We start from the raw sequence: 56,034 nt of genomic DNA on the forward strand, positions 1-56,034 counted from the left end.
GACCAGGACCGTCAGGATCGTGGTCTGGAGGTCGTCGGCGCGCCGGATCTTGCGCACCACCCAGACCAGACCGACGATCACCACGAGGGCGACGATCAGCGCCGCGGCGGGCAGCTGGCCCCACAGCCAGTTGAAGCCCAGCCAGAGCGCCGCGCCACCGACCACGCCGATGGCGAGCTGCCCGGCCATGGACAGCCACTCCTTGACCGCCGAGCCGGACTTCTCCTCCTCTTCCGGCTCGTCCAGGTCGTCGAAGTCGTCCTCGGCCACCGGGCGGGCGTGCTCGACCGACGGCATCGACGGCCGGGAGTCGTAGTCGTCCTCCTCACGTTCGAGGCCTTCGACGAACTGCGTCGCCTCACCGCCCGCGCCGACCGGCTCGAAGCCGTGGTACTCGGTCGGGTAGTTGTCCGGCTCGTCCGGTTCGTGCTGGGGGAACGCGGGCTGCGGCATCGGCATGGACCGCTGGGACCTGGCGACGCGGTGCGGCGCCGGGTGCTGGCCCGTGTGCGTGCCCGGACCGGCGTTCGGCCCTGGCGGCAGCTCGTCCGGGATCCGGGGCATCTGCTCGGTGACGCCTTCGATCGGCATCCGCGGCGGCTGCTCGACCGCCGGGACACGCATGTCGCTGCGGCTGTCCTGACGGCCGTCCAGGCGAGCGGCGAGGCCACCCGGCTCGGCGGGCGGCGCTGTGCCCGGAGGTGGTGTCGGCCACTGCGCGCTCGGCTGCGGTTGCGGCTTCGGGCGTGGCATCGACTGTGAGTTCTGCGGCAGCCTGCGCTGCTCGGTCGGCGCACGGCGCTCCGCCGGGGGAGGCGGTGGCGCGACGGGCGGCATCGCCCGCGTCTGCTGCGCGGCCTGGGGTGGCGGGACGGGTGCCGGTGGAGGTGGCGGCGGTGCCGCGGGCTTCGGCTTCGGCAGCTGGGCCGACGACTGGCCACCGGGCACCGGCCGGTGCCTGCTGCCGGTCGACGGTTGCCGCCGGTCGCCGCCCTGGTCCTCGGCCGGCAGTCTGGGCAGGTTGCCGCTGTCGGAAAGGACCCGCTCGATGATGGCCTGGGGAGCGGTCTCCTCGGCGTCATCGGCACGGCGGCGGCGCCTGCGCGGCGTGCTCTCATCCGAGCTGCCGCCATACTTGGCGAGCAACTCGGCCACCGTGCGCTGAGTGCGCTCCGGCCCTTCCTCTCCTCGTGTCATCTCTTCCACCGTGCCCAATGCGGGCGCAACAGTCCAGTGCTCCGCGCCGTCATTTCGGTTCCTGGTCCAACCGCCGCAGAATGACACCCTCGCGCAAGGCCCACGGGCAGATCTCCAGTTCCGGCTGTCCTAACGCGCGCATCGTGGCTTGCGCCACAAGCGCGCCCGCGACCAACTGGTGCGCGCGGCTCGCGCTCACACCCTCCAGCTCGGCCAGGTCGCTCGCGGACATCCGGGAGATGAACGCGAGTAACTGGCGCAGGCCGGCCTCGGTGAGCACCCGGCGCACCCGTGGTCCGGATGAGGATGGCGCGGCACCGGTCAACCTGGCCAGTGACCGAAAGGTCTTCGATGTCGCGACCACCCGATCGGGTTCGCCGTACTTGAGCATCTTCTTGGCCACCGGCGCAAGCTGATCTTCCAGCCAGTCCGCCGTCTCGGCGGTCTCGGCGCGGCTCGGCGGGTCGCTGCGGAACCGCGTCCTGGTCAGCCTGCCCGCGCCGAACGGGACCGACACGGCCCGGTCGGGATTCTCGTCACGGCCGACCGCTAACTCCAGTGAGCCGCCGCCGATGTCCAGCACCAGCAGCCTGCCCGCGGACCAGCCGTACCACCGCCGCGCGGCCAGGAATGTGAGTCTCGCCTCGTCCTCACCGGTGAGGACCTGGAGGTCCACCCCGGTCTCGGTGCGCACCCGCTCCAGCACCGCGGCGGCGTTGTCCGCCTCACGCACCGCCGATGTGGCGAACGCCATGAGGTCCTCGCAGCCGAGGCCGGCCGCCGACCGCTTGGCCGTCGCCACGGTGCGGACGAGCTCGTCCGCACCATGTTTCGACAGTTCACCCGCCTTGTTGATGCGCTCGGCCAGGCGCAGCACCGTCTTCTCGGAACGCGCCGGGAGCGGGTGGGCACCCCGGTGCGCGTCCACCACCAACAGGTGGACGGTGTTGGACCCGACATCGAGTACGCCTAGGCGCATAGACCGAAACGTTACCTGGCGGTTGGACCGGCCCGCCTGGCACATGCTCGTCAGGACTCGAATTTGTACCCAAGGCCCCGGACGGTGACCAGGTGGCGCGGGGAGGACGGGTCCGGTTCGATCTTCGAGCGCAGCCGCTTGACGTGCACGTCCAGCGTCTTGGTGTCGCCGACGTAGTCCGCGCCCCAGACCCGGTCGATCAGCTGGCCGCGGGTCAGCACCCGGCCGACGTTGCGCAGCAGGTACTCGAGCAGGTCGAACTCCTTGAGCGGCAACGACACCTCGGCGCCGTCCACGGTCACCACGTGCCGTTCGACGTCCATCCGGACCGGGCCGGCGGCGAGGACCTGCGGCAACAGTTCGTTCTCGGGGCCGCCCTCGCCGCCGCGGCGCAGCACGGCACGAACGCGCGCGATCAGCTCACGCGCCGAGTACGGCTTGGTGACGTAGTCGTCGGCGCCCAGTTCCAGGCCGACGACCTTGTCGATCTCGCTGTCCCGGGCGGTGACCATGATCACCGGGACGGCCGAGCGCTGGCGCAGCGCCTTGCACACGTCGGTGCCGCTCATGCCGGGCAGCATCAGGTCGAGCAGGACGATGTCGGCGCCGTTGCGGTCGAACTCCTCGAGCGCCTGCTGACCGGTGCCGGCGACGGCCGCGGTGAAGCCTTCCTTGCGCAGCAGGAAGGCGAGCGGGTCGGCGAAGGACTCCTCGTCCTCGACAATGAGAACCCTCGTCACAGCGCTCCTCCAGTTTCGATTTCCGTGCTCGGCGCGGGTATGCGCGCGAGGACTCGTTCTCCGGTCGCCCGTCGTGCCGGGATGCGGAGAGTGAACGTGGAGCCCGTCCCCGGTTTGCTCCACAGCTTGACCTCGCCGCCGTGGTTGGCGGCGACGTGCTTGACGATCGCCAGGCCCAGGCCGGTGCCGCCGGTGACCCGCGAGCGGGCCTTGTCGACCCGGTAGAACCGCTCGAACACGCGCTGCTGGTGGTCGTCGGCGATGCCGATGCCCCGGTCGGTCACGGCGATCTCGACGTACCCGTCGTGCATCCGGCGGCTGATCGACACCGGGCTGCCGGGCGGTGAGTAGGCGACGGCGTTTTCCAGCAGGTTGCTCAGCGCGGTGACCAGCAGCGTGCGGTCGCCGTCGACGAGCAGGCCGCTGGGTTCGTCGGTGGCGATCTCCACCCCGCTGGACTCCAGCGTGAACGTGACCCGGCCGAGTGCCTCCTGCACGACCGCGTCCACGTCGACGGCGTTGAGCTCCGGCAGTTTCTCCGCCCCGGTCAGCCGGGAGAGCGCGATCAACTCGGTGACGAGCGTGCCCAGCCGGGTCGCCTCGCGCAGGATCTTGCCGCCGAAGCGGCGGACGTGCTCGGCGTCGTCGGCCGCGTCCAGCACGGCCTCGGCGAGCAGGGCCATCGCGCCGACCGGGGTCTTGAGCTCGTGGCTGACGTTGGCGACGAAGTCGCGCCTGGTCGCCTCCAGCCGCACGGACTCCGACTCGTCGGCCGCGTCCACCACCGTGAAGCCCTCGACCAGCGGACGGATCTCGGCGCGGACGGCCTCCGGCTGCCGTCCCCGGGTCTCCAGGGGCGTCAGGTCGATCTCGATCGGCTCGCCGCTCTCGGCGACGCTCTCGGCGGCCTTGCGGGCCCGGTCGTCGAGTCTGTTGTTGTGCACGACCCCGAGCTCGGCGGCGCGGGGGTTGTAGAGCACGACTCCCCCGAACGGGTTCACCACGGCTACGCCGTTGCGGGAGTCATGGACGATTTGCTGGATCAGATCGGCCACCGTCGGACCCGACGGCCCGCGGGCCGCCGCGCGGCTGCGAGCCCGGCCGACGAAGTAACCGACGATGCCGCCGATCAGCAGCGCGCAGATCGACAAGGCCAGGTAGGCCGGTGCGGTCACAGCCGAATGGTAAGCAGCCGGGGGGCCGATTGTCCTAGTCCGAAGTGGCCTTCCGTGATCCCCGCGACACCGTTCGGCCCGAAGTTCGTCCGGAGGTCAGTCCCAGTTCACCCAATCGTGTCCAAAAGACCAGCCGTTGACGTAGCGGGGTCGGCGAGACAAGACTCAGAAGCCTCATGGAGACACGTGCTGGAGTCGTCGTGCTACGCGGGCACCGCGAGCTGTACGAGCGCACGTGGCACCTGTTCGACAAGGCCCGGGAAGTGACGTTCGCCGCGAGTGACGTGCGCACATGGGCCTCGCACAACCAGCCGCCGATGCAGGGCCGGATCCGCAAGCTCTACCGGCCGGGGGTGCTCCTGGACCCGACGAGCGCGCAGCACGCGCGGCACGTGGCGGCCACCGGGGCGCAGGTGCGGATCACGACGAGTGACCTGAACGAGACGATCATCGTCGACCGCCGGGTGGCGATCCTCGCGGGCGACGACCGGACGTTCACGGTCGTCTGGATCCCGAACGTGGTGCAGGCGGTGCTGACCCTGTTCAACACGGTCTGGAGCCAGTCGAAGAGCCTGGCCGACTACGAGCGCGCGTACGGCGACCTGTGGGAAATCGCACCCCGCATCCTGGAGCTGCTCGGCTCCGGCGCCCCGGACACACGAGCCGCGAAGGCGATGGGGATGCCGTTGCGGATCTACCGGCGCCGGGTGAACGACCTGCTGGCCACCCTGGGCGCCGATTCCCGGTTCCAGGCCGGAGCCCGGGCCCGGGAGCTGGGCCTGATCTGACCGGAACACGCGTTCCTGTCGCGCCGTGCGCAAGCACAGCGAAGGCCTCGTCTGTGCTTGCGCGTGCCTCTGGGACGCGTCCGCGGTTCGCTGGGCGCCGGGCGGGTCAGCGGCCCTGGTTGGCCACGGCCTTGATCGCGTCGGCCGCCGCGTCCGGGTCCAGGTACGTTCCGCCCGCGGTCACCGGCTTCAGGTCGTCGTCCAGGTCGTAGCGCAGCGGGATGCCGGTCGGGATGTTCAGGCCGGCGATCGCTTCCTCGGAGATCCCGTCGAGGTGCTTGACCAGAGCGCGCAACGAGTTGCCGTGCGCGGCGAGCAGCACGGTCTTGCCCGCGCGCAGGTCGGGGACGACGGCTGATTCCCAGTACGGCAGGAATCGGGCGACGACGTCCTTCAGGCACTCCGTGCGCGGCACCTCGATGTCCGTGTACCGGGTGTCGGCGTCCTGGCTGAACTCCGAGCCCAGCTCGATCGGCGGCGGCGGGGTGTCGTAGCTGCGGCGCCAGAGCATGAACTGCTCCTCGCCGAACTCGTCCAGGGTCTGCTTCTTGTTCTTGCCCTGCAACGCTCCGTAGTGGCGCTCGTTCAGGCGCCAGTCACGGCGCACCGGGATCCAGTGCCGGTCCGCCACGTCGAGCGCGATGTTGGCGGTCGAGATCGCCCGCCGCAGCAACGAGGTGTGCACGATGTCGGGCAGGATGTCCGCGTCACGCAGCAGCTGGCCGCCGCGCTCGGCCTCCTTGACACCCTTCTCGGACAAGGGGACGTCCACCCATCCGGTGAACAGGTTCTGTGCGTTCCACACGCTCTCGCCGTGGCGGAGCAACACCAGGGTTCCGACTGACATACCGCAGAGCCTGCCAGATCCGCCGGGTTTCACCCGAACAGGTGTGCGCGGGCAACGCCTTTCGGCGCACCGGCCCACAGCCAGTTGTCCACCGGGCCGTGTCCGAAACAGAACTGTGACTTCTTTTCCCGGTTAAAACCCGAATGGGTTAAGCGCCAGGCTTGCTCTCGCCCGTGCGTTCTGCCAAGTTGACAAAGCTTCCACCGACCGGCTCCCACGCACTCCCCGGTCGGCCGGAGGCGGACGCGGCTCGTCTCCCCTGTCGAGCCGCACCCCGCTGGGGACGCTGGGGTGCCCCCCGCCCCACGCGTACGGTGCGGGACTTGCGTCACAGGGCGGCCTGAGAACGCGACTCCCCCTCGCTCGGGCCGTCCTGTGACGATGCCTTGGCCTCAAGCACTTTCCGTGACCGGCGTGGCCGGTTTCCTACGCCTGCGTCGGAAGTAGAGCGCCAGACCGGCCGGTATGCCGAAGGCCACCAGGAACGGCAGCAGCACGCCGAACACCCGGGTCACCCCGGTGAAGAAGTCCCCGAACGCGCCCCAGCCCTCGGACAGTCCGTCGAAGAAGCCGGGGCCTGCGGCCTCGACCGGCACGGGCGGCGGCGCGTTCTCCCTGCCGAACTGAAGCGTCACTGTGGACAGTGCGACCTTGCCGGTGAGCGCGTCGCGCCTGCTCTGCAACGACTCCAGGTCGCTCTGCCGGCGCGTCAGCTCGCTTTCGATCTGCGCGATCTCCGAGACACTCGACGCGCGGGCCAGCAGCGCCTGCATCCGGGTGACGCTCTCACGCTAGGTGGCCACCCGGGATTCGAGGTCGACGACCTGTTCGGTGACGTCCTCGGCCTGTTTGTGCTGGACCTTGATGGTGCCGAGGTCGGCGAGCTGCCGCAGCGCCGCGTCGAACCTGTCCGCCGGGATACGCAGCGTGATGGACGCCTTGTCGCCCCGGGACTCCTCCTGCCCGGTGAACCCCTGGTTGCTCGTGGCGATCGAACGGGCCGCGGTGACGGCCTCGAACGTGTCCTTCACGGTCATCTCGATCCGCGCGGTCTGCACGAGCTTGCGTTCCTGCACCGGCGCGGGCGGTTGCTGCTCCTGCTTCGGAGCCTCCTGTTGCGCCCCGCCGCCGCCCGCGGGCGCACCACCCGAACCAGGTCCGGCGGCGTTGTTCGGCTGCGCCGGCGCGGCGATCCCCGCGGCCGATCCGGCGTCACCACCGCTACTGGAACAAGCCGTCAACCCCAGAAGCAGAGCCACCCCCGCGACCGAGACGGACAAGCCACTCTTTCGTCTGCTCATGCACCCCAGACGGAAGGCCGGCGGACGCGCGTTGGCCGGACCGGGGTCACGAGTCGGACACCCTCTGGTCACCGTCCGGCTTCGCCAGATGCTCGAACGCCTTCAGGTTGGCCAGCGACTCGCCGCGGGAGGTCCGCCACTCCCATTCGCGCTTGATGGACGTGGCGAAGCCGATCTCCAGCAGCACGTTGAAGTCGCCGTCCGCGGCCTCCAGCACCTGACCGAGCAGCCGGTCCAGTTCGTCCGGTGTGACCGCGTGCAGGCCGATCCGGCCGAGCAGGTAGATGTCGCCGACACTGTCGATCGTGTAGTGCACGCCGTAGAGCTTGGCGTTGCGGCGCAACAGGAAGCGGTAGACCTCCTGGTGCGCCTCGTCCGGGCGGCGACAGACGAACGCCTCCACCACCAGCGCGTGCTCGCCGACGATCAGCCAGCAGTTGGTCTGGAGTTTCTTCGTGCCGGGCAGGGTCACGAAGAACTTGCCGGGCTCCGGGCGGTCGTAGGCGATCTCCCGCTCGTCCAAAGTGGACTTGATCACTTCGTCCACATCGGTCACGACGCCACCTCCGCCTGGTCCTGCACCTCCCGGAACGCTACCGCAGCCCGCATGTACGCGCCGATCAGCTCGTCGGTCGTGTGGTCCCACGAGAACGCCCGCGCGTGGTTCACCGCTCCCGCCGACAACGTCGCGTGCAGGTCCGGACAACTCAAGCGCGCCAACGCGTTCGCCCATTCGACCGAAGAATGCCCAGGCACGAGCAATCCGGACACACCGTCGTTCACCGCGACGCGCAGGCCGCCGACGTCCGTGGCCACGACAGGCGTGCCACATGCTTGCGCCTCAACGGCCACGAGCCCGAAGGACTCGTTGTGACTCGGCACCGCAACGGCATCCGCGGCACGGTAGACCTGCGCCAACGAGGGACCGGGAAGCGGCGGCAGGAACCGCACGACATCCTGGATTCCCAGGTGTACGGCCAACTCCTGCAACGCGCGGGGCTGTTCCAGACCGGTGCCCGACGGTCCGCCGACCACCAGGACGACGAGCTTGGACCGGTCGGCGAGTCCCTGGGACAGCAGTTCCGCGGCGGCGTGCAGCAGGACGTCCGGCGCCTTCAACGGCTGGATCCGGCCGACGAACGCGAACACCGTGGCGTCGGGCGCGATCCCGAGGAACGACCGCGCTTCGCGCCGCGAGCCGGGGGTGAACTGCCTGAGGTCCACGCCGGGCAGGACCGTGCTGACCTTGGCCGGGTCGGCGTCGTACCGGCGGATCAGGTCGTGGGCCTCCGCCTCGGTGTTGGCCACGAGGCTGTCCGCCTGGTCGACGACCTGCTGCTCACCGATCTCACGCAGCCGCGGCTCCGGTGTGTCGCCTTCGGCGAGGGCCGCGTTCTTCACCCGGGCCAACGTGTGCGCCGTGTGCACGAGCGGAACGCCCCAGCGGTCCCGGGCCAGCCAGCCGACCTGCCCGGAGAGCCAGTAGTGCGAGTGCACGAGGTCGTAGAAACCGGGCTCGTTGTTCGCCTCGGTCCGCAACACCGCCGCGGTGAAGGCGCACAGCTGCGCCGGTAGCTCACTGCGGTCGAGCGTCTCGTACGGCCCGGCGTGCACGTGCCGGACGAGCACGCCCGGCGCCAGTTCGGCCACCGGGGGCAGTTCGGACGAGGTGGCCCGCGTGAAGACCTCGACCTCGATGCCGCGCTCGGCCATCCGGGTGGCGGTCTGGGCGATGTACACGTTCATGCCACCCGCGTCGCCCGTCCCAGGCTGCTCCAACGGCGAAGTGTGCACCGACAGCAGCGCGACACGGCGGGGAGGCCGAAGCCATCGAGTCACTCCGAAGCCCCCATGACCCGATCCGTGAACTCCAGCAACATCTCGTCGAACTCCTCAGTGCGTTCGGCGAAGGGCATGTGCCCGGTCTTGGGAAACCAACGCAGTTCGGCGCCGGGAATCTTCCCGGATGTGTACTCCGCCACACTGGGGTCGACAACGGCGTCCAACTGCCCGTGCGCCACCAGCGTCGGCACGTTGATCAGCTGGAGCACTCCTGAGCTGTCGAAATCCCGCCGGAACATGGCTCGCCGGACCTCCCACGGCACCCGCAGCGCGTCGCCGACGATCCGCTGGCTCAGCTCACCCGGCAGGTGCGTCTCGGCCATTCCCCGGACGAACTCGGTGAACCCCCTGGCGGCCATGTCGAGGTCCTCCAGGTTGACGTACGGCACCACCGCCCGCATCGCGGTCCCCGGCCCGGCGCCCGGCCGGTCACGGCCGACCTCGGTGGCGGCCGAGGCGAACACGATCCCGGCCAGGTCCTGGTCGCCGAACGAACGCAGGTAGTCGGTGATCACCGCGCCGCCGTACGACCAGCCGACCAGCACGACGGGCCTGCCGACCAGGTCGATCACGGCGGCGACGTCGTCGGCCCACGCTTCGGCGTCGCTGTAGCCGCCGTCCGGGTCCGGCACGTCCGACGCGCCGTGGCCACGCAGGTCAGGCGCGGCGAGCCGGTACTTGCCGGTCAGCTTCGGATCCGCCAGCTGAGCCGACCACGCGGCGCTGGACTGTGCCCAGCCGTGCAGCAGCACGATCGCCGGGGCACCGGGCGGACCGGCCGTGCGCACCGCCAGCCGGACCCCGTTGCCCCCGACGACCTGGTGCAGGGTGGTTATTTGATCGCTGACATGCTCTTCCACTTGTCCCACGAGAACAGCCAATCATTGACGTCCGATGTCGTGGGGAAATTCGCCTGCGATCCGGTGATTTCCACCGGATCGCCGATCAGCACCGCGTCGAACACCGCCTTGGCGTCGGCCTCGAACAGGTTCACACAGCCGTGCGACGTGTTGGCCTTGCCGATGTTGGCGCGGTTCTCCTCGTTCTCGTGGATGAACTCGCCATGGTTGGAGATCCGCACGGCCCACTTCTTCTTGACGTTGGTGTAGCCGTAGCGCGGGTTGGAGAAGTCGCCGACCTCTTCCTTGGCCATCACGATGACCGTGCCGTTCGGCGTGTTCAGGTTCGGGTCGGCGTCCTTGCCGTTGCTCGCCGGGTACGTCGCGGCCAGCGCGCCGTCCCGGTAGACCTTGAGGTTGTGGTCCGGCGTGTGGACCTTCAGCACCTGGTTGCGGCCGATCTTGAACTTGCTGGTCACGTCCGCGCGGCCGTACCCGTTGCCGTAGTTCACGCCGTAGAGGCTGGCCGAGACGCTGACCTGCGTGTTGGCCGGCCAGTACTCCTTGGGCCGCCAGTCCACCTGGGTCGCCGATAACCATGCCCACGACCCCTCGACCTTGGTCGGCGAGGTCTCGACCTTCAACGCCTTCTCGGCGGCGGCCTTGTCCTTCGGCGCGGTGTCGAACTTCACGCTGATCGGCATGCCCACGCCGACCGTGGCGTTGTCCACCGGGTTGACCGTGGCCCTGATCTGCTTGGCCGGGGTCATCGTGGTGAAGCTGCCCTTGAGCTCGACGTCCTTGTTGTCGGTGCCCTTTGCCTTCGCGGCGTACGTGTAGGTCTTGCCGTAGCCGAGCTTCTCGGTGTTGGTCCAGCTCAGCTTGTCGGCCGCGATCTCGCCCTTGACCTGCTTGCCCTCCGTGTTGGTCAGCGTGGCCTCGGTGAGCGTGCCCTCGGTCACCGAGATCCTGACCGGCTTGAGGACCTCGACGTCCTTGGCGTCGGCGGCCGGATCGGCGACGATCTTCGCCTTCGGGGCCCCACCGTCTCCGGGAGCCTCACCCACGGCGTTGGGATGGCCTTCCTCCGTCGAGGAACAGCCTGCGACTGCGAGTACGGCGGAGAGAAGAAACGCGCTGATTACCGTTCTTCGTCCTGCCCGCACGTCAACCTCCGTCTAAGTCCGTCCATCTACCAGTAAGGACGCACCCAGAGGCATCCGGTGTGCCGAAAGTGACTCCGGTCACAGTGTGACGCCCACCAACACCGGCTCTGCCTCAAGCAGTACGCCGAAAACCCTGTGCACCCCGTCGCGGACTTCCCTGGCCAACGACACCAGATCCGCTGTCGTGCCGTCGCCCCGGTTGGTCAGCGCCAGCGTGTGGCTGTGCGACAGGGACACACGGTTCCCAGGTCCTGGATACCCCTTCGCGAAGCCCGCACGCTCGATCAGCCACGCGGCCGACAGCTTTCCGCCACCGTCCGCCGGGTACTGCGGGATGCGCACGTCCGTGCCGACGTGTGCGGCGATCCGGGCGAGCGCCTCGTCGAGTTCGTCGTGCGACAGCACCGGGTTGGTGAAGAACGAGCCCGCGCTCCACGTGTCGTGGTCGTCCTCGTCGAGCACCATTCCCTTGCCGCGCCTCAGGTCCAGCACGGACTGACGGACCCGCTCGACGGGCGCGCGTTCACCCGGCGCGACCCCGAGGGTGTTGGCCAGTTCGGCGTACCGGATCGGCGCGGACATGCCCGTGTCGGCCAGTTCGAACCGCACACGCAGCACGACCGCGCGGTTGGTGCCCTTCAACACACTCGTGCGGTAGGCCAGGCCGAGCTGGTCGGGCGTGAGCGTCCGGACCTCACCACTGGCACGGTCGAGCAGGTCGACGGACACCAGCAGCTCGGACACCTCGACGCCGTACGCGCCGACGTTCTGCACCGGCGTGGCGCCGACCAGACCGGGGATGCCCGACAGGCATTCCAGCCCGCCCAGGCCCGCGGAGACGGTCTTGGCGACGACGTCGTCCCAGTTCTCACCCGCCTCGGCGGTGAGCTGCACGACACCGGCCGACGTGGAGTCCATGCCGACGCCCTTGGTGGCGATGTGCACCACTGTTCCGTCGAAGCCCTCGTCGGCGACCAGCACGTTCGACCCGCCGCCGAGCACCAGCAGCGGCTCGCCCGCCGCGTCGGCCGCACGGACCGCGTCGATCACCTCACGCGCGGTTCTCGCTTCGATGAATCTCGTGGCCGGGCCGCCAAGGCGTAGCGTCGTGTAGCCGCTCAGCTCAACCGCTGAACGGACGTGGATGCCGGGAGGCGAGGTCGTCACGGGCGTCAACGGTAACCTCCGGTTCATGCCTAGCCGTATGGAGCACCGGGCGAGGTTCGCCGCCCCTGCCGAATCCGTGTACGCCGCGGTCGTCGATCCGGCGTTCCTGACCGACCGGCTCGATGCTCTCGGCGGCAACAACGCCTCCGTCGTGAACCGCACGGAGTCGGCACAGGCCACGACGTTCGAGGTCCGCCAGGGGCTTGCCGCGGAACATCTTCCCTCAGCTGTGCGCACCCTGCTGAAGGGCGACCTGGTCGTTCACCGTACTGAGACCTGGCGGCCGGACGGGACCGGCACCGTCAAGGCCGCCGTGCAGGGCGTTCCCGGCGAGATCGACGGCACCATGCGGCTGTCCGACGTGGACGGCGGCGCGGAGTGGGTGACCTCGCTGACGGTCAAGGTGAGCATCCCGCTGGTCGGCGGCAAGATCGAGAAGTCGATCGGCGACCAGGTGCTGAAACTGCTGGCCAGCGAGGCCGCGTTCACCGAGAAATGGCTCGCACACCGCGGCTAGCCGCGGGCCGGGCCCGCGCGCTCGGCGTACCCACGCGCGGCACCACGAACCCGAACCGGCTGCGCAAAGTGGACCGGTGGATGACCGGGACACCGTGGGTCGCCTCGGTACTGCGCGACGCGCCCGATCCGCTCGTGGTCGACCTCGGCTACGGCTCGTCACCCGTGACCACGGTCGAGCTCGCGTCGCGGCTTGCCGTCGTCCGGTCCGACGTCCGCGTGCTCGGGCTGGAGCTCGATCCGGACCGGGTCGAGGCGGGCAAGGCCGCGGCCGACCCGCCACGGCTGGACTTCCGGCGCGGTGGTTTCGAACTGGCCGGGGCACGCCCGGTGCTGCTGCGTGCGTTCAACGTGTTGCGCCAGTACACCGAGGCAGACGCGGCTGACGCGTGGCAGGCCATGTTGTCCCGGCTGGCTCCCGGCGGGTTGCTCGTCGAGGGCACGTGCGACGAGATCGGCAGGCGTTGCTGCTGGGTGACGTTGTCCGTGGCCGGCCCGTTCGCGTTCACGTTGGCGTGCCTGCCTTCCGACATCTCACAGCCGTCCGATTTGGCCGAACGGCTGCCGAAGTCGTTGATCCACCGCAACATCCCGGGTGAACGGATTCACGACCTGCTCAAGGCCATGGACGCGCACTGGGCGGCGGCCGCCCCGGTGAGCCCCTACGGCCCACGGGCGCGCTGGGTCGAGACGATCAGCCGGCTTTCGTCGGACGACTGGCCGGTGCTGGACACCAGGCGGCGGTGGCGAATGGGCGAGGTCACCCTCTCGTGGTCGATGTTCCACTAGGCTCCGGTGAGTGGATCACGAGACGTACATCGCGCACATCGTGGAACAATCCGAGGCCCTGCAGGCGGCGGCGGTCGCGGCCGGGCCGTCGGCACCGGTGCCCACTTGTCCGAAGTGGACAGTTCAGGACCTGGTCAGGCACATCGCACGCGTCCACGCCTGGGTGTGTGAGTCGCTGAAGCGCACCCCGGCGGACGCCCGCCCCGACGCCCCGGTGGCCCCGAAGGACTGGGACGAGCTGCTCAGCTGGTGGGAGGGCGTGCGGACCGAGATGGTCACCACCCTCGGCGCGTCGGAGCCGGGCAAACCGGCCTGGGGCTTCCTTCCCGAGCTGGGATCGTACGGCTGGTGGGCACGCCGCCAGGCGCATGAGACGGCGATCCACCGCCTGGACGCCGAACACGCCCGTTCGGAGAACGTGCCGACGCTGCTGTTCGACTCCGAGCTCGCCGCCGACGGCATCGACGAGGTCCTCACCGTGCTGTCGCCGGCTCTCGCGAGGGTGAAGCGGCCCGAGGTGACCGTCGAGGGAACGCTCCTGGTGCACGCGGCGGACGCAGGCCGGGCGTGGATGGTGCACGCCCACGGCGGAGCGGTGGAGGTCGGCCCGGTCGAGGACTCCGCGACCGACGCCGACGCGAACCTGGCGGGCACGGCCGACGCGGTGTTCCGGGCGTGCTGGAAGCGGCCCAGCCACGCGATCCTGAACGGGCGGGAGGAGCTCATGCGGGCCGTCAACGGCGGCTGAGACAATCTCCAGTCATGACCCAGCCCGAACGCCGGTACGTGATCACCTTCGGCTGTCCCGACCGGACCGGCATCGTCGCCCGGATCTCCCAGTTCCTGGCGGACGCCGGTGGCTGGATCGTCGAGGCGGCGTACCACACCGACCAGGACACGGGCTGGTTCTTCACCCGCCAGGAAGTGCTGGCCGGCTCACTGCCCTTCGGCATGGACGCGCTGCGAGCCCAGTTCGCCGAAGTGGCGGCGGAGCTCGGTGGCGAGTGGACGGTCACCGACACGGGTGAGCGCCGCCGAGTCGTGATCCTGGTGTCGAAGGAAGGACACTGCCTGTACGACCTGCTCGGCAGGGTGGCGTCCGGTGAACTCGACATCGACATCCCAGCGGTGATCGGAAACCACACCGACCTGGCGGGCATCACCGAAGCGCACGGAATCCCGTTCCACCACGTCGAGTTCCCCCGTGAAGGCAAGGACGCGGCATTCGCGCGGGTACGCGAACTGGTCGCCGAGCACAACCCGCACGCGATAGTGCTCGCCAGGTTCATGCAGATCCTGCCGACCTCGTTGTGCGCGGAATGGTCGGGAAGGGCACTGAACATCCACCACAGCTTCCTGCCCTCGTTCGTCGGCGCGAAGCCCTACCACCAGGCCCACCAGCGCGGCGTCAAACTTGTCGGGGCCACGTGCCATTACGTGACCGCGGAGCTGGACGCCGGCCCGATCGTCGAGCAGGACGTGATCCGCGTTGGTCACGCGGACAGCATCCCGGACATGGTCCGCAAGGGCCGTGACATCGAGAAAGTAGTGCTCGCCCGTGGCCTTCGCTGGCACCTGGAGAACCGGGTCCTGGTCCACGGCAACAAAACAGTGGTGTTCTAGCCCGTCACGGTGTCCTAAAGCGACACAATCATCTTTCCGGTGTTCTTGCCCGACAACATGTCCATGAAGGCTTCCGGGGTGTGCTCGAAGCCTTCCACCACCGTCTCGGCGTACTTCAACCGGCCTGACCGCACCCATTCGCCTGCCTCGGCGATGAAGTCGCGCATCCGGTTGTAGTGGTCGGTCACGATGAATCCCTGCAACCGCAGGCGCCATCCGACGATGCGGAACATGTTGCGTGGGCCTGGCGGCGGTGAGGTCGCGTTGTAGCCGGAGATCGAGCCGCAGAGGGCCGCGCGGCCGTACTGGTTCATCGCTCCGATCGCGGCTTCGAGGTGGTCTCCGCCGACGTTGTCGAAGTAGACGTCGATGCCGTCCGGGGCCGCGGCCGCCAGTTGTCCGGCGACGGGGGCGTCCTTGTAGTTGAACGCCGCGTCGAAGCCGAGGTCCTCCTTGAGATAACGGACCTTCTCCGCCGTTCCGGCCGAGCCGACCACCCGGGCGGCGCCCCGGAGCCGGGCGATCTGACCGGCGATCGAACCGACCGCGCCCGCGGCTCCGGACACGAACACGTGATCACCGGGTTTGAGCGAAGCGATGTCCACGACGCCGACGTACGCGGTCAGTCCGGGCATGCCGAGTACGCCGAGATACGCGCTGAGCGGCGCCACCTCGGGGTCGACCTTCCGCGCTTCACGCGCTTGGGGCACCGCGTACTCTCGCCAGCCCAAGTTGTGCAACACGAAGTCGCCGGGCTGGAAATCGTCCACTGTGGAGGTCACGACCTCGCCGATCGCACCGCCCCACATCACTTCCCCGACGCGGTACGGCTCCGCGTAGGATTTCGCCTCGCTCATCCGGCCGCGCATGTACGGGTCGACGCTGAGCAGGACGTTTCGGACCAGCAGCTGCCCTGCGCCTGGCTCAGGGACGGCGACCTCGGCGACCTCGAAGTCGGACGGCTTCGGCTCACCCACCGGGCGGGCCGCGAGGCGGATCTCACGAGCGATCATGCCTCCACGCTATCCAGCCATTCCCGTGTCCGCAGCACGGTGTTGGTCAGGCTGCCGACGTTGGCGATCCGGATCTCGACGGTGTCGCCCGGTTTGAGGTCGAAGTCCAGGCCCGGCACGATCCCCGTGCCCGTCGACAGCACGGCGCCGTCCGGGAACCGCAGGTGGGACGTCAGGTACGGGACAAGCCCCGCAGCCGGGCGGTGGAACGACGCCGTCGACGTGTGCCCCTCGAACGCGACCGTGCCCGCGCGGTGCACCCACATGGAGATGGCCAGGTCGTCGATGCCGGTCAGCCACGCGGGCACGATCCCGGCCGAGATCGAGCAGCTGCCCGCGTAGATCTTGGCCTGCGGCAGGTAGAGCGGGTTGTCGCCTTCGATGGAGCGCGAGCTGACGTCGTTGACCACGACATATCCGGCGATCTCACCGTGCGCGTTGACCACCAGGCCGAGTTCCGGCTCCGGCACGTTGATCGTGGAGTCGTCGCGTACGGAGATCGGCTCGCCGTCGGTCACCACCCGCCACGCCGGTGCCTTGAAGAACAGCTCCGGCCGTTCGGCCTGGTAGATACGGTCGTACACGGTCGGCTCGCTGGTCTCCTCGACCCGGGCGTCGCGCGAGCGCTCGTACGTCACGCCGGCCGCCCAGACCTCCATCAGGCCGTCCACCGGGGCGAGCAGCCGGACGCTCTCGGCCGGGATCTCGGTGCTCGCACGCGCCACCATGTCACGCATGGTGTCGAGCGGGACGCCGAGCAGGTCCGCGATCCGCCACTCGCCGGGCAGGCGTCTGATCACCTCACCCTCGTGCAGTCCGATGTGGACTTGACCGTTCGGCTCCGCGAACCTGACCAGGCGGGTGCGAATGTGTTCCACCTGGCGAGCGTAACGCGAAATTTCCCCGCGGCGCCCCGGCCGGACGGCGGGAACGGTGTTGTGGCCCCAACCGCTCCGCCGCCGTCCGCCGCCGAAGTAAGCTGCCCGCGTGCGGACCGAGATCACCGACATCGAGGCGTTGCGCGATCACCGGGCGGCCGGTCACGATCTGCGCGACACCGTGCTGATCGGGCTGGACCTGACCGGCCACGGCGATCTGCTGCGCACCGCGCTGGACGGCGCCGTCCTGCTGGGCTGCGAGGTGCCGGACAGGACCAGGCGGCAGGCCGAGGCGGCCGGGGCGTTGATCTTCCCGGACATCCCCGACCTGCCGTACCACGTCTACCGGACCCGGCTGTACACCCCGGCCGAACTGTTCGACGGCTTCGACCCCGGACGCCCGGAAACCTACGCGGACACTCCGGACGCCCGGATCTACGAACACAGCAAGCAGCAGGGCCGATCACCAGATCCCTTGCACGCCTTGGCAGAGCGGCTGCACGACCACTCCATCACCACGGCACTGGCCGAAGTGCTGGCGACCTGCACACCGCCTCCCGTCGCCGTGATGGGAGGGCACGCGCTGACACGTGACTCCGAGGGCTATCGGGCCGCGATGCGGCTCGGCGCCGCGTTGGGCGTCGCCGGATTCACCGTGCTGACCGGTGGTGGACCGGGAGCGATGGAGGCGGTTCCGTACGGCGTCCGGATGCCGGACCACGTCGACGAACTGCACGCCGAACTGGCCAAGTCGCCGCGGTTCGGCGCGGACGCCGCCGCGATCGGCGAATGGCTCGCCACCGGACTGCGGCCGTCGCTGCCGGATTCCGAGCCGCTCACCATCGGCATTCCCACGTGGTTCTACGGCCACGAGCCGCCCAACCCGGCCTGTCACCTGCACGCCAAGTACTTCGCGAACTCCGTGCGCGAGGACGGTCTGCTGACCGTGGCGACCGGCGGTGTCGTGTACACGCCCGGCAGCGCGGGCACGGTCCAGGAGGTCTTCCAGGACTACACCCAGAACCACTACACGTCGATCGGCCCGGCGGCGCCGATGGTGTTCCTCGGCAAGCACTTCTGGACGACCGAAGTACCCGCCGCACCCCTGGTCCGGCAACTGGCCCGGGGACGCGACGCGGAGGAATGGATCCTGGTCACCGACGACGTCGACGAAGCCGTCGCCCTCCTACGGAAGTACTCAGCGACCTAGGTCGTGTTTCGAATGTCCCGGTCGATGAGAGTCTGCCCCGGCCGGAGGCCGGAATCGGCTCGGTGGGGCGGTTCCTGGCGTCGCCGCGGGATCGCCGCGAATCCTGGTTGTCTTTGGGCGGTCCCGCGGTGGCGTCAGGGGCCGCATCCGGCCCGGCTATCGCGATCGGGCATTTGAAACACGACCTAGCCCCTCGATCACCTCGGCACCGGGGAACTTCGCCAGCACCTCACCAGGGACAAGGATCTTGCTGCCGCGGATTCCGCTGCCGATCACCAGCTCCGGCGCGGTCGCGACGGCCTGGTCGATCAGCAGCGGCCAGCCGTCCGGCAGGCCGAGCGGTGTGATTCCGCCGTACTCCATCCCGGTCAGTTCGACGGCGGTGTCCATCGGCGCGAACGACGCCTTGCGGACGTCGAGCCTGCGCCGGACCACGCCGTTGACGTCCGCCCGGGTCGTCGCGAGCACCAAGCACGCGGCGAAACGTTCCTCACCAGCACGTTTGCCTGAGACGACGACGCAGTTCGCGGACGCGTCCAGCGGTGAGCCGTAGGCCTCGCAGAACTGGGCGGTGTCGGCGAGGTCCGGGTCGATCTGGGCGACCCCGACGCGCGCGGCGTCGCTGGGGTCGAGGGCGGCGAGTGCGGCGGCGACGGGCGCGGCGAGCAGGTCGGTCCGGTCAGTGGCGCCCAGGACCCGCAAAGAGCCCGCGATTGTCCAAGTCACGCCTGCCAGGCTACTTGCAGCAGGCCACGCAGCTCCGCCCGGTGAGTGATCATCGGCGCGGGCGAGTCGAACAGCCGCAGCTCGCCCTTGCCGAACGCGGCGGCGGTCTGCTCCGCGATCCCGGCCGGGTGCAGCGGGTCACCGACGGCGCCGATCACCAAGGTCGGAGCGGTGACGTGCCGCAGCACTTCCCGGTCCGCGATCGGGAACGCCCCCGACAGCTGGTCGATCGCGGTGGTGAGCCTGCGCAGGGCCTTGGCGCGTGCTTGCACGTAGTCGCCCAGCGCGTATCCGGTGGGCAAGGTCTTCGCGATCTCGTCCTCGCTGGTCTGCCTGCGCAGCACCGCCTGCACTTCGGCCGACCGCGGCCGGTCCAGCACCGCGGGCAGCAACAAGGCGATTCGGTCGAACCTGTCCGGGTGGTCGGCGGCGATCCTGGTCAACGCGCCCGCGCCGAGCGAGACGCCGATCGCTTTCCGGGCTTTGACCTCGTCGGCGACCTTCAGGACGTCCGCGGCGATGGTTTCGTAGCGCCAGTAGCCGTCCGGCGCGTCCGGCTCGTCACCGTGCGACGGCAACGTGAGCACGACCCGGGCTCCGGGCAGCCCGGACGCGGGAATGCGCGCCTCACCGGGCGTGGCGCCAAGACCTGGGACGACGATCGTGACCGGGTCACCCGATCCGTAGGCCTGCCAGTTCACCACCGGTTGCCGCGCTGGACCTCGATCAGCCGGGGCCGCACGTCCACGATGTAGACCAGCACGGCCACCAGGCCCGCGATCCAGAACATCATGGTGAAGTTGGCGAACGAGAACAGCACGAGCGCCGCCGTGCCACCGCCGGTGATGCCCAGCCAGGCCGGTTTGGTCATCCGGTCGATCGCCGTGAACGCGTCCGCACGCTGAAGCAGGGCGTGCACGAACGCGAACACACCGACTGGGAGTGCGGCCCAGTTGATGGCTATCACGATGTATTGGGCGAACGTCGGCACACCATCAGACTACGTTGCCACGCGTCGCTGTGACCACATGGTCAAGGCCGCGCACAGTCGAACCAGGTTTCCCGCCGACCCGATCTTCGCTGGTTTCCGCTGGTCACGGCAGAGGCCAGCGATGCTGCCCGGCTGGATCGTCGAGCCAGAGTTCCTGGCTGTCGCCGTCGACGGTGATGCCGAACCGGGCGCGTCGCGGTTCGCCGAGAGCACGCCACCGGTCGTGGGCGATCTCGATCTCGTCCCACAGCCGGCGCGGGCCGGACTGCACGACGACGTCCGTCTCGTGCCTGGCCCACGAGCCGTCCGGGTGCGTCAGCACCACCGACTGGGCGGCGCCTGCGGCGTGCACGCCGGGTAGTTCCAGACCGGCGAAGAACTCGAACGCGCTGGTCGGACTGATCATCCCGGCCGGCAGGGTGGTGGTTCGGGTGCTGCCCGGCGCGTCCGGCTCCGGCCACCGGACCTCCTGGGCCCGCGGTGCTCGCAACGGCATGAAACGGCCGTCGTCAGCAAGCACCCTGCCTTCGCCCGTCGCGCCTTCTCCGGCGGTGATCCGCACGAGCCCGGCGCCGAGCGGACGGCTGAGCGTGGTGACCACGACGCCGCCAGGACGGGTTTGTTCCAGCCAGGCGGGCGGGATTCGCGGGACGGCGCAAGTGCACAGAATGCGGTCGTACGGCGCGCCCGGCGGGTAGCCGTTGACGCCGTCCATCACCGCGCATGTCGGGTGGAACCCGCACTCCGCGAGGTGTTCCGCGGCGGGCCCGGCGAGCGAGGTGTCGATGTCTATTGTGGACACCAGGTGGTCACCCTGGCGGACGCACAGCAGCGCGGCGTTGTAGCCGGTGCCCGTGCCGATCTCCAGAACGCGCTGATTCTCCTTGACCATCAAGGCTTCCAGCATCACGGCCATGATGGTCGGCATGCTCGACGAGCAGGTCGGCGCGCCCCGCACCGGGCCGTTGCTGCGCGCGTTCTCCCACTTGGAACTGTCGCCGTCGAGCTGGGTCACGAGCACGCGATCGGCGTAGACCTGCGTCAGCCAGTCCTCGTCGGTGGCGTCCACCGCCTCCCAGCGACCGCCGCGCTGCTGGAAGTAGCGCGGCAGGAAAACGTGCCTCGGAACGGCCAGGAAGGCGTCCCGCCAGGCGGGGTCGGTCAGCGTGCCGTTGCGCACGAGGGCACGGACGAGCCGGCTCCGCAGTCGCGCCGCGGTGCCGTCCACATCCGCTTTCACGCCCATCGCCCCTCACTGTAGCCCGGTGTGACAGACCCCACCGACCAGGTGCAAGCATCCCGCTTGCAATTGCTAGCACCCAGCCCTACCGTGGACTGTGTCGAGAGGAGGTGACCAGGTGACCGACGAGACGCAGTCGCCGATGGAGAAGGTCGCCGATCTCGGCCGGGACATCGGCGAGTACATCCGCCAGCAGCGCAGCAACGCGAAGATCTCGTTGCGCCAGCTGTCGAAGCTCGCCGGCGTGTCCAACCCGTACCTGAGCCAGATCGAGCGGGGCCTGCGCAAGCCGAGCGCGGAGATCCTGCAGCAGATCGCCAAGGGCCTGCGGATCTCGGCCGAGGCGCTGTACGTGCAGGCAGGCATCCTCGATCTGCCGACCGGCGGCCCGGTCGCCGACGCGATCAGGGCCGACGAAGAACTGAACGAGCGTCAGAAACAGGTGCTGCTGGACGTCTACGAGTCCTTCCGCAAGGAGAACGCGACCCCGCGATCGGCAGCCCCAAGGTCCACAGTGGATAAGTCCGATGTGGACAACAGGAGACCCACTGAGGAGTGATCGACCATGACCCGTCCGAACGCCGAGGACGTGCGCAAGGCCGTCGAGCCGGTGCGCACCTCGCTGCTGGCCGCCGTGGGCGCCGGTGACCTGGTCGCCAAGACCGTCATCGAAGCCGTCGGCAAGGCCCGCGAGAGCGCCACCCAGGGCGCCGAGGCGGCGCAGAAGGCCGCACAGAACCTGCCCACCGAGGTCAGCTCGCTGCGCGGCAAGCTGGACCCGGCCGAGCTGCGCAAGGCCATCGAGGACTACACCGAGGCCGCGGTGAAGCTGTACCGCAAGCTCGCCGAGCAGGGCGAGGACGCCGTGGAGAAGCTCAAGGCCCAGCCGCAGGTGAAGAAGGTCGTCGACCAGCTCGAGGACGCCATCGCCCAGGCACAGGCCCGCGCCGGTGACGTCGCCACGGACGCCCGCGAGCTCGCCGAGGAGGTGCTCGCCAAGGTGACCCGCAAGACCCGCTCGGTCGGTGAGAAGACCGCCCGCGAGGTGCAGAAGCTGGCCGACGAGACCGCCGAGGCCGTCGAGGACCTGGGCGACGACGTGGCCCACGAGGTCCGCAGCACCACCCGCAAGGTCGCCAACCGCACGACCCCGGCCCGCAAGCCGGCCGCGACCCGCACGACGACCACGAAGACCAACGCCGCCGGCAAAACCGCCCAGAAGTAACCCGTAGCGGCAGGAAACCCTCGTGAGTGGTTATCAGGGTTCTAACCCCGATAACCACTCACGAGGTCTTTTGTGCCAGGCCTGTACGTACCCAGTCCGCCACTTCGCGCGCTGTGTCCTCCACCGGACGGTCGGTCGTGTCCAGCAGGCGCATCGGCGGTTTCATGGTCGCTGCTTCGCGGCGTACCCAGTCGTTGAACTCGAGCATCTCGTCGATTCGCGGCTCGTCCCACTCGCGCCAGGCCGGGCGGGCGCGCAGGCGTTCGCGCATGACCAGTCTGTCGCAGGTCAGCGCGAGGTAGTGGATGTCGCCGATCAACGGGCGCTCGGGGATCTCCTCGAACTGCACCGGCACAACTGTCCCGCACAGCACCACCGGCCTGCCGCTTTGGTGGATCATGCCCACCATTCGCAGCCAGGTCGAGCGGAAGAGCTGGAAGTCGTTGTGCGGGTCCCGTAGACCGGCCGTCCACAGCACGTCCTGCTCAAGCACGACCACTTGGTCGCCGAGCAGGCCCGTGAGCAGACGGCTCACCGTCGACTTGCCGGTTCCGCTCGGTCCGGTCAAGGCGAACATCGGCAACCGCAGGAACGGCTGCCGATGACCGCACTCCTCACAGACCAGCACAGCCTCGTCGGCCAGGACCACGGGCACGTCCATGCGCGTGCCGCAGCCCATGCAGATCTTCAGGTCCACCGGCGCTTTGCTCAGTCGAACAGCTCTTCCAGGAAGCTCTTGCGCTTGCGCTTGTGGCCGTAGCCGCCGTGACCGCCATACGGGGGCGGCGAGTCACCGCGGTGGCCGTAGCCGCCGCCGTACGGAGGCGCGGAGTCCTTGTAGCCGCCGTGACCGCCGCGGTACGGCGGAGCGGAGTCGCCGCGGTACATGGGCGGCGGCGCGACCGGCGGCGGCGCAGCGTACTGCTGCTGGTAGCGCTGCTCCGCGTTGAGGATCTGCTCCAGCTCGCCGCGGTCCAGGAAGATCCCTCGGCAGGCCTGGCACTGGTCGATGTGGACACCGCCACGGTCGACGGTCTGCATTGCGTTCTGACACTTCGGGCAAATCACACCCGCCAGACTACTTATGGTCGAAGCCGCATGCTCGTGTCCGGGGCGAATCCACATGGATGGCGTACAGAGTGTGTGGACACGACACATAGCTCTCACCGCAGGTTGCACCTAGCGTGAAGAGCCATGAGCAGTGGCGTACCTCACACCGGCCGGGTCGCTCTTGTCACCGGCGGAGCGCATGGGATCGGCCTCGCGTGTGCCCGTGCACTGGCCAAGAGCGGCGCGCGGGTGCACATCGCCGACCTGGACGGCTGCGCCGCCAAGGCGGCCGCCGACGAGATCGGCGGCCAGCCGCACGAGGTCGACCTGGCCGAAGGCGTCGACGACCTGCCGGCCGAGATCGACATCCTGGTCAACAACGCCGGCCTGCAGCACGTCGCGCCGATTCACGAGTTCCCGCCGGCCATGTTCACGCTGCTCCAGCAGGTCATGGTGACCGCGCCGTTCCTGCTGGTCAGACGGTCCCTGCCGCACATGTACCGGCAGGGCTGGGGCCGGATCGTGAACATCTCCAGCGCACACGGCCTGCGGGCCAGCGCGTTCAAGTCCGGTTACGTCGCCGCCAAGCACGCGCTCGAAGGGCTGAGCAAAGTCGCCGCCCTTGAAGGCGCGCCGCACGGCGTGACCAGCAACTGCGTCAATCCCGGCTACGTGCGCACCCAACTGGTCGAGGGCCAGATCGCCGCGCAGGCCGAGGCGCACGGCATCAGCACCGACGAGGTGGTCGAGCGGATCCTGCTCGACCGGTCCGCGGTGAAGCGCCTGATCGAACCGGAGGACGTCGCCGACGTCGTGCTCTGGCTGTGCGGCCCGCACGCCAGCCACGTCACCGGCACATCGATCGCCATGGACGGCGGCTGGACCGCCAGTTGAGGAGGGTGTGTGGCCAATGACGACCACTGACCAGCGTTCGTTACGCAAGATCATCGGCGCAAGCATGGTCGGCACCACCGTGGAGTGGTACGACTTCTTCCTGTACACGTCGGCCGCCACACTGGTGTTCAACAAGGTGTTCTTCCCGACGTCCGACCCGCTCAACGGGACCTTGCTGTCCTTGGGCACGTACGCGCTCGGCTTCGTGGCCCGGCCACTGGGCGGGCTGGTGTTCGGGCACTACGGCGACAAGCTCGGCCGCAAGAAACTGCTGGTCATCAGCCTGTTGATGATGGGGATCTCGACGTTCCTGATCGGCCTGCTGCCCGGCTACGCCACCATCGGTGTCGCCGCGCCGATCCTGCTGACCGTCCTGCGCCTGGCGCAGGGTTTCGCGATCGGCGGTGAGTGGGGCGGCGCGGTGCTGATCGTGTCCGAACACGGGTCGCCGGAACGCCGCGGGTTCTGGACGTCCTGGCCGCAGGCCGGGGTCCCGGCGGGCAACCTGCTGGCCACGGCCGTGCTCGCGGTTCTCGCCGCGGTGCAGTCCGACGAGGCGTTCCTGTCGTGGGGCTGGCGGGTCGCGTTCCTGGCGTCGGCGATCCTGGTGCTGATCGGGCTGTGGATCAGGATCAGCATCGAGGAGTCACCGATCTTCCTCGACGCGGTGGCGAAGGCGGGCAACGCACCGGAGAAGGCGCCGATCGTCCGGGTGTTCAAGCACAGCTGGCGCGAGGTGCTGATCGCGATGGGCGCCCGGATCGCGGAGAACGGCTCGTACTACATCATCACCGGATTCCTGTTGGTGTACCTGACCCAGGAGCTCGGCATGTCCCGGTCGGTCGGGCTGAACGCCGTGGTGATCGCCTCGGCCGTGCACCTGGTCGCGATCCCGTTGTGGGGCGCGCTGTCGGACCGGATCGGCCGCCGGGTGGTGTACCTGTTCGGCGCGGTCGGCCTTGGCGTGTGGGCGTTCGTCTTCTTCGCCATGCTGGACACCAGGTCGTTCTGGGTGATCGCGCTGGGCGTCACGCTGGGGCTGGTGCTGCACGGCGCGATGTACGGGCCGCAGGCGGCGTTCTTCTCCGAGCTGTTCGACACCCGCGTGCGGTATTCGGGCGCGTCCGTCGGATATCAGCTGGCGTCGCTCGGTGCGGGCGCGGTGGCGCCGTTGATCGCGACCGCGCTGCTCGCCGACTACGGCTCGGCGTGGCCCGTCTCGATCTACGTCGCGGCGATGTGCCTGGTCACGGTGGTCGCGGTGGTGCTCGCCAGCGAGACGCGGGGCAGGCACCTGGGACAGGATGACCAGCGTGCGAGCGTATCGGGAACTGCTTGAACTGCTGGCCGACGGCGCGGAGGGCACTGAGCTGGCCAAGCTCGCCGCCTCCCGCGCCGCCGGTCTGCCGCCGGACGAGGCCGCGGAGTGGCAGGCCGCGACCGAGGCGGCGCTGCGTGTCCGGCGCACCCTCGCCGAGCACCAGCGCCGCGAGACGGAGCTGTCCGCGCTCGTCGACACGGCCAACGACCTGGCGCGGCTTCGTGATCCGGACGCCGTGCTGCAACAGATCGTGCACCGGGTGCGGATGCTGCTCGGGGTCGACGTGTCGTACCTGAGCCTGAACGACACGGCAGGCGGGCAGACGTTCATGCGGGTCACCGAGGGGTCGGTGTCCGCGCTGTTCCAGCAGCTCTCGCTGGGCATCGGCGAGGGGCTCGGCGGGCTGGTCGCCCAGACCGGCCTGCCGTACGCGACGCCGGACTACCTCGCCGACACCCGGTTCAAGCACACGCGTGCGATCGACACGGCAGTCCGCGACGAAGGCCTGGTCTCGATCGTCGGCGTGCCGCTCACGTTGGGCCGCAGGGTGATCGGCGTGCTGTACGCGGCCGACCGGGCGTTGCGGACGTTCGCGCCGGAAGAGGTCGCCCTGTTGTCCTCGCTGGCCGACCACGCGGCCATCTCGATCGACAACGCGCACCTGCTGGCGGAAACCCGGCGGGCCAACTCGTCGATCCGGCGGGCCGAGGAGGTCCACGACCAGCTCACCGCTCTGGTCCTGCGTGGCGCGGACTTCCACTCGGTGGCCGCGGCGGTCGCCCAGGTGCTCGGCGGCGGGATCGTCCTGCACGACGCCGCCGGGGTCGAGCTCGCGTGCCTGGGCGAATCCGTTGCCCCACCGGCACAAGCGATCGCCCGCGCCCAGGCGGGCGGACGCGCCGTGGCCCAGGGCGACATCTGGGTGTGTGCCGTGCTGGCCGGGCCGGAACTGCTCGGCAGCCTGGTGCTCACCGGCAGGCCCACGCTGACCGACGAGGACCGGCTGCTGTTCGAACGCGCGGGTCAGGTCGCGGCGCTGTTGTTGCTGCTCCGCCGATCCGTCGCGCAAGCCGAGGAGCAGGTGCGCGGTGAGCTGCTCACGGACCTGCTCACCGCGCCCGACCGCAATCCCGGCGCGTTGATCGCGCGGGGACGGCGGTTCGGCGTGAATCTCGCCGCGCCGCACAGTGTGCTGATCGCGCACGCGGACGGCGTGTCCCGTGGCCGGCTCGCGGCGGCGGCGACGGGTCACGCGGCCCTGGTCGGTGTGCACGCCGAGCAGGTCGTCCTGCTGACGGCCGACGGCGATCCCGACAAGGTGGCGAAAGCGCTGACCACGGCCGTCGGCTGCCCGGTGACCATCGGCGCGGCCGGGCCGGCCACCGGGCCCGTCGAACTGGCCGCCGCGTACGCCGAAGCGGGCCGTTGCCTGCGTGCGCTGCGTGCGCTCGGGCAGGACGGCACCGGAGCTTCCCTGTCCGGCTTGGGTTTTGTCGGTGTGCTGCTCGGCGATCGAGCTGACGTCGCCGGTTTCGCACACCGCACGCTGGGGCCCGTGCTCGACTACGACGCACGTCGCGGCACCGAGCTGGTCCGGACGCTGCGGACGTACTTCTCGTGCGGCGCAAGCCTGACCGCGACCAAGGACGTGCTGCACGTGCACGTCAACACGGTGGTGCAACGACTCGACCGGATCGCGTCGCTGCTCGGGCCGGACTGGAACGCGCCCGACCGTGCACTGGAGATCCAGCTCGCCCTGCGGGTGTTGACGATCAGCTCGTGAAGGTGTACTCGGTGCTCATCGTGCCCAGTTCCATCAGGTAACTGCCGTGTCCCTTGGCATCCTGGAGATCGCCGGTTCCCGTGCCGGGCACGATCTCGAAGGTCCCGGTGACCTTCTCCGCGTCGAACGTGTTGGTGGTCCGCAGGATCACCGTGCCCGCCCTGCCGTCGATCGTGCCCGTGAAGAACTCGGCGCCGGTCGCCGTGCCGGTCCCGTCGGCGGTGTACGTCAGCAGACCGGCGGATTTGCCTTCGCCGTCAAGGATTCCGCTGTACCGGAAGGTCATCTTCGCGTCGCCGATCCTGGCACCGTCCTCGGCGCCCGCGTACACGCTCTCGTCCCACGCGGTGCATTCGAAAGTGTTCATGTCCCGAGCATGCCCGCCGTACCTGACACTTCCTGTCAGGAATTTCGGTGTTTTTCCTCCGGGACAGCAGGCCTGATCAGGTGACATGTCTGGCGGGTCGTGCGGCGAGCGGTCAGCCTGAAGGGATGCGGGAGGTACTGGACGAGCTGGGAGTCTCACCCGAGGCGCTCGTCCCACGACATCGAGAGGAGCTTGACGAGCTAGGGTTCTGCCGGCTCGACGGGTTCATCGACGCGGACACGGCCGGACAGATGATCGGGCAGATCACCCGGCTGCTGGCGGGCACCCGCCAGGGCGGCACGCTGCACCTCAAAGGCCTGCTCGACCAGGGCAGCCTGTTCGACGCGCTGTGGCTGCGGCCGGAACTGCTGGCCGCGGTCACGCACCTGCTCGGCCCGGACTTCCAGATCAGACAGATGCACTACCGGGCGGGAAAACCCGGGCACGGCGGCCAAGCACTGCACATGGACGCGACCGAACGGGCCGGTCCGGGGCAATGGCGCGCCTGCAACGCGATCGTCGCGCTGACCGGCTTCACGCCGACGAACGGCGCCACCCGCGTGGTTCCCCGGTCCCATCTGGACCATCACTTCCGGCCACCGGGCGGGCATCGTCCGCATCCGGACGAGATGCTGCTGACCGGGCCCGTGGGCACCTGTTGGCTGTTCAACAGTCATCTGTGGCATTCGGGCACCCGCAACGACTCCACCGAACCACGGCACGCTGTGCTGACCGCGTTCCACCGTCGCAACAGCGGACCGACGCTGGGTTCGGCCTTGCCGTCGCACGAAACCGTGCTCAGGCTCGGCAATGCGGCGTATCTGCTGCTATAGGTCGACGGCAACGTCGTGGTGCTCGACGACTTCGTCCCAGTGCCTCAAGGCTCGCCGCGCCTCGTCCGCGAGTACGGCCTGTTCGTAGTTCTCGCCGGCGAAGCCGCGGACCGCGTCGAGGTCGTCGAAGAACGTCAACGACGTGAACTTGATTTCGTCGCCGTCCGGCTGCCGAAGCAGCCGTGCGCCACGGAACCCCGCCACCCCACGAAGGTGGTCCGCGACTTCGGCCGCATAGTGCCGCTGGTAGTCGTCGGCTGTCGCCCGCGGCGCCCAGCCCCGCCATATCCGTGTGATCATCCGGGCATCATGGCAGAGTGAGTGATCAGAAAGAGCGGATGCTGCGGGGCGAGCTCTACCAGGACAACGATCCGGTCCTGGTGGCGGAACGCAGGCGCTGCCAGGAGCTGCTGGACGGCTTCAACGCGACGAAGTCGGGCGACGACACGCTGCGCCAGGAGATCCTGGCGCAGCTGCTCGGCGAGATCGGCGAGCGCTCATGGATCATGCCACGGTTCCAGTGCGACTACGGCTACCTGATCCGCATGGGCAGCAACAGCTTCCTCAACTACGACGCCATCCTGATGGACTGCGCGCCGATCACCATCGGCGACGACGTCTCCATCGGCCCGCGCGCACAACTGCTGACGGCGTTGCACCCGATGGAAGACCATGAGGCACGCCGCCAACGATGGGAGACCGCCGCACCTATCACCATTGGGGACAACGTGTGGATGGGCGGCGGCGTCATCGTCTGCCCGGGCGTCACCATCGGCTCGAACACCGTCGTCGGCGCAGGCAGCGTGATCACCCGCGACTTGCCCGAGAAGGTCTTCGCCGCGGGCAACCCGTGCCGCGTGATCAAGTCACTCGGTGCGTAACCTTCATTAGTGTTACGCGAGTTATTCGACCAATCGTAGGTGGTCAAGGTGGGCACGGACGACGTCCGGCTGGTGCTGGACTTCCTGAACACGGTCGACTACGAGGACCACGTCGATCACCTGGACACGGACGCCGAATGGCGGGCCTGGTTGGCCGAACGGCGACTGGCCGTCAGCGACCGTGCGCACGCGCGACACGTCCGTGACGCGATGCGCGCGGCCATGGGGGACCAAGGCGGCCAAGCCACCTTCTCGGTGCCCGTCGAAGTCACGCTGCAAGCCGGTATACCGACGTTGACCGGCCAGAACGCCGTCAGCAACGTGCTCGCCGCGGCGACACGCCTGGCCCTTCAGGGCGACTGGGAACGGGTCAAGATCTGCCCGGCGCACGACTGCCGCTGGGCCTTCTACGACCAGTCCCGCAACCGTTCCCGGACCTGGTGCTCGATGCGGGTCTGCGGCAACCGCGAGAAGGCCAGGGCGTGGCGGGAACGCGCGCGTTCTACGTGAACAGGTGCGCGATCGTGTGGATCGCCAGCCCGGCCAGCGCGCCGACCACGGTGCCGTTGATCCGGATGAACTGCAGGTCACGGCCGACTTGCAGCTCGATCTTGCGGGAGGTCTCCTGGGCGTCCCACCGGTCGATCGTGTCGGTGATCAACGTGGTGATCTCGTCGCGGTAGTTGAGCACGACGTACGCCGCCGCGTCCTGGACCCAGTTGTCGACCTTGCCGCGCAGCGCGTCCTCGCCGGTCAGCCGCTTGCCCAGCGAAATGAGGCCTTCCCGGACACGTTTGCGCAGCTCGGAGGAGGGGTCTTCGGCGGCGTCCAGCAGCAGGCGTTTGACGTTGGCCCACGCCGAGCCGATCACGTTCTGCACCTCGCGGTGTTCGAGGACCTGGTGCTTGACCCGTTCGGCCCGGTCCATCATCTCCGGGTCGTGCTGCATGTCCGCGGCGAAGCCGATCAGGAACCGGTCGATGGCCTGGCGCATCGGGTGGTTCGGGTCGGTCTTCAGTGCCCACGCGAACGTCATGACCTCGCCGTAGATCCGGTCGGCGACGATCGAGTCGACGAACTTCGGCGACCACGAAGGCGCCCGTTCGGAGACCATGCTGACGAACTTGTCGTGGTTCTCCTTGACCCAGTCGTAGGACCGGTCGCACAGCAGGTCGACGAGCTGGCGATGCGTGCCGTCGGCGAGAACGCGCTCCATCAGCTTGCCGAGCGGCGGCCCCCACGGCACGGACATGATCCGCTTGGTGACGGCCTGTTCGAACACGGCCTGCACGTCCTCGTCACGCAGCACGGTGACCATGCCGCGGACGACCGTGGCGAGCTCGGACGTGACCCGTTCGGCGTTCTCCTCGTGGCCGAGCCACTCGCCGAGCCGCTTGGTGACGTCCACCCTGGCCAGCCGCTCGCGGACGACCTGCTCGGACAGGAAGTTGACGCCGACGAACTCGCCGAGGCTGTCGCCCAGCACGTTCTTGCGGGTGGGGATGATCGCGGTGTGCGGGATCCGGATGCCCAGCGGGTGGCGGAACAGCGCGGTGACGGCGAACCAGTCCGCCAGCGCGCCGACCATGCCTGCCTCGGCGGCGGCCCGCACGTACCCGACCCATGCCGGTCCGCCGTTGGCCTCCCATGCCCAGGCGAAGCCGAAGATCACCGTCGCGCCGACGAGGAAGCCGAGCGCCACGAGCTTCATTTTGCGCAGCGCACGCTGCTTCTCCGCTGCCCCGGGGACGGCACCCAGTTGCTCCACGGGTCCATTGTCCGTGAGGATGACCCATCGTGCGTCGTGCAGCTCTGACTCCCCGGCTCCAGCCGTTCACGTCAACGATCTTCGCGGAGATGACCGCCCTGGCCACCAGGACCAACGCGGTCAACCTCGGCCAAGGCTTCCCGGACACCGACGGGCCCGCGTCGATGCTGGCCGAGGCCCAGAAGGCGATCGCCTCGGGGATCAACCAGTACCCGCCGGGCCCGGGCCGCCCGGAACTGCGGCAGGCGATCGCCGAGCACCGGACCCGCTACGGAACGCACTTCGATCCGGACACTGAGGTGCTCGTCACGGTCGGCGCGACCGAGGCCATCGCGTCCGCCCTGCTCGGTCTGGCAGGCCCGGGTGACGAGGTGCTGCTGATCGAGCCGTACTACGACTCGTACGCGGCGTGCGTGGCCCTGTCGGGCGCGACCCGTCGCGTGGTTCCGCTGGCCGAGGACCCCCAGACCGGCCGGTTCGCGCCGGACATCGAGGCGATCCGGGCGGCGATCACGCCGAACACGCGGCTGATCCTGATCAACACCCCGCACAACCCGACCGGCACGGTGTTCACCCGCGAGGAGCTGACCGCGATCGCGCAGCTGTGCGTCGAGCACGACCTGATCGCGGTGACCGACGAGGTCTACGAAGACCTGATCTTCGACGGGCGCGCCCACGTGCCGCTGGGCTCGCTGCCGGGCATGGCCGAGCGGACGCTGACCATCTCCAGCGCGGGCAAGATGTTCAACTGCACGGGCTGGAAGATCGGCTGGATGTGCGGGCCCGCGGAACTGGTCGCGGCCGCGAAGGCGGCGAAGCAGTTCCTGACGTTCGTCGGCGGCGCCCCCTTCCAGCCCGCGGTCGCGCACGCGCTGCGGCACGAAGCCGCCTGGGTCTCGGACCTGCGTGCGCGGTTGCAGTCCAAGCGGGACCGTCTGGTGGCGGGTTTGTCGGAGGCGGGTTTTGAGGTCCGGCCCAGCGAAGGCACCTACTTCGTCTGCGCGGACGTCCGCCCGCTGGGCTTCACCGACGGGTTCCAGCTGTGCCGTGAGCTGCCCGAACGCATCGGCGTCGCGGCCGTGCCGGTGCAGGTCTTCACGGACACGCCGGAGAACTGGCAGCACGTGGTGCGGTTCGCGTTCTGCAAGAAGGACGAGGTGCTGGACGAGGCCGTGTCCCGGCTGCACAAACTCACCCCGAACCCCAGCAGCTGAACCCGAGGTGACCGTGCCGGACCTGCGCGTCCGCCAAAGCCTTGGCGGGCGCGTGTCCGGCACGTAGGCGGTCGTGGAAGTCGGCCATGAGGTCGACAGCGGCCTCGTCAGGGACAGGCAGGATGCTGGCGATCATGGCCTGGCCGCCCCGGTCCAGCAGCACGTTGGCGAACACGTCGGCACGGGCGACCTCACACGCCGACAGGACGAGGATTCGCGGTGCCCGCTTGAGCCTCGCCAGGTCGTAGCCGTAGAGCGGGCCGTCGTCGAGTTGGAGGCACGAGAACATCGGCGCGTCCCGGCGGAACTTGCCATGAGCGGCGACGTGGACGAGATCGGCGCCGTCCATGACAGCGAGAACCGAGTCCACAGTGGACTCGATGACCCGGTGACCGAGGAGTCCGGCTTCCCGCTCGGCATGGTTCAGCCCGGGCCCAGCGACGGCGACCGCACCAGCCCCGGTCGTGGCTCGCGTGGCACGCAGCCACGCCGCCGTTGACGGCGCCAAGGAAACCGGTCGTCCGGCACAGGACGGCATCGCCGCCCAGACCACTTCGGACATCCCGGCGGCCGGGACGATGACCAACGGCCGGTCACCGGTCCGAAGTGGCCTGAGGAGTTGGTCATCCAGCTCGGTGGACAGGTGAGCGGCGACGGTCGGCCTGCCAAGGTGGTGCACCCGCACAACGCCATCGACGACAGTGCAGGCCACGACAGAGCCCTGGCACACCGCGAAGGTGACCAGCATCCGCTCGCCGAGCGCCTCGACCAGGTCGTCGATGTGGCCCGTACCGTAGGAGGCGCGGGTGTGGCGGCGCATCCTGTCTTCGAGTCGAGCCGCTCGGCCGACGTCCCCTTCCGCCTCAGCGGCCCGGAGTTCGACCAGATCCGCCGTATCGACCTGCGGCAGCACGATGATCCTCTGCCGCTCGATCCACTGGAACACCGTGCGAGCACGGCTCGTCTGGGCGATGGCCACCCCCGCCAGCTCGGCGGCGAGTTCACCCGCGCCCGGTCCCATCGCCGCCGCGTACTCGGTGACGACTCGCATCCCGGCCTGGCATGCCGCGAACCTGGCCTGGCTGCTGGTCGCCAGCCTGGCCTCGGCCAGCCAGCCGATCGCCCGCAGTCGCGCGGTGGCGGCAAAGCGTTCCGAGCGCAGGCGGACCAGCAGCTCCGGCGCCACTTTCGCCGCATCGAGCAGAAGTTCGGCCGCTTCGGTCCGTTTCCCCCACCGCAGACATCGATCCGCGACTCTCTTCGCCGCCGACACGTCAACCAGGTTGGTACGCAACGCCAACGCGTCGGCCGCGGCGATCCACGCCGGTCTTCGCTGCGCCCGGAAGAGTTCCTGGGCACGCTTGGCCTCCCCGGCGGCGTGGTCGATGTCCCCGGCCCTGAGCGCGCAGTACCCCGCGGCCAGCACGGCTTCCGCCAGTCGGCTCTCCCGGCCCGCCAGCAGTGGTTCCGCCTGCTCCAGCAGGGCACTGGCGTCCCGGGTCATTCCCGCGGCCAGCAACGCGGAAGCATGGTCGATCAACGCTTCCGCCCGCCCCGCACGCAGTCCGCCGCTCGCCCGCTCGAACAACTCAAGCGCCTTCGGCAAGTCACCCGCCTGCAACGCGACAAAACCGCGATTGTGGATGCAGACTGCCACCCGTTCGTGCTCCCCCAACCGGGTCAGAATGCTCGCTGCCGCAGCGAAATCGCGGTCCGCCGCCGCCAACCTGAACAGGTAGGCACGGGAAATTCCTCGACCGGTCAGCGCATTGGCCAACCACTTCGGGTCACCGCCCAGCTCGCGCATCGCGGCCGACAGTTCCGTCACCGCCTGCTCGTAGGCCCCGATCGCGCACATCCGCAGGCCGTCCAGGCACCGGATTCGTGCAGGTGGGGCGCCGGATTCCCGTGCCTTGCGCAGTTCACGGGCGCAAGCTCGCGGATTCCCCCGCTCCAACTCGATCCACGCGATGGTCAACCAGATCTGGCCGACATCCGCCGCAGCCGCGGTATCCAGCGCTTGGCGTGCTTGTTCCAACGCCCTGGCGAATTCGCCTCGCTCGACCGATGCGATCGCTTCGGCGTGGCTCATCGGACGAACCAGTCCGTGACCACGCCGTCAACGGCCAGCCGCACCGGCCCTTGCGGCACGTCCGCCCTGAACAGGCCGTGGTCGTCGACGTCCACTCGGACCATGCCCTCCGGCCACCACACCTGGACGTCAGCGCGCGGCAGCACCGTTCCGGTGAGCATCGCGCCGACCTCCACCTGCACGGTCTGTTCCCGATACCCGAACTTCAGCGCTGCCTCGGCACTCCTGGTCGCCTGTGGCAGGGTGACGAACCGCGGCCCAGGCTGCCGCGGTACTGCGATCACGGCCGGTGCCGGATCGATCTGGTCGAAGAGGCTCCGGTCCAGCTTGCCCCGCAATGCCCGCAGGCACCGTCCTTTCGCCTGGCCGACGCTGCCTGCCCGCAGGCCGATGGCATCGGCAAGTTCGGAATAGCCGAATTCCGGCGCATACACAAAAAGCCGCAACAACCGCTGACACCGATCAGGCAAAGCCCGAAAAGCGGCCCAGAGCTGCCGATCCCGCTCATCCCGAAGAACCAGGTGCTCAACCCCGTCCTGCGCGACCTCAGGCCGCCACCGAACAGGCAAAGGCCGCCGAACCGACAGAACCCGAAGGCATTCCCGTTTGGCCACGGTGGCCAACCAAGCGGAAACCCGCTCGCCATCCCGAATGTCGGCCAGGTGTTCGGCGAGATTCAACCAGGTCGTCTGAAAAACATCCTCGGCATCAGCCTCGGCCAGCCGAAAACCCCGGACAACGGCCCAAACCCGAGGCCCATGCACGGCAACCAACTCCCGCCACCCCAGCTCATCAAGCGCATCCATGCCCCCTCAGACGACCAACCCCACCCCCAGGCTCCAAACCCCCCAAATCCCACCCACCCGAGTGACCCCAGCAGCCCACACCAAGAACCAGCAAAGCAACCGAAAACCGAAAGCCAGACAACCCACAAAGACGAAGAGATAAGCCAAGAAACCCGAAAGGAAGAGAATCGAAGCAAAGACAGAAGGGAGAGAACCCAAGAAGACAAGGAAGGAAGGAAGGAGCGAAAGCCCAAGGCAAAGAGCAGCAAGAAAAGCCAGAGGCCACAGGCAGTCGGCCAGAAAAAAAGAGGACACAGCGCAAAGAACCCAAAGGAATCAGTAGTGAGGCCGCGAAGCACCCGAAGCCAAGCGAGGGAGCGAAGCACCCGAACCCAAAGTAAGGGTGCGAAGCACCCGCCAAGGCGCGAAGCGCCAACGTGGGGGGTTTGGGGGGCTCGGCCCCCCAAAATAATCGTCCAAGCCGAGGGAAGCGAGCAAAGCGAGCGACTAAGGCTCGGAGCGTAGGACGTCCCCGCTCGACCCGGCTGGGGGTCCCGGGGAGCGGGGACGTTTGGCTCGCCGAGGGGGAGGGGGCGAGCATCCATAGAGTAGCGCGTCGACGACTGTGCGTGCCAGTGGTCACCGCCAAATCGCGTTCACAATGTTGGGTGATCGAGTGAATGCCTGTCGAGCGCTTCCGCCGGGGGGTGGCCGTTGTGCAGGAGTTTCGCCAGGTCGGCGGCCACGTTGGGGGCCGCGAAGGAGGTGCCGCTCCAGCGTGCGAAGCCGTATTCCCTGGCTTCGGTGCCTGGGGCGACGCCGGGCGTGTCGGGTTTGAGCCGGACGTGGCTGGAGATGATGTCCACGCCGGGCGCGGTGGCGTCGACCCAGGGTCCGCGGTTGGAGAATGCCGCGATTGTGCCGGTTTGGTCGGACGCGGCGACGGCTGTCACCGTGTCCAGTGCGGCGGGCCAGAACGGGCGGCTGCTTCCGCCGTTGCCCGCCGCGACGACCACGATCGTGTCGGTGATCTGTGCGAATTCGTGTTCCAGGATCGGCGGGCATTGGTTGTCCGCCGTGTAGCAGCCTGACGTGAGCAGGATGATGTCGATGTGGCCGCGGGCCTGGACGGCACGCAGAGCGGCGGCGACTGTCGTGTCGTCGGTGATGCCCATGGAGGACAGGACTCGGTGGTGCCTGATCGTGACGCCGGGTGCTTTGCTGATCAGGACGCCCGCCACGAATGTGCCGTGGCCGGCCTGCCAGTCGGGTGTTCCGTCGATGTCGTGGTCGAGGATTTCGGGTTGCAGGCCCCATTCGGTGAGCCAGGGCCGTCCCGCGAACCAGGGGTGCGGGTCGAGGCCGGTGTCCAGGACCGCGACCGTGACGGGTGGGTCCCAGGTTTCCGGCGCGGGTGGCCTTGGTGCCGGGACGTCGATTTCCGGTCCGCCGATCCAGGTCGGGGTGCCGAGCATGATCGGCCCGCCGATGTGGACGTGATTGGGTGCGGCCCGCCATTTGCCGGTGACGTCCGCGGCGACTTCGACGGGACGGCCGCGCAGTTCGTCACGCAACACTATGCGTCCACTTGGGTCAATCCGGTCGACCCACCGGCGCAGTTGTTCGGAGACCGGTTGGACCGCCGCCGGTTCGACGACCAACTGTCCAGCTCGGACAAGAGATTCCCCCGGCCCGTCTGGATCGTGCAAGACGAGGTCCGGTATCCGCCGGTGCCATCGGCTCACCCATTCGCTGAGTCGCATCGTGTGTTGAGTGTCCACGAAGGACACATTGACCGGGTGTCCCGGCACTCGCCCAGTCGCACTAGAAGGATCACCCAGTTCGGTGAACACGACGGACTATGATCGTCGCCGAATGGACACACCGGGGCCGGACAACGAGATCCGCCTTTCCGGGCGGCGCTTGCGCAGCTAGGGTGCAATCGGCGATGCGAGTGCGACGAGGCGCGGATGTCGTCGCGATGTGTCCAAGGCTGGTTGGGTGGAAACGGTGGTGGTCCTGGTGACCGGCTCGGGTCAGGCGCGTGGCGCCTGCGCGATGCTGCGTCGCCTCGTCATGCGCCTGCTCCTGCTGACCGGCTTCACCGCGGCGGGCTGGCTGGCCAGTGTCCTGCTCATGAGCGGCACCGCGTCGGCCGATCTGATCAAGCTGCCGGAGCTCCCCGGGATCACGTCCGCCCCACAGCAGTCGGCCCAGCAGCAGTCGGCGCCACAGCAGTCGGCACAGCAATCGACGCGGCAGCCCGCAAAACCGGCCAAGAAGGTCAGTTCCGGGCAGGGCGGCGGTCTGGTCGGCGGCTTGCTCGGTGGCGTTGTCAGCACGGTCAACACCACCGTCTCCACGGTGACCACCACGGTCACCAACACCGTCAACACGGTCACGAAAACGGTGACCAGCACAGTCAGCGGCGTCAAGAAGACCGTGACCACGGTCGTCGACCGGGTCACCGACAGCCCGCAGTCCACTCCTGGTGACGACGGTGACAACTCGCTGTTGCCTGAGCCCGTGGTGGATTTGCTGACGCCGGATCCGAAGTCCGACACCGACACGACCACGGACTCGAACACGGCTCGCGGCACTGTCGAGACCACCGCCGCCGAGGTTCCCGCGCCGGTGGTGGCCGCCACCGAGCCGCCGGCGCCCGCGGTGACCGAGGCTCCGGTGACCGAGCGCCCGCGCGTCCAGCACCACGAGGTCCGCCGAACGCAAGCGACCGCCCATCCGGTCCGGGTGGGCTCGATCCAGGAAAAGGTGGCGCCCGCCGACAAGAGCCCCGGCCCGATGCCGGGTCCGTCGGCGCCGGTCGCTCCGGCCGCCCCCGCGCCGACGGCTTCGGCCGGTGGCAACGGCGGTTCGGACGCGCGTGGCCTGCTCGCCGTCCTGACCCCGCACAGCGCTCTGGCTCCGCCGCAGGCGGGCCTGGTGCCGCGGGAGCACACCCGTACCGAAACCGGGCGGTGCGCGGGTCTGCCCGCGACCGCGCCGGACTGATTTCCCTTTTTCGCGGCATATCCCTGCCCTGAGTGCGTCTCACCTAGGGCTGAACTCTGTCCCGGGGCTGTACCCGGTGCTCCATGCACCTCCCAGAGCCACCCGACCTGCCGACCGCGCCCGGTCAGGTCGGGGCCTGGGCCCCGGCGCCGCGATGCCCCCGCGGCGCCGGGGCTCCCTCACTGGCCGCGACGCCTGGCCGGCACAACGAGGGGCTGTGCCGACCACTCGCGGACGAGCGGCCGGAGTGTCCGACCGGGTGTGATGGAACCCGAGAAGACACGAGTGCGCCGGATGGATCCGCGAGGACCAACAGGTCGAAGCGGTTACGCCATCCGGCGCACTGCTTTTTACAGCGTCCGAGGGTACGTTGACTACCCCTAATCGGATGGACCTATCTGAGCCACATCCTGAGCAGCAGAAACCTGGGGTCGGGCAGACGCCGGACGCGCGGTGGCGGCTTCGGCTCCGCCCGCTTGGCCGTCATGACGCCTTCGCGAGCTGGTCGCTGACGCCTTGATACGTGACGCCCTTGGCTTGGAGGGCCTCCGAGGCCAGCGTCCTGCCGGTCAGCAACGCGAGCAGCAGGTGCTCCGCGCCGATCTCCCGCTGGTTGCGGTTCAGTGCTTCCTGTAGGCACTGCGCCAGGGTTCGTTTCGCCTCGGAGCTGAACGGGATGTGCCCTTTCAGGAAGCGCCGTTTGCGGACCGGCATGGCCAGCGCCTGTTCCCCGAGCGTCTGTTCGACGCCTCGGATCACGCTGTCGGCATCGACCCCGAACGAGCTCAGCGCGGCCAGGTCGGCCTCGGTCATCCCGCCCCGGCGCCTGGCCTTGGCGAACTCCTCGGCCAGGCCGTCGGCGGACAGCTCGTACCCGGCCAGCAGGTGGGCGATCATGTCGTCGCGCGTGCGCAGCAATGCGACGAGCAGATCCGGGCTGTCGATCTCGCCCGCCCCGGCGTCGCGGGCTACCTGCTGCGCGGTCACGACCACGTTCCGGGCCGCGCCGGAGAACCGCTCGAACATCATCCCCTCCCATGTTTCTTGTGCACCGCTTGCCGGCTGACGCCGAGCTCGTTCGCGATGTCCTGCCATGACCACCCGTTCGCCCGCGCGTTGCGGACCTGCACCGCTTCGAGCCACTCGAGCAGCTTGCGCAACGCCGCGACCGCACGCAGCCCCACCTTGGGGTCTTTGTCGCCGGCGGCGGTCGCCAGCTTGGTCGCCTCACTCATGGTGTCAATGTAGGTTGACACGGCTGCGCTGTCAACCAAAGTTGACACAGCAGGTCAGGACACAGTTGCCGAGTTCTGTTTGTGACCTAGGAACCACGGATATCGCGCGGTACGGGGTGTGAATGCCCAATAGGCTGACTTTGTGGGAAGTCTGCTATGGCTAGCGCTCGTCCTGGCGATCGCCGGGGCAGTGCTGAACGGCCTGGGGGCGTTGTGGCAGAACACCGCCGTCCGTGGCAAACAGAGCGGCAAGCTGGTCAGCCTCGCCGCGTTGCTGCACCTGCTCCGCAATCGCCGCTGGTTGATGGGCCAGCTGGCAGTGGTCATCGGCAGCGCGCTGCACTTCGGTGCGCTCGCGTTCGCCCCGGTCACCGTGATCCAGCCGATCGGTGTCCTGGGCATCGCCGTGACCACTGTCGCAAGCGCCCGGCGTGACCGATCCGGCCTGTCTGTCGGCACCTGGCTGTCACTGATGGCGATCGTGCTCGGCGTCGGCGGCTTCACGTCGCTGGCCGCGTCGAACGCCCAGGTCACCCGGGTCTCCGACGAGACGGCCGTGCTGATCGCGATGATCGTCGGCCTGCTGCTGATGGTGCTCGGCCTGATCGGCAGCATCGGCCACGGCCTGGTCCGCTGCCTCGCGTTCGCCGCGGGCGGCGGCGTCGTGTTCGGGTTCGCCTCCGTGGTGATCCGGCTCGCCGCACTCAGCCTGGAGCACGGCAACCCCGCGGACTTCCCGACCGGATCGCTGATCGGCGCGATCCTCTCGATCCCGGTCGCGGTGTGGTTCATCCAGCAGGCCCACGCCAGCGGCCCGCCCGACCTCGTGGTCGCCGCGCTCACCCTGGCCGACCCGATCGTCGCGATCGGCATCGGCTACGTGGTACTCGGCGAAGGCGCCAAGACTCCGACGATCGCGACCCTGGCCGAGATCGTGTGCTTCCTGATCGCCGCGGTCGGCATCCTGATGCTGCCCAAGACCCGCAGGAAACCGGCCGCCGGAGCCAAGGCGAACCTGCGTACCGCGCAGTACTCGGAGAGCTGACCGCCTGCCGAGGCCCAGGGCAGGGCGGCGCGGGACTCAGACCGAGGGCACGCTTGTCCAGGGCCCTCCTGAGCCCGAACCCGGCCCAGCTTCGTCAAGCGCCACCCACCATGCGGCCGCAAAGCCGACGCCACCCCATATAGGCGCCCCCAAATAAGGTCATACCCCCAGAAGACATCCCCCCGCCCATCCCGGGGGCCGGCCCCGCTTCCATTCTACTCGGGATAAGGCCTGGTCAAAGGGTTACCGGTCGGTTGTGGACAACCAGATTTGCGAACGGACCGTTGGTACGGGCGACAACCAGGACAGGTGCCAGGACCGCTTCCGGGGCCCTGGCGGAGGGCGAACCGCAGACGGCACCAGAACAGGACGCCAGGAGCAGGTGCTCCCAACCTCGCGGCGCGGAAGACCGACCGCAGGCAGCAACGAGGACGCCAGGAGCAGAGGGCTTTCGGAGCCGTGACGGAATGGTGGACCTCGGGCGGCAACCAGGACAGGACGCCAGGAAGGAGACTCCAGCCTCACGGCTCCGGACGCTGCCTCGGGCGGTGGACTAGACCAATGAATGTCAACGGGTAATACCCGGCCCCCGGCGCCGATACCCGAGTGGACAGCACGCCGCGAGAAAGGCCGCCGATGCCAGCAAAGGTCATCAACCTCACCGTGCACGGCATCGGGAAACCACCACGGGACCTGGAACCCGGCGAAGACGGCACCTGGGTCACCGTCGACCAGTTCGAACAGGTCATGGACGCCGTTGCCGGCAGACCGGACGTGCGCATCACGTTCGACGACGGCAACTCCTCGGACATCGAGATCGCCTTGCCCCGCTTGCTGGAACGCGGCCTGACCGCCGAGTTCTTCGTGCTCGCCGGGCTGCTCGGCGAGCCGGGCAGGCTCGACCGGGCGGATGTCCGGGAGCTTCGGCATGCCGGAATGGAGATCGGATCGCACGGGTGGTCGCACCGGGACTGGCGGCGGGTCGACTTTTCCCAAGCGGTCGAGGAAATGGTGACCGCGCCACGGGTTCTCGCCGAAGTGACCGGGCAGCCGGTGACCCGGATGGCCGTGCCGTTCGGGTCCTACGACCGGCTTGTGTTGAGCCGGTTGCGGTACGCGGGCGCGAGTGTGGTCTACACGAGTGACGGCGGCGCGGCGGAACCTGAATCGTGGTTGCAGGCCAGGACCAGCCTGCGGCACGACATAGATCCATCGTGGACAGCTGACGTGCTCGCCGGTCAGCCGGGCTTGCGCCGGGAAGCCCGCAGGTTCGCGGCAGGGCTGGTGAAACGGACCCGTGGCCCGGCGCGATGAGGTTGGCGTGAGAGTCGCCGTCGTCACCGTGACGTACAACAGCGCGGACGCTCTCGGTTCGTGTCTCGCTTCGTTGCCCGACGGGCTCGACGGCGTCGACCTGACCGAGATCGTGGTCGCTGACAACGCTTCTCGTGACTCGACGTGTGAAATCGCCAAGAGCTTCACCGGGTTGCCGGTTCGGGTCGTGAATCTTGGCCGCAACGCCGGGTACGCGGCCGGGATCAACGCCGCGATCGCTTCGCTGCGGCCGTATGACGCCGTTCTTGTGATCAACCCGGACGTCCGGGTCCGCCCAGGCGCGGTCGCCAAGCTGGCAGCCGCTTTCCAGCGCCCAGGTGTCGGCATCGCGGCGCCGAAGCTGGAGAACCCGGACGGCACCCTGCAACCGTCGTTGCGGCGCCCGCCAACGGTTCTGCGGGCCTGGGCGGAGGCGTTGATCGGCGGAAACCGGGCCGGACGCTGGGGAACGCTCGGCGAACTGATCACCGACCCGAAAAGGTACGACCTCGCGGGGCCTGCCGCATGGGCGACCGGCGGCGTGCTGATGCTTTCGGCTGAGGCCGTGCGCAGTGCCGGCCGGTGGGACGAGTCCTTCCTGTTGTACGGCGAGGAAACCGACTTCGCGCTGCGAGCCGGGCGGTTGGGGTACATGACCTGGTACACGCCGGACGCCGTGTTCGAGCACGACGGCGGCGACTCGGGGACCAATCCGATGCTGTGGGCGCTGCTCACGGTCAACCGCACGCGCGTGGTCCGGCGGCACTACGGTTTCCTGGCCTGGGCCGGGTACTTCGCGGCCGTGGTCGTCGGCGAGGGAATCCGGGCGTTGGCCGGACGACCGACAGCGAAAGCGGCGTTGGAGTCGTTGCTGAAGCCGAGGCGACGCCTGCGGGTGTTGCCGCAATGAGACTCGTGCCGTTCGGATCGTTGACAGAGGATGACTTCACGGCCTGGCGGGCGATCCGGGACGGTGATTCCCGCTGGGACAGCCCGTACTTCACGCCGGAGTACATCGCGGCGGTCCACGCTGGACAGCCGGTTGACGTGCTGCTCGGCGACGGTTTCGTCTGGCCGCTGCACAAGACCGGGAGTTCGGCCCGGCCGGCCGGGTCGCCCGGCGCCGACTTCCAAGGGCCGCTGCTCGAACCCGGTGTCCGGTTCTCGCCGCGGAGAATCCTGACGGACGTTGGTATCCGGTGCCTCAGCTTCGACCATTTGCTGGACGGCTACCGGGATCTCGATCCGTACGTCGAAGAACGGCGCACCTCACCCGTCATGGACGTGTCCGGCGGTCTGGACGGATACACCAAGCGGGTGACCAAAAGCGGACGGGACAAGATGTCCGAGGCCCGGAGGCTGACCAGCAAGGTGTCCCGCGAGCTCGGCCCGGTGGAGTTCACCGTCGAGGCGACCGAAGGACTCGGCCGCGTCATCGCGATGAAGCGCGAGCAGTACGCGTCCACCGGAGCCAAGGACCACTTCGCCGATCAGGCGAACCAAGACCTGCTCTACCGGCTGCACGCCGGTAATCTCGGCGTATTGTCCACTGTGTACGCCGGACCGCACCTGCTGGCCGCGCACTTCGGGATTCGATCCGGCGAAGTGCTGCACTGGTGGTTCCCGGTGTACGACCGGAAGTTCGGCACGTACTCGCCCGGCTGGATCCTGTTGCGGGAAATGGTCATGGCCGCGCCGCGACTCGGGATCAACCGGATCGATCTCGGCCGCGGCGAGGACGAGTACAAGCGCCGGGCGATGACCGGATCGTCCACTGTGTGCATTGGCGCGGTCGCCTCAGGACCGCGGACGACGGTCCGCCGGATCAGTCGAGCCGCTGTCACCGCGGCGAAGGCGTCGCCCCTCGCTCCTCAGCTCAAGGCGATCGCCCGCAGGTTCCGTTAACGACCGAGCCCGGTCCAGGTGAAACCCGCGCGCCGCAAGGTGTCCTTGTCCAACAGGTTACGGGTGTCGACCACGACCGGGTTGCGGACCACCGAGGCCAGCTTCGGCCAGTCGAGAGTACGGAACTCCGGCCACTCGGTCAGGATCACCAGCGCATCGGCTTCCTTGCCGACCAGGTACGGGTCGTCCACCACAGTGACCGAGCCGATCTCCGGACGGAAATTGTCCGAACGCACGGCCGGGTCATACGCCACCAGCTCAGCGCCGGCCTGACGCAACAACGCCGCGACGGCGAGCGCAGGCGAGTCCCGCAGGTCGTCGGTGTTGGCCTTGAACGTCAGTCCGTAGAGGCCCAGACGCATGTGCGACAGTGAACCGCCGCGCTTGCCGGTGACCGCGAGCCGGATCTTCTCCACGATCCGCTGGCGCTGCCGTTCGTTGGTGTCGATCGTGGCCCTGAGCAGGCGGAACTCGAAGTCGGCGGCGTCGGCGACCTGGAGCATCGCCGACGTGTCCTTCGGCAGGCAGGAACCGCCCCAGCCGGGCCCGGGCGACAGGAAGGCCTGGCCGATCCTGCGGTCGTAGCCCATGCCTTCGGTGACGTCCGCGATGTTCGCGCCGAGGCGTTCACAGAGTTCGGCCATGGCGTTCACATAGGACAGTTTCATCGCCAGGAAGCAGTTCGCCGCGTATTTCACCAACTCGGCGCTGGCCGCGTCGGTCAGCACCGTCGGTGCGCCCAACCGGGCGAACAGCGCGGAGACACGCTCGGCGGCGTCCTGTTCGTCACCGCCGACCACGATCCGGTCGGGGTTGAGGAAGTCGTCGACCGCGGAGCCTTCGCGGAGGAACTCGGGGTTGCTGACCACCGACACGTCCGCGCGGTTGAGCAGTTCCTTGGTGCGCTGGGCGGTGCCGACCGGAACGGTCGACTTGTTGACGATCACCGTTCCGGACCTGAGCAGCCCGCGGACCTCGTCGATGACCGATTCGACCGTGCTGAGGTCGGCCACCCCGCCGACGCCCATCGGGGTCGGCACACAGAGGTACACGATCTCGGCGCCCTCTTCGTGCCCGGTGATCGCGGCCTGAGCTCCGACGACAAACGACAGCCTGCCCGCCGCGAGGCCTTCGGCCACCAGCTCGGCCAGGCCGGGTTCGAGGATGTCCACCTCGGCCCGCCTGAGTCGTTCGACCTTCTCAGGATCCACGTCGCCGCACACCACCCGGTGACCGAGCGACGCGAGGCACGCGCCGGTGGTCAGGCCGACGTAACCGGTCCCGACCACCGAGATGCGTCTGGCGAACATGTGCTGCCTTTCAGACAACGGCCGGCCGTGACGGCGGCACGGAGTAGCTCGGTCCAAGACCGAACAGCGATTCGTAGACCCCGACGTAGGCTTCGGCCTGCGGGCGCCAGTCGAGCACCTCTTGGGCGCGGCCGCGGCCCGCGGTGCCCAGTTCCTTGCGCCGGGTGGGGTCGTCCAGCAGGTCGATGACGGCCTTGGCGAACCCGTCGGTGTCGCCCGGCTCCAGGTACACGGCGCACTCACCCGCGGACACGACCGTCTCAGTAAGACGGTAGGCGACCACGGGCAGTGCGTAGGCCATGTACTCCATCGTCTTGTTCATTGTGGACACGTCGTTCAACGGGCTGAGCGGGTCCGCCGACAGCCCGAGTGACGCGGTGGACAGGTAGTCGGCGATCTCCCGGGGGCCGACCCGTCCGGTGAACGTCACGTGGTCGTCCAGCCCCAGTTCGGTGCACTGCTTCTTCAGGTCCTCCAGGCAGTCCCCGAAACCGAGCAGAGCGAACTGCACGTCCTCGCGGCCGTGCTCGTGGACGATCTTGCGGGCGATCTCGAGCACGCCGTCGACGCCGTCCTGCGGCCCCATGATTCCCAGCCACGCCACCAGGTGCTCACGGCCGTTGCGCAGTTCCGGCTTCGGCTCGCCCGGTCTCATCACCGACGTGTCCGGCCCGGAGCGCACCACGGCGGTGTGCTCGGGTGGTACACCACCACGGTCCCAGGCAATCCGTTGGTAGGACTGGTTGGTCGAGATCACCCGGTCGGCCGTGTGGAAAGTCCTGCGTTCCAACCAGTACAGCCCGGCGAGTTGGACACGAGCGGCGAGGCCTTCCGGCTCACCGAACCGGGAACGGAACACCTCGGGATTGAGGTCGTGGTGGTCGAAGACGAACTTCACACCGCGGCCACGCCATAATCGCGCCAGCGCCCAGTACGTGTCCGGTGGATTACAGGCCTGTATCACGTGGAACGGTTCGCGGCGCCAGACTTTCAGCGTCAGCCTGGCGGTGCGCAGCCAGCAGTAGACGAACTCCAGCAGGTAACCCAGTGCGCCCTTCGCCTGTGGCGGCGGAATGTACTTGTAGATGTGCACGCCGGAAAGCTCCTGGTACGCGGAGTCGTCCGGCCCTTTTGGACAGATCACCGACACCGTGAAGCCGGCCGCGGTGAGCGCCTGGCACTCCAGCCACACCCTGCGGTCCAAGGGAACCGGCAGGTTCTGGACGATGATCAGCACATGCCCACGAGTCACCTTGGCGCCCTCTTTCTCATCTCCGGCCGACATTCCCCATGTCGTTGCCAAGAGGGCAGGGGTTACCGGTTTGGCCAAACAACACCAAATGCGTCCGTTGGGGCAAGTAACCCGATCACCGAGGCGGTCGTGGGACCGTGAATAACCATTGCGGTATAGGCAGAATGGCCTAACGTGAACTGCGATCGGCCGACCACGCCGCGTCCGTGCCACGCACCCGCCGCCAGCGCGCGACGATCTTGTCCGCCAGCAGGACTCCCAGGAAACACAACGCGTCGAGCACACTCACCCGCCGTTGCCGAACCAGTGTCACCAACTGGCCCGCACCCAGCGACGGCTCATCGGCCTTACGCCCCAGGCGGTCCAGTTCCCGGTTGGCCAGCCGGACACGGGCTCGCCTGCGAATCACCGCACCGACCGTACGCGCCGGTCGCACCACAGAGCGTGCGCCTTCGACGGACTGCCGCTCGCTCGCGGAGAACGTGCGATGCACCCAGCCGTCGTCCGACATCACCGTCGGCAGCGGGAAAACCCGGCCGTGCCCCTCTTTGCTGAGCATGTACGCCCCGGCACCGGCCAGGCCACGGCGACCGGTGAGCAGCTGGTCGAACACGCGATGGAACCGCGACGCGACAGCGGAGACACCGGTCAGGTCGTATTCGGGGACCGGCGAGCACGCCAGCGCGCCGCGTTCGATGGCGTTGAGCATGCGGCGTAAGGAAGCCATGTCGAGGTCGACGTCGGCGTCCAGGTACAGCCGGGGGAAGGTCCGGCATTCCGCGTCGCCGAGGCCGAGCGCGTGCGCCTTGCCCGCGACCGGGGTCTCCACCACGCGTGCTCGTTCCGCTCTGGCGATCTGCGCGGTCCGGTCGCCGCACGCGTTGGCCACCACGATGATGTCCAACTCGCCCAGTTTGGCCCCACTGGTCAGCGACCGCAGACACCGCGCGATCACTGCCTCCTCGTCGTGTGCCGCGATGACGACACTGACCACAGGTTCGCCCACAGCCTCCACTATTTCACCGAAACCGGTGAAGCGGCGTTATCAATCTCCGGCCGGGCCGCCGTGGACCCGTCCGCGGGCACGAAGTACACCGCTGTTCGCTGTTCCTGCTTGGCCATGCCGAAGGCCAGCGTGTGCTGGTCGATCCAGGCCGCCTGGTCATCGATCCCGGCGGTGCCAGGCAAGGTCGTTTCACGGTTCGTGCCCAGGTCAAGCACCACAAGGCTCCATTTGTCGAGCGGCGTGGGGCGCTTCTTGTACGCGACCTTCGTGCCGTCCGGCGACAGCGACGGGCACTCGGCGTTCTGCCGGACACCGCGCACGGTTCTGGCCTTCAGATCGCCCTTGACCAGCCAGTTCAGCCCGCCGGACGCCAGCGTGGCGTAGAAGGTCCGGTCGTCGGACGCGACCGTGATACCCCAGTAGTTGACGTCCGCCGCCTTCATCGGCCTGTTGTTGACGGTCGCGTCGAAGTGCTCGATCGACTCGGTGACCTCACCGGACCGCAGGTCGAAGAACCCGGTGCGGGTCGAGAAGCCGCCCGGCACGGCGTACGAGTCGCCGGTCACGAACGACGTCCAGGACACGATGTCGCCGGATGCGGACACCCGGGCCCGGCTCGGGATTCCTGGCAGCGGAACAGTTTTCACGACAGTGTTATCGTTGGTCATCACTGCGGCTTCGTAAGCAGGCCCAGGCCCGGCGAGCCGCAGGCACACCGAGGTCTTGCCGGAGCGGTAGAACCGCTGGCAACGCAGAGCGCTGACGGTCCGCTGCCCGTCGGCGGCACGGGTGGTCACGCGATCCTGGCCGCCATCGAGGTCGATGTACATCACGTCCCCGGCGACAGGCGTCGGCGCGTTTTCGGTCACCGCCGGCTGCTTCACCGCAGTCCACGCCACGTATCCACCGCCGCCCAGCACGAGCAGCACGATCGCGGCGACACCGACCAGCACCCGATGCCCTGACACCCAGGTCTTCAAGCGGACCTCACCAGGAACGCGACCACGACCAGCGCAACGACCAGCACAGCCGCCAACGCGACAACGGCCGTCGACATCGCCATGGCGGCAAGCATCACGCCGAACACGACCGACGAGACCATCCGCGTCAACGCCTGTCCGGTTTGGATGGTCGCGAGCCCGGTCGCCCGCAAGCCGGCAGGCACGAATCCACTGGCGTACGCCGACAGAACGCCATCCGTGCACGCGTAGAACAGTCCATGGGCGGCCAATGCAACCGCCATGGCGGTGAATCCGCCACCAGGCACCAACAACATCGCGTAAGTCACCAGCAGCAGCACGTGCCCGGCGAAGAACACCTTCCAACGGCCCAGCCGATCCGCCATCCGGCCGATCGGAGCCGCGGCGAGCAGGAACACGGCAGCGGTCCCCAACGGCAGCAACGGCAGGAATCCGACCGGAATGTCCGAAACCTTCTGCAGCACGACGAACACGAACGCGTCGCTGATTGTCACCAGGCCGAGCAACGCGGCCGCGATCGTGGCCCGCCGGAACTTGGCGTCCCGCAACAGGCCCAGCCCTGCCTTCGGTGAGACCCGCTTGCGCTGGACCCTGCCGCCGCGCTCCCGTACGAAGGTCAGCAGAACGACGATGCCGATCGCGGCGAAGACAAAACTCACCACGAACACCGGCCCGGCGGCGGAACCCAACTGGTACAGGATCAGGAAAGTCAGCAACGGGCCCAGCAGCGCGCCCACTGTGTCCATCGCCCTGTGCACACCGAAAGCGGCGCCGAGCTGGTCCGGCGGTGTGGCCAAGGAGATCAGCGCGTCCCGTGGCGCGGTCCGGATTCCTTTGCCGGCACGGTCGACGGCGAGAACGCCACCGATGCCCGCACCCGATGTCCCGGCCAGCGGGAAAACCAGCTTGGTCACGGCAGAAAGGCCGTAGCCGACCAGCGCGACGCGCTTGGGCCTACTGGTCCTGTCCGACACGTAACCGCCGACGAGCCGCAGGATCGCGGTGGCGCCCGTGTACAAACCGTCCAGCAACCCGAACTGCACGTAGCTCATCTGCAACGTGTAAATCAGGTAAACGGGCAGGAACGCGGTGACCATCTCGGCGGAGATGTCGGTCAGCAGGCTCACGGTGCCGAGCGCGAAAACGGTTCCAGGTAACCGGCCTGACACACGCGGTGTCCTACCTGGACTCCGCGTCGAGGCGACGTACACTCCCGCCACCTCCGTCTCGGCGTCGTCACTGCCAACGACATCGCCTGGTGACCACGGGCTGTTAGCCGACTTCCCCCAGCGGCGCCCCGGCCACCTCCGCCACGCATCGCGGAGCGACCACCCGAACCCGGCCCGTGAGCGTGATCGCTCGGCGTAACAGAAAGCCTGGTCACGCAGATTGCTCGGGAAGAGAACACAATCGGGCCACGCCGATCGGGGACGTGATGGACTTCTGGAAGACGCTCAAGGTGCTGCTGCGCCGCTGGCGCGTCGCAGTGCCGGTCTTCGCGGTGTCCCTTGGCCTCGCGGCCGGCGTCTACCTGTCGGTGGACACCGAGTACGAATCCAGCGGCACGATCGTGCTGACGTCCCCCACGGACGGCGCGCGGGTCGCGGCCGACCAGCAGGGTCCGGCCGACCGGGTGAATCCGTTGCTGGCGTTCGACGCGAGCCTGAACACCTCGGCCACGATCATCATCCAGAAGTTGCAGGACCCGGTCGTGCAGGAGCAGCTGACGGGCGCCAGCAAGCAGATCGGCTACGAGATCGGCAACGGCCAGCTGACCGGTCCCTTCATCGTCGTGGTCGCGTTGGCGCGCACGCCGGACGACGCCAAGAACACTGTCGGCAAAGTCCTCGACCGGGCCAGGACCGAGCTCAAGCAGAGCCAGGAGGCCCTGAAGGCACCGGCCTCCACGTTCATCACCCCGGTCGACATCATCTCGCCGACCAACGCCGAACCGAAGACGGGCGGCAAAGTCCGGTTCGCCGCGGTCGCGCTGGCACTCGGGTTCATCGCGAGCCTGTCGTCGGCGTACGCGATGGAAAGCTTCACCCAGTCCCGTAAGAAAAAGCGCAGCCGGGAACGCGCGCAGCAGCAGTGGCAGCACCAAGGCTCGTTGGAGCAGAACGGATCCTCAGGCGAGACGGTGCGTACGCACCCCGTCACGCAGAAGCCCGGCTGATCCATGTCCCGTGTTCAGCGTGCTGACGGCGCCACGTTGGCATGCGTCTTCCTGTTGATGTTGTTGATGATCCCGGCCCGGCTGGTGATCAGCGGCATCCCGATGTCCATCACCCCGGCCACCCTCGCGGGCCTCGCGCTCGGCGTGATCTGGTTCTGCTGCCAACTGGTCACCACCCTCGGCGTCGCCAAGGGGCGTAACATCGCCAGAACGGCGTTGTTCCTGTACGCGATCTCGCAACTGGCGACCTACGGCTACGCCACGCGCAACTACCTGCCGATGGACGAGCTGGAAGGCGCGGACCGCACGATCGTCGTGGTGTTCGGCACGATCTGCGTGGGTATCGCGGTGTGTGACGGCGTGCGGAACCTGGCACGACTGGACGTGCTGCTCAAGTTCATGACGGTCGCCATCGGCGTCGTGGCGTTCATCGGTTTCCTCCAGTTCTCGATCGCCTTCGACCTCACCAAGTACCTGGCCGTGCCGGGTCTGCGGCCGGTCACCGATGACGGTTTCGTGCTGGAACGCGCGACGTTCCGCCGGCCTGCCGGAACGACCGGGCATCCCATCGAGTTCGGCGTGGTGTGCGCGATCGGCGTCCCGTTCGCCGCGCACTACGCCTACCGGGCGAAGGAGTCGGGCCAGAAAGCCGGCAAGTGGTGGCTGTGCCTGGCGATCATCGCGGCGGGCGCGGTGATCTCGCTGTCCCGCTCGGCGATCCTCGGTCTGTGCCTCGGTGGCGTGGTGCTGCTGATCGGCTGGCCGGGCAAACGCCGCGGCCAGGCGCTCATCGCCGCCGCCGGATTCCTCGTCGTGCTCAGGATGGTCGTGCCGGGGTTGATCGGCACCCTGTACAGCCTGTTCGACAACATCGGCAGCGATCCGAGCATCGAGGGACGCACCGACGACTACGAGTCAGCCGGTGAGCAGATCGCCAAACACTGGCTTCTCGGCCGTGGCAACGGAACCTACCTGTCCGAAAAGTACGGTCCGCTGGACAACCAGTACCTCGGCACGCTCGTCCAGAACGGCTACATCGGACTGATCGTCCTGGTTTTCCTGTTCCTTGTCGGCATGTACTCGGCCGCCAAGGTCCGGGCGATCAGCCCGGACCCGGTCGTGCGCGATCTGGCGCTGTCGTTGATCGCGGCACAGGCCATCGTGGCGCTCGGGGCGGCCACGTTCGACCTGCTGTGGTTCTCCACCGCGACCGGCCTGACGTTTGTCCTGGTCGGTGCGAGCGGCGCGTTGTTGCGCACGGTCCAAGCACAAACCCCTGTCCTTCCGCCGATGTGGGAAGCAGTCCGATGACACAGTTGGCAACGCACCGGTCGGCCGCCGTGTTCGACTGGCTCAGCGAGCGAAGCAAGCAGATCGCCATGGCCGCGGCCGGGCTGAGCCTGCTGCTCGCCGGCGGATACGCGGTCATGCTCGGCAACGAGTTGCGGTACTCGGACGAGCACGTCTACCTGGAGTTGACCCAGTCCCTGGTCGACGGCCGCGGTTTCGCGTTCGGCACGGACTCGACCGCCTACCGCCCACCGGGATACCCGTTCCTCCTGCTGCCGTTGCACCTGGTGAGCGGGGGCAACGTGTTCGTCATGCGGCTGCTGGGAGTTGCCTGCCTGGCCGGTGTGGTGTGGTTCGGATACTTGTTGGCTCGGCGGATCTCGCCAGTCGCAGGCGCGCTCGTTGCCGTCGTCACCGCGGCGTACCCGTTGTTCGTGTACACGGCGACCGCGCTGTACCCGCAGATGCCCGCGCTGCTCCTGCTGATGACGATGTTCGAGTTCGGGCTGCGGGCCAAGCATCGCTGGGTATGGGCGATCCCGAGTGGACTGTCGGCCGGTTTCCTCACGATCACTGTGCCGTCCTTCGCACCGACACTGGTGCTCGTCGCTCTGTTCATCGGGTGGCGGGCGCGTAAGGCGGTCGCTGTGCTGCTGGTCGCGGCGGCGATCATCCCCGGCCTGTGGTGCCTCCGGAACGCTGTCGTGATGGGGGCGTTCATCCCGGTTTCCACGAACAACGGCGTGAACCTGTTGCTCGGCAACAACCCGGGTGCCACGGGCAGCAGCGGGACGAGTGTCGACGTCACGGCGTACGAGCAACGGGCCAAGGAACTCAACCTGGACGAGGTCGGGATCGACAAGTTCTACAGCGACCAGGCCGTCGAGTGGATCACCGCCAACCCCGCTCAGGCCGCAGGCCTGTACGCGGCCAAGGTCATGCACAACTTCGCCTACAGCGACACCTTGAAGACCGCGGGCCAGGGTGCGTCCGACCTGCTCGCCGCACTGAGCTACTACCCGATCCTCGCCCTGGCACTGCTCCGGGTGATGATCTTCAAACGGTTCCCGCCGCACCGGGTGGACAAGCTCTGCCTCTGGGCGATCGTGCTGAACGTGCTGCTGCTGGCCGTGTTCTTCACCAGAATCCGGTTCCGGGTGCCGTTGGACGAGCTCACCATCGTGCTCGCGGTGTCCACTGTGGTCGTGTGGTGGGACAGGCGGCGGGTGGCATGACGACCAGATCCCCTGTTCGCAGAGCTTTGCGGATGAGCCTGCTCAACACGGTCGTCGGCAGGCTCGGCACCTTCCTCACCGGAATCGTGCTGGCGAGGCTGCTGACACCGCATGACTTCGGCGTGTACGCGATCGCGTTCGTGGCGTTGATCACGTTGCTGTCGTTGAACGAGCTCGGGGTCAGCCTGGCGATGGTCCGCTGGCCCGGCGATCCTGAGCGCATCCGGCCGACCGTGACCACGATTTCCGTGCTCACGAGCGTTTTCGTCTACGCATTGTGCTGGTTCGGTGCGCCCCTGTTCGCGGACGCCATGGAAGTGCCCGAAGCCACTGGTGTTGTCCGGGTCCTGTGTGTCAGCGCGCTGATAGACGGCCTGAGTTCACCCGTCGCACAGCTGATGAACCGCGAGTTCAAGCAGGGCCTGCGGCTGTTCGTCGACCTGTCGAACCTGCTGGTGACGACTGGCTTGACGGTCTCGCTGGCAGCGACCGGGCACGGCGCGTGGAGTCTGGCGTGGGGACAGATCGCCGGCAACGCGGTGTCGTCGCTGGTGTTGTTCTCCTTGAGCCGCAAGTGGCCGAGGCTCGGCTTCGACAGCAGGCTGGCACGTGAGCTGATCGCGTTCGGGCTGCCCTTGGCCGGTGCCAGCCTGCTGATGATGGCGATGTGGAACGTCGACAAGGTCTTCACCGGCCCGATGCTCGGCGCGGTCGCCCTAGGTCTTTACCTGCAGGCGTTCAACCTGGCTTCCTGGCCGGTGAACGTGTTCTCGGTGGTGGTCCGCCGGGTGTCACTGGCCGCGTTCGCCCGTGTGCAGGACGATCGGGAGCAACGACAGGCTGTCTTCGCGAAGATGGCCATGGTCCTGGCCATCCCGACCCTGCCGGTCTGCGTAATCCTCGGCCTGCTCGCGTTGCCGGTCGTGACCACTTTGTACGGCCAGCCATGGGCCGGTTCGGCGGTGGCCTTGCAGTTCCTGGCCTTGCTCGGAGTGGTCCGGGTCGCGTCCGAGCTGGCGTACGACTTCCTGGTGGCGCTCGGTCGTTCCCGCACGACTCTGTGGTTGCAGGCGGGCTGGTTGGTGGCGCTGCTGGTGTGCCTGCCGATCGGTGCGTCGCTCGGCGGGATCGAAGGTGTCGGCATCGCGCACGCCGGGGTCGCGCTACTGCTGATGCTTCCGGCGTACGCGATGGCCGTGGCAAGGACCGGGATCTCGGTCCGAGCACTGGCCGCTCCCTTGGCGCGTCCGGTGCTCGGAGCCGTCTGCATGGTCGCGGTGATTCTCGTGGTCCGGTGGCTCACCGAACCGTCGGTCCTTCAGCTGCTCCTGGGCGGAGCCTTGGGCCTGGTGGCGTACGCCCCCGCGGTGTGGCCGCTGCGCAGGACTCTCGGCATCCTCAAGTGACCCGGGTGTTGCGGTTTTGGCAACGAAGGTTGCCTGTTTCGCTCGTCCGGGCGCACAGTGGCCGGTATGGAAGACGTTGTGATGGACGAAGCGTTCTGGGACACCATGTACCGGGAGAAGGACCGGAAGTGGAGTGGCAACCCCAATCCGACGCTGGTCGCCGAGGTGTCCGGGCTCAGGCCGGGGACGGCGCTGGATGTGGGCTGCGGTGAGGGTGCCGACGCCATCTGGCTGGCCGGGCGCGGGTGGCGGGTGACCGGTGTGGACGTTTCCAGCGTCGCCCTTGACCGGGCCAAGCAGCACAGCACCGAGGTCGAGTGGCTGCACCTCGACCTGGCCAAGGAGCCCGTGCCCGGCACGTACGACCTGGTGTCCGCGCAGTACGTGCACTTCCAGCCCAAAGAGGACATGCTGGAGCTGCACCGGCGTATCGCCGAGGCCGTCGCACCCGGCGGGACGTTGCTGATCGTCGGGCACGATCCCCAGGAAGCGCATCGGCACGCGGCGGACAAGCCGGACATCCCGCACGACATCTTCTTCGGTGCCGACACGCTGACTTCGTTGCTGGCACAGAACGAGTGGACCATCGAAGTCGCCGAGACGCGCACGCTCGACCGCCCTGATCACCGCATGTACGACTTCGTCTTCAAGGCGTCACGCCGTTCCGCGTGACACCACGACCGGCTTGGCGTTCGCGTCGTCGGTCGCGAGAGTGCCGCGCCACCTCTGGTACTTGGTCCGTACCTTCGTGGTCACGACTCCGCTGCCGGAGCGGATCAGGTCGGCGGCGATCTCCGCCGTCGCCGTCCTGGTCCGTGCCGCGAACAGGTACTCGTCCTCCTGGACGCGGGCGGCACGGGTGAGCGCGAACCGCTCCACCACAAGCTTGCGCGCGAACTCGCCGAGTGAACCGCGCAGGTCACGGGACTCCAGCAGCGTTCCGAGGTGCTTGCGCAGGTCCAGCGCGCCGTTGCCGCCAAGGCCGTACCAGCCCTGCTTCAGAAACAGCGGTGCCGTGTCGGACGTGAGCAGCTCGCTGAAACCCTGCTCGCCGACGACCACCAACGGCTTGCCGAACGCCATGCCGCGCAGGGCCGAGCCGCCCTGCCCGACGATCACGTCCGCGGCCGCGTAAGCCGGACGTGGATCGGCGACCTCGCCGGTCAGCCGGACCACGGTGCGCCGAGCCAGTGCGTTCGCCTTGGCGGCACGGGCTTCGATCTCCCCGCGGGACCGGCCATCGCCGACGATGACCAACTGCACCTGGTGGCCCGCGGCTGCCAACGCGCCCACCGCGTCGCAAGCCGCGAGCAGTCCCTCGAGTTTCAGCTCCGGGACGAGACGGCAGATCATCGCGATCAGCACTTCGTCCCGCGGAATCCCGTGTTCCTGCCGGAACGCTGCGCCGTCCACCGACGGGTGGTCGGTTTCCGTGTCCACCGGCGGTTCCAGCAAGGTCACCCGGTGATGTCCAGCGGCCAAGGCGGCCTCACGGATCGCCTCGGTGCCCACGACCAGCGGAACAGTCCGGGGAAAGAACGGTACGACGGACATCGACATCACCGTGCCGACGACCGGTGTGCGCCAGCGCAGACCCGGACCGAAGACAGCCTCGATCACCGGTGGCC

Annotated in this window: 57 protein-coding genes and 1 pseudogene (2 of these 58 only partly in view); 25 read left to right on the forward strand and 33 right to left on the reverse strand. The window is 68.4% G+C overall.

Annotation, left to right across the window (positions count from 1 at the left end; genetic code table 11):
- The 4 genes in view from GC106_RS30925 to GC106_RS30940 are tightly spaced (at most 50 nt apart) and all read right to left on the reverse strand, a layout consistent with a single transcriptional unit that may run on beyond the window.
- Positions 1–1,197 carry the 5' portion of an Rv0497 family membrane protein gene (locus GC106_RS30925; RefSeq protein WP_217281204.1) on the reverse strand. The gene continues 51 nt to the left of window position 1, outside the view, so 1,197 of the gene's 1,248 nt are visible here — the first part of the coding sequence; it begins with the start codon at positions 1,195–1,197; its stop codon lies beyond the left edge, outside the window.
- 49 nt (positions 1,198–1,246) lie between these two features.
- The gene (locus GC106_RS30930) at positions 1,247–2,176 is read right to left on the reverse strand and encodes a Ppx/GppA family phosphatase (protein WP_173137953.1); all 930 of its coding nucleotides are present in this window, start codon (positions 2,174–2,176) and stop codon (positions 1,247–1,249) included.
- A gap of 50 nt (positions 2,177–2,226) precedes the next feature.
- Positions 2,227–2,916 (reverse strand): response regulator, encoded by a 690-nt coding sequence (locus GC106_RS30935; RefSeq protein WP_173137955.1) that lies wholly within the window; start codon positions 2,914–2,916, stop codon positions 2,227–2,229.
- On the reverse strand, positions 2,913–4,091 hold the full coding sequence (locus tag GC106_RS30940; RefSeq protein WP_173137957.1) for a sensor histidine kinase: 1,179 nt from the start codon (positions 4,089–4,091) through the stop codon (positions 2,913–2,915). The genes GC106_RS30935 and GC106_RS30940 overlap by 4 nt, the downstream gene beginning before the upstream one ends.
- Positions 4,092–4,267: 176 nt before the next feature.
- Between GC106_RS30940 and GC106_RS30945 the strand changes: the two genes are divergently transcribed.
- Complete coding sequence (locus GC106_RS30945; protein ID WP_173137959.1) at positions 4,268–4,879, forward strand: DNA-binding response regulator; 612 nt, start codon at positions 4,268–4,270, stop codon at positions 4,877–4,879.
- A gap of 106 nt (positions 4,880–4,985) precedes the next feature.
- Here the strand turns inward: GC106_RS30945 and GC106_RS30950 are convergent, their stop codons facing one another.
- From GC106_RS30950 to GC106_RS30985, 7 genes and pseudogenes are all read right to left on the reverse strand, one after another.
- Entirely contained in the window at positions 4,986–5,726 is a 741-nt protein-coding gene (locus GC106_RS30950; protein ID WP_173137961.1) for a phosphoglyceromutase, read from the reverse strand.
- A gap of 392 nt (positions 5,727–6,118) precedes the next feature.
- A pseudogene (locus tag GC106_RS48170) lies at positions 6,119–7,027 on the reverse strand (DUF4349 domain-containing protein).
- Between the two features lie 46 nt (positions 7,028–7,073).
- Complete coding sequence (locus GC106_RS30965; RefSeq protein WP_173137967.1) at positions 7,074–7,583, reverse strand: type III secretion system chaperone family protein; 510 nt, start codon at positions 7,581–7,583, stop codon at positions 7,074–7,076.
- Positions 7,580–8,806, reverse strand: coding sequence for a D-inositol-3-phosphate glycosyltransferase (gene mshA, locus GC106_RS30970; RefSeq protein WP_246367163.1), 1,227 nt, complete (start codon positions 8,804–8,806; stop codon positions 7,580–7,582). The genes GC106_RS30965 and mshA overlap by 4 nt, the downstream gene beginning before the upstream one ends.
- 56 nt (positions 8,807–8,862) lie before the next feature.
- The gene (locus GC106_RS30975) at positions 8,863–9,729 is read right to left on the reverse strand and encodes an alpha/beta fold hydrolase (protein ID WP_312873004.1); all 867 of its coding nucleotides are present in this window, start codon (positions 9,727–9,729) and stop codon (positions 8,863–8,865) included.
- Positions 9,702–10,874, reverse strand: a complete 1,173-nt coding sequence (locus GC106_RS30980; protein ID WP_173137969.1) for a L,D-transpeptidase — start codon at positions 10,872–10,874, stop codon at positions 9,702–9,704. The genes GC106_RS30975 and GC106_RS30980 overlap by 28 nt, the downstream gene beginning before the upstream one ends.
- Before the next feature lie 78 nt (positions 10,875–10,952).
- A complete protein-coding gene (locus tag GC106_RS30985; RefSeq protein WP_312873006.1) occupies positions 10,953–12,041 on the reverse strand; it encodes a UDP-N-acetylmuramate dehydrogenase in 1,089 nt (362 codons plus the stop codon).
- A gap of 25 nt (positions 12,042–12,066) precedes the next feature.
- Here GC106_RS30985 and GC106_RS30990 point away from each other — a divergent pair, with 25 nt between their 5' ends.
- The 4 genes from GC106_RS30990 to purU are packed head-to-tail and all read left to right on the forward strand — an operon-like array spanning position 12,067 to position 14,969.
- On the forward strand, positions 12,067–12,558 hold the full coding sequence (locus GC106_RS30990) for a DUF2505 domain-containing protein (RefSeq protein WP_173137973.1): 492 nt from the start codon (positions 12,067–12,069) through the stop codon (positions 12,556–12,558).
- Complete coding sequence (locus GC106_RS30995; RefSeq protein WP_173137974.1) at positions 12,537–13,346, forward strand: class I SAM-dependent methyltransferase; 810 nt, start codon at positions 12,537–12,539, stop codon at positions 13,344–13,346. The genes GC106_RS30990 and GC106_RS30995 overlap by 22 nt, the downstream gene beginning before the upstream one ends.
- Positions 13,347–13,356: 10 nt before the next feature.
- The gene (locus GC106_RS31000) at positions 13,357–14,094 is read left to right on the forward strand and encodes a maleylpyruvate isomerase family mycothiol-dependent enzyme (protein WP_312873007.1); all 738 of its coding nucleotides are present in this window, start codon (positions 13,357–13,359) and stop codon (positions 14,092–14,094) included.
- 14 nt (positions 14,095–14,108) lie between these two features.
- Positions 14,109–14,969: a formyltetrahydrofolate deformylase gene (gene purU / locus GC106_RS31005; RefSeq protein ID WP_173137976.1), complete on the forward strand. Its 861-nt coding sequence runs from the start codon at positions 14,109–14,111 to the stop codon at positions 14,967–14,969.
- 14 nt (positions 14,970–14,983) lie between these two features.
- Here purU and GC106_RS31010 read toward each other — a convergent pair whose 3' ends face one another.
- Both GC106_RS31010 and GC106_RS31015 read right to left on the reverse strand, forming a co-directional pair.
- Positions 14,984–15,982, reverse strand: a complete 999-nt coding sequence (locus tag GC106_RS31010) for an NADP-dependent oxidoreductase (RefSeq protein ID WP_173137978.1) — start codon at positions 15,980–15,982, stop codon at positions 14,984–14,986.
- Positions 15,979–16,860, reverse strand: coding sequence for a fumarylacetoacetate hydrolase family protein (locus tag GC106_RS31015; protein WP_312873009.1), 882 nt, complete (start codon positions 16,858–16,860; stop codon positions 15,979–15,981). Before GC106_RS31015 ends, GC106_RS31010 begins: the two co-directional genes overlap by 4 nt.
- Positions 16,861–16,969: 109 nt before the next feature.
- On the opposite strand from GC106_RS31015, the gene GC106_RS31020 reads away from it, so the two are divergent.
- Complete coding sequence (locus tag GC106_RS31020; RefSeq protein WP_173137990.1) at positions 16,970–18,070, forward strand: LOG family protein; 1,101 nt, start codon at positions 16,970–16,972, stop codon at positions 18,068–18,070.
- A 156-nt stretch (positions 18,071–18,226) separates the two neighbouring features.
- Here GC106_RS31020 and GC106_RS31025 read toward each other — a convergent pair whose 3' ends face one another.
- From GC106_RS31025 to tgmC, 4 genes are all read right to left on the reverse strand, one after another.
- Positions 18,227–18,796: a YbaK/EbsC family protein gene (locus GC106_RS31025; protein ID WP_173137992.1), complete on the reverse strand. Its 570-nt coding sequence runs from the start codon at positions 18,794–18,796 to the stop codon at positions 18,227–18,229.
- Entirely contained in the window at positions 18,793–19,500 is a 708-nt protein-coding gene (locus GC106_RS31030) for an alpha/beta fold hydrolase (protein ID WP_173137994.1), read from the reverse strand. Before GC106_RS31030 ends, GC106_RS31025 begins: the two co-directional genes overlap by 4 nt.
- Positions 19,494–19,787, reverse strand: coding sequence for a DUF2516 family protein (locus tag GC106_RS31035; RefSeq protein ID WP_173137996.1), 294 nt, complete (start codon positions 19,785–19,787; stop codon positions 19,494–19,496). The genes GC106_RS31030 and GC106_RS31035 overlap by 7 nt, the downstream gene beginning before the upstream one ends.
- 103 nt (positions 19,788–19,890) lie before the next feature.
- Positions 19,891–21,033 (reverse strand): ATP-grasp peptide maturase system methyltransferase, encoded by a 1,143-nt coding sequence (gene tgmC, locus GC106_RS31040; protein ID WP_173137998.1) that lies wholly within the window; start codon positions 21,031–21,033, stop codon positions 19,891–19,893.
- A 136-nt stretch (positions 21,034–21,169) separates the two neighbouring features.
- On the opposite strand from tgmC, the gene GC106_RS31045 reads away from it, so the two are divergent.
- Both GC106_RS31045 and GC106_RS31050 read left to right on the forward strand, forming a co-directional pair.
- The gene (locus GC106_RS31045) at positions 21,170–21,586 is read left to right on the forward strand and encodes a helix-turn-helix domain-containing protein (RefSeq protein WP_173138151.1); all 417 of its coding nucleotides are present in this window, start codon (positions 21,170–21,172) and stop codon (positions 21,584–21,586) included.
- A 6-nt stretch (positions 21,587–21,592) separates the two neighbouring features.
- On the forward strand, positions 21,593–22,252 hold the full coding sequence (locus GC106_RS31050; RefSeq protein WP_173138000.1) for a hypothetical protein: 660 nt from the start codon (positions 21,593–21,595) through the stop codon (positions 22,250–22,252).
- Positions 22,253–22,310: 58 nt separating this feature from the next.
- Here the strand turns inward: GC106_RS31050 and GC106_RS31055 are convergent, their stop codons facing one another.
- Positions 22,311–22,931, reverse strand: coding sequence for a P-loop nucleotide/nucleoside kinase family protein (locus GC106_RS31055; RefSeq protein ID WP_173138153.1), 621 nt, complete (start codon positions 22,929–22,931; stop codon positions 22,311–22,313).
- Between the two features lie 29 nt (positions 22,932–22,960).
- Positions 22,961–23,377 carry a zf-TFIIB domain-containing protein gene (locus GC106_RS31060; protein ID WP_173138002.1) on the reverse strand — a complete coding sequence of 139 codons (417 nt, stop codon included), beginning with the start codon at positions 23,375–23,377 and terminating at the stop codon, positions 22,961–22,963.
- Between the two features lie 69 nt (positions 23,378–23,446).
- Here GC106_RS31060 and GC106_RS31065 point away from each other — a divergent pair, with 69 nt between their 5' ends.
- The 3 genes from GC106_RS31065 to GC106_RS31075 are packed head-to-tail and all read left to right on the forward strand — an operon-like array spanning position 23,447 to position 27,300.
- Positions 23,447–24,196, forward strand: a complete 750-nt coding sequence (locus GC106_RS31065) for a 3-hydroxybutyrate dehydrogenase (protein ID WP_173138004.1) — start codon at positions 23,447–23,449, stop codon at positions 24,194–24,196.
- Positions 24,197–24,212: 16 nt separating this feature from the next.
- On the forward strand, positions 24,213–25,535 hold the full coding sequence (locus tag GC106_RS31070) for an MFS transporter (protein ID WP_173138007.1): 1,323 nt from the start codon (positions 24,213–24,215) through the stop codon (positions 25,533–25,535).
- Positions 25,501–27,300 carry a helix-turn-helix domain-containing protein gene (locus GC106_RS31075; protein ID WP_173138009.1) on the forward strand — a complete coding sequence of 600 codons (1,800 nt, stop codon included), beginning with the start codon at positions 25,501–25,503 and terminating at the stop codon, positions 27,298–27,300. The genes GC106_RS31070 and GC106_RS31075 overlap by 35 nt, the downstream gene beginning before the upstream one ends.
- On the opposite strand, the gene GC106_RS31080 is transcribed toward GC106_RS31075, so the two are convergent.
- Positions 27,290–27,667, reverse strand: a complete 378-nt coding sequence (locus GC106_RS31080; protein ID WP_173138011.1) for a DUF3224 domain-containing protein — start codon at positions 27,665–27,667, stop codon at positions 27,290–27,292. The two genes, GC106_RS31075 and GC106_RS31080, sit on opposite strands and share 11 nt — an antisense overlap.
- A gap of 125 nt (positions 27,668–27,792) precedes the next feature.
- Here GC106_RS31080 and GC106_RS31085 point away from each other — a divergent pair, with 125 nt between their 5' ends.
- A complete protein-coding gene (locus GC106_RS31085; RefSeq protein ID WP_173138013.1) occupies positions 27,793–28,500 on the forward strand; it encodes a phytanoyl-CoA dioxygenase family protein in 708 nt (235 codons plus the stop codon).
- Here GC106_RS31085 and GC106_RS31090 read toward each other — a convergent pair.
- Positions 28,495–28,800 carry an antibiotic biosynthesis monooxygenase family protein gene (locus tag GC106_RS31090; protein ID WP_173138015.1) on the reverse strand — a complete coding sequence of 102 codons (306 nt, stop codon included), beginning with the start codon at positions 28,798–28,800 and terminating at the stop codon, positions 28,495–28,497. The two genes, GC106_RS31085 and GC106_RS31090, sit on opposite strands and share 6 nt — an antisense overlap.
- A gap of 17 nt (positions 28,801–28,817) precedes the next feature.
- Here GC106_RS31090 and GC106_RS31095 point away from each other — a divergent pair, with 17 nt between their 5' ends.
- Together GC106_RS31095 and GC106_RS31100 are read left to right on the forward strand one after the other, a co-directional pair.
- Positions 28,818–29,381 (forward strand): sugar O-acetyltransferase, encoded by a 564-nt coding sequence (locus GC106_RS31095; protein WP_173138017.1) that lies wholly within the window; start codon positions 28,818–28,820, stop codon positions 29,379–29,381.
- 48 nt (positions 29,382–29,429) lie between these two features.
- Positions 29,430–29,891, forward strand: a complete 462-nt coding sequence (locus tag GC106_RS31100) for a CGNR zinc finger domain-containing protein (RefSeq protein ID WP_173138019.1) — start codon at positions 29,430–29,432, stop codon at positions 29,889–29,891.
- Here GC106_RS31100 and GC106_RS31105 read toward each other — a convergent pair.
- A complete protein-coding gene (locus GC106_RS31105) occupies positions 29,884–31,092 on the reverse strand; it encodes a DUF445 domain-containing protein (protein ID WP_173138155.1) in 1,209 nt (402 codons plus the stop codon). The genes GC106_RS31100 and GC106_RS31105 overlap by 8 nt on opposite strands.
- 86 nt (positions 31,093–31,178) lie before the next feature.
- Between GC106_RS31105 and GC106_RS31110 the strand changes: the two genes are divergently transcribed.
- Complete coding sequence (locus GC106_RS31110; RefSeq protein WP_173138022.1) at positions 31,179–32,363, forward strand: pyridoxal phosphate-dependent aminotransferase; 1,185 nt, start codon at positions 31,179–31,181, stop codon at positions 32,361–32,363.
- On the opposite strand, the gene GC106_RS31115 is transcribed toward GC106_RS31110, so the two are convergent.
- The 3 genes from GC106_RS31115 to GC106_RS31125 all read right to left on the reverse strand — a co-directional run bounded on the left by GC106_RS31115 (position 32,341) and on the right by GC106_RS31125 (position 36,817).
- Positions 32,341–34,455, reverse strand: coding sequence for a CHAT domain-containing protein (locus GC106_RS31115; RefSeq protein WP_173138024.1), 2,115 nt, complete (start codon positions 34,453–34,455; stop codon positions 32,341–32,343). The genes GC106_RS31110 and GC106_RS31115 overlap by 23 nt on opposite strands.
- Positions 34,452–35,261, reverse strand: coding sequence for an RNA polymerase sigma factor (locus GC106_RS31120; protein ID WP_173138026.1), 810 nt, complete (start codon positions 35,259–35,261; stop codon positions 34,452–34,454). The genes GC106_RS31115 and GC106_RS31120 overlap by 4 nt, the downstream gene beginning before the upstream one ends.
- Positions 35,262–35,896: 635 nt before the next feature.
- Positions 35,897–36,817, reverse strand: coding sequence for a S8 family peptidase (locus GC106_RS31125; RefSeq protein ID WP_312873010.1), 921 nt, complete (start codon positions 36,815–36,817; stop codon positions 35,897–35,899).
- Between the two features lie 406 nt (positions 36,818–37,223).
- Between GC106_RS31125 and GC106_RS31130 the strand changes: the two genes are divergently transcribed.
- Entirely contained in the window at positions 37,224–38,252 is a 1,029-nt protein-coding gene (locus tag GC106_RS31130) for a hypothetical protein (RefSeq protein ID WP_173138028.1), read from the forward strand.
- A 483-nt stretch (positions 38,253–38,735) separates the two neighbouring features.
- Here the strand turns inward: GC106_RS31130 and GC106_RS31135 are convergent, their stop codons facing one another.
- Both GC106_RS31135 and GC106_RS31140 read right to left on the reverse strand, forming a co-directional pair.
- On the reverse strand, positions 38,736–39,278 hold the full coding sequence (locus GC106_RS31135) for a Clp protease N-terminal domain-containing protein (RefSeq protein WP_173138030.1): 543 nt from the start codon (positions 39,276–39,278) through the stop codon (positions 38,736–38,738).
- Entirely contained in the window at positions 39,278–39,487 is a 210-nt protein-coding gene (locus GC106_RS31140) for a helix-turn-helix domain-containing protein (protein ID WP_173138032.1), read from the reverse strand. Before GC106_RS31140 ends, GC106_RS31135 begins: the two co-directional genes overlap by 1 nt.
- A gap of 142 nt (positions 39,488–39,629) precedes the next feature.
- Between GC106_RS31140 and GC106_RS31145 the strand changes: the two genes are divergently transcribed.
- The 4 genes from GC106_RS31145 to GC106_RS31160 all read left to right on the forward strand — a co-directional run bounded on the left by GC106_RS31145 (position 39,630) and on the right by GC106_RS31160 (position 43,751).
- Positions 39,630–40,532 carry a DMT family protein gene (locus GC106_RS31145; RefSeq protein ID WP_173138034.1) on the forward strand — a complete coding sequence of 301 codons (903 nt, stop codon included), beginning with the start codon at positions 39,630–39,632 and terminating at the stop codon, positions 40,530–40,532.
- Positions 40,533–41,168: 636 nt separating this feature from the next.
- The gene (locus tag GC106_RS31150; protein WP_173138036.1) at positions 41,169–41,846 is read left to right on the forward strand and encodes a polysaccharide deacetylase family protein; all 678 of its coding nucleotides are present in this window, start codon (positions 41,169–41,171) and stop codon (positions 41,844–41,846) included.
- 7 nt (positions 41,847–41,853) lie between these two features.
- Positions 41,854–42,756 (forward strand): glycosyltransferase family 2 protein, encoded by a 903-nt coding sequence (locus GC106_RS31155; protein ID WP_312873011.1) that lies wholly within the window; start codon positions 41,854–41,856, stop codon positions 42,754–42,756.
- Entirely contained in the window at positions 42,753–43,751 is a 999-nt protein-coding gene (locus tag GC106_RS31160; protein ID WP_173138040.1) for a GNAT family N-acetyltransferase, read from the forward strand. Before GC106_RS31155 ends, GC106_RS31160 begins: the two co-directional genes overlap by 4 nt.
- On the opposite strand, the gene GC106_RS31165 is transcribed toward GC106_RS31160, so the two are convergent.
- The 5 genes from GC106_RS31165 to GC106_RS31185 all read right to left on the reverse strand — a co-directional run bounded on the left by GC106_RS31165 (position 43,748) and on the right by GC106_RS31185 (position 49,510).
- Entirely contained in the window at positions 43,748–45,061 is a 1,314-nt protein-coding gene (locus GC106_RS31165; RefSeq protein WP_173138042.1) for a UDP-glucose dehydrogenase family protein, read from the reverse strand. The genes GC106_RS31160 and GC106_RS31165 overlap by 4 nt on opposite strands.
- A 10-nt stretch (positions 45,062–45,071) precedes the next feature.
- The gene (locus tag GC106_RS31170; RefSeq protein ID WP_312873012.1) at positions 45,072–46,313 is read right to left on the reverse strand and encodes a glycosyltransferase family 4 protein; all 1,242 of its coding nucleotides are present in this window, start codon (positions 46,311–46,313) and stop codon (positions 45,072–45,074) included.
- A gap of 169 nt (positions 46,314–46,482) precedes the next feature.
- The gene (locus tag GC106_RS31175; RefSeq protein ID WP_173138046.1) at positions 46,483–47,319 is read right to left on the reverse strand and encodes a glycosyltransferase; all 837 of its coding nucleotides are present in this window, start codon (positions 47,317–47,319) and stop codon (positions 46,483–46,485) included.
- Positions 47,320–47,327: 8 nt separating this feature from the next.
- Positions 47,328–48,299, reverse strand: coding sequence for a hypothetical protein (locus tag GC106_RS31180; RefSeq protein WP_173138048.1), 972 nt, complete (start codon positions 48,297–48,299; stop codon positions 47,328–47,330).
- Positions 48,296–49,510 (reverse strand): MFS transporter, encoded by a 1,215-nt coding sequence (locus tag GC106_RS31185; protein ID WP_173138050.1) that lies wholly within the window; start codon positions 49,508–49,510, stop codon positions 48,296–48,298. The genes GC106_RS31180 and GC106_RS31185 overlap by 4 nt, the downstream gene beginning before the upstream one ends.
- Before the next feature lie 224 nt (positions 49,511–49,734).
- On the opposite strand from GC106_RS31185, the gene GC106_RS31190 reads away from it, so the two are divergent.
- The 5 genes from GC106_RS31190 to GC106_RS31210 all read left to right on the forward strand — a co-directional run bounded on the left by GC106_RS31190 (position 49,735) and on the right by GC106_RS31210 (position 55,078).
- Positions 49,735–50,475, forward strand: a complete 741-nt coding sequence (locus tag GC106_RS31190; RefSeq protein WP_173138052.1) for a YveK family protein — start codon at positions 49,735–49,737, stop codon at positions 50,473–50,475.
- Between the two features lie 3 nt (positions 50,476–50,478).
- Positions 50,479–51,786, forward strand: coding sequence for an O-antigen ligase family protein (locus GC106_RS31195; RefSeq protein WP_173138055.1), 1,308 nt, complete (start codon positions 50,479–50,481; stop codon positions 51,784–51,786).
- Positions 51,783–53,000 (forward strand): ArnT family glycosyltransferase, encoded by a 1,218-nt coding sequence (locus GC106_RS31200; RefSeq protein WP_173138057.1) that lies wholly within the window; start codon positions 51,783–51,785, stop codon positions 52,998–53,000. The genes GC106_RS31195 and GC106_RS31200 overlap by 4 nt, the downstream gene beginning before the upstream one ends.
- Positions 52,997–54,406, forward strand: a complete 1,410-nt coding sequence (locus GC106_RS31205; protein ID WP_173138059.1) for a lipopolysaccharide biosynthesis protein — start codon at positions 52,997–52,999, stop codon at positions 54,404–54,406. Before GC106_RS31200 ends, GC106_RS31205 begins: the two co-directional genes overlap by 4 nt.
- Positions 54,407–54,472: 66 nt before the next feature.
- Positions 54,473–55,078, forward strand: coding sequence for a class I SAM-dependent methyltransferase (locus GC106_RS31210; RefSeq protein WP_173138061.1), 606 nt, complete (start codon positions 54,473–54,475; stop codon positions 55,076–55,078).
- Here GC106_RS31210 and GC106_RS31215 read toward each other — a convergent pair.
- Positions 55,061–56,034, reverse strand: partial view of a glycosyltransferase family 4 protein gene (locus GC106_RS31215; RefSeq protein ID WP_246367167.1) — the 3' portion only. It continues 277 nt past the right edge of the window; only the last 974 of its 1,251 coding nucleotides appear in the window; its start codon lies off the right edge, out of view — the gene reads right to left on this strand; its stop codon occupies positions 55,061–55,063. The genes GC106_RS31210 and GC106_RS31215 overlap by 18 nt on opposite strands.

Origin of the sequence: Kibdelosporangium persicum (assembly GCF_013280595.1) — a bacterium.
Lineage (GTDB): Bacteria > Actinomycetota > Actinomycetes > Mycobacteriales > Pseudonocardiaceae > Kibdelosporangium > Kibdelosporangium persicum.

Excerpts from the sequence above, each read along its gene's own strand:
- GC106_RS31080 (WP_173138011.1), bottom strand. The coding sequence starts at position 27,667 with ATGAACACTTTCGAATGCACCGCGTGGGACGAGAGCGTGTACGCGGGC.
- GC106_RS31045 (WP_173138151.1), top strand. The coding sequence starts at position 21,170 with ATGGAGAAGGTCGCCGATCTCGGCCGGGACATCGGCGAGTACATCCGC.
- GC106_RS31205 (WP_173138059.1), top strand. The coding sequence starts at position 52,997 with ATGACGACCAGATCCCCTGTTCGCAGAGCTTTGCGGATGAGCCTGCTC.
- GC106_RS31135 (WP_173138030.1), bottom strand. The coding sequence starts at position 39,278 with ATGTTCGAGCGGTTCTCCGGCGCGGCCCGGAACGTGGTCGTGACCGCG.
- GC106_RS31060 (WP_173138002.1), bottom strand. The coding sequence starts at position 23,377 with ATGTGGATTCGCCCCGGACACGAGCATGCGGCTTCGACCATAAGTAGT.
- GC106_RS31160 (WP_173138040.1), top strand. The coding sequence starts at position 42,753 with ATGAGACTCGTGCCGTTCGGATCGTTGACAGAGGATGACTTCACGGCC.
- GC106_RS31200 (WP_173138057.1), top strand. The coding sequence starts at position 51,783 with ATGACACAGTTGGCAACGCACCGGTCGGCCGCCGTGTTCGACTGGCTC.
- GC106_RS31120 (WP_173138026.1), bottom strand. The coding sequence starts at position 35,261 with ATGGATGCGCTTGATGAGCTGGGGTGGCGGGAGTTGGTTGCCGTGCAT.
- GC106_RS30990 (WP_173137973.1), top strand. The coding sequence starts at position 12,067 with ATGCCTAGCCGTATGGAGCACCGGGCGAGGTTCGCCGCCCCTGCCGAA.
- GC106_RS31055 (WP_173138153.1), bottom strand. The coding sequence starts at position 22,931 with ATGGGCTGCGGCACGCGCATGGACGTGCCCGTGGTCCTGGCCGACGAG.
- GC106_RS31050 (WP_173138000.1), top strand. The coding sequence starts at position 21,593 with ATGACCCGTCCGAACGCCGAGGACGTGCGCAAGGCCGTCGAGCCGGTG.
- purU (WP_173137976.1), top strand. The coding sequence starts at position 14,109 with ATGACCCAGCCCGAACGCCGGTACGTGATCACCTTCGGCTGTCCCGAC.
- GC106_RS31210 (WP_173138061.1), top strand. The coding sequence starts at position 54,473 with ATGGAAGACGTTGTGATGGACGAAGCGTTCTGGGACACCATGTACCGG.
- GC106_RS31105 (WP_173138155.1), bottom strand. The coding sequence starts at position 31,092 with ATGAAGCTCGTGGCGCTCGGCTTCCTCGTCGGCGCGACGGTGATCTTC.
- GC106_RS31195 (WP_173138055.1), top strand. The coding sequence starts at position 50,479 with ATGTCCCGTGTTCAGCGTGCTGACGGCGCCACGTTGGCATGCGTCTTC.
- GC106_RS31070 (WP_173138007.1), top strand. The coding sequence starts at position 24,213 with ATGACGACCACTGACCAGCGTTCGTTACGCAAGATCATCGGCGCAAGC.
- tgmC (WP_173137998.1), bottom strand. The coding sequence starts at position 21,033 with ATGGGCGTGAAAGCGGATGTGGACGGCACCGCGGCGCGACTGCGGAGC.
- GC106_RS31165 (WP_173138042.1), bottom strand. The coding sequence starts at position 45,061 with ATGTTCGCCAGACGCATCTCGGTGGTCGGGACCGGTTACGTCGGCCTG.
- GC106_RS31140 (WP_173138032.1), bottom strand. The coding sequence starts at position 39,487 with ATGAGTGAGGCGACCAAGCTGGCGACCGCCGCCGGCGACAAAGACCCC.
- GC106_RS31090 (WP_173138015.1), bottom strand. The coding sequence starts at position 28,800 with ATGATCACACGGATATGGCGGGGCTGGGCGCCGCGGGCGACAGCCGAC.
- GC106_RS31010 (WP_173137978.1), bottom strand. The coding sequence starts at position 15,982 with ATGATCGCTCGTGAGATCCGCCTCGCGGCCCGCCCGGTGGGTGAGCCG.
- GC106_RS31085 (WP_173138013.1), top strand. The coding sequence starts at position 27,793 with ATGCGGGAGGTACTGGACGAGCTGGGAGTCTCACCCGAGGCGCTCGTC.
- GC106_RS30930 (WP_173137953.1), bottom strand. The coding sequence starts at position 2,176 with ATGCGCCTAGGCGTACTCGATGTCGGGTCCAACACCGTCCACCTGTTG.
- GC106_RS31065 (WP_173138004.1), top strand. The coding sequence starts at position 23,447 with ATGAGCAGTGGCGTACCTCACACCGGCCGGGTCGCTCTTGTCACCGGC.
- GC106_RS30945 (WP_173137959.1), top strand. The coding sequence starts at position 4,268 with ATGGAGACACGTGCTGGAGTCGTCGTGCTACGCGGGCACCGCGAGCTG.
- GC106_RS31075 (WP_173138009.1), top strand. The coding sequence starts at position 25,501 with ATGACCAGCGTGCGAGCGTATCGGGAACTGCTTGAACTGCTGGCCGAC.
- GC106_RS30995 (WP_173137974.1), top strand. The coding sequence starts at position 12,537 with ATGGCTCGCACACCGCGGCTAGCCGCGGGCCGGGCCCGCGCGCTCGGC.
- GC106_RS31190 (WP_173138052.1), top strand. The coding sequence starts at position 49,735 with ATGGACTTCTGGAAGACGCTCAAGGTGCTGCTGCGCCGCTGGCGCGTC.
- GC106_RS30950 (WP_173137961.1), bottom strand. The coding sequence starts at position 5,726 with ATGTCAGTCGGAACCCTGGTGTTGCTCCGCCACGGCGAGAGCGTGTGG.
- GC106_RS31150 (WP_173138036.1), top strand. The coding sequence starts at position 41,169 with ATGCCAGCAAAGGTCATCAACCTCACCGTGCACGGCATCGGGAAACCA.
- GC106_RS31115 (WP_173138024.1), bottom strand. The coding sequence starts at position 34,455 with ATGAGCCACGCCGAAGCGATCGCATCGGTCGAGCGAGGCGAATTCGCC.